The sequence below is a fragment of the Terrabacter terrigena genome, from assembly GCF_042676085.1.
Lineage (GTDB): Bacteria > Actinomycetota > Actinomycetes > Actinomycetales > Dermatophilaceae > Terrabacter > Terrabacter terrigena.
In genome coordinates, this window is record NZ_JBHTKH010000015.1 from 1 (window position 1) to 55,639 (window position 55,639).

52 protein-coding genes and 1 tRNA gene (1 of these 53 cut by a window edge) are annotated in these 55,639 nt (G+C 70.6%); 27 read left to right on the forward strand and 26 right to left on the reverse strand.

What is annotated here, in order from left to right; all coding sequences use genetic code 11:
* The first annotated feature begins 54 nt into the window (after nt 1–54).
* On the forward strand, nt 55–471 hold the full coding sequence (locus ACFQ2V_RS17440; protein ID WP_386054132.1) for a universal stress protein: 417 nt from the start codon (nt 55–57) through the stop codon (nt 469–471).
* A 493-nt stretch (nt 472–964) separates the two neighbouring features.
* Here the strand turns inward: ACFQ2V_RS17440 and ACFQ2V_RS17445 are convergent, their stop codons facing one another.
* Nucleotides 965–1,825 carry an aldo/keto reductase gene (locus tag ACFQ2V_RS17445; RefSeq protein ID WP_386054133.1) on the reverse strand — a complete coding sequence of 287 codons (861 nt, stop codon included), beginning with the start codon at nt 1,823–1,825 and terminating at the stop codon, nt 965–967.
* A gap of 25 nt (nt 1,826–1,850) precedes the next feature.
* Nucleotides 1,851–2,060: a hypothetical protein gene (locus ACFQ2V_RS17450; RefSeq protein ID WP_386054134.1), complete on the reverse strand. Its 210-nt coding sequence runs from the start codon at nt 2,058–2,060 to the stop codon at nt 1,851–1,853.
* A gap of 29 nt (nt 2,061–2,089) precedes the next feature.
* Between ACFQ2V_RS17450 and ACFQ2V_RS17455 the strand changes: the two genes are divergently transcribed.
* Nucleotides 2,090–3,061 (forward strand): LysR family transcriptional regulator, encoded by a 972-nt coding sequence (locus ACFQ2V_RS17455; protein WP_386054135.1) that lies wholly within the window; start codon nt 2,090–2,092, stop codon nt 3,059–3,061.
* 18 nt (nt 3,062–3,079) lie between these two features.
* Here the strand turns inward: ACFQ2V_RS17455 and ACFQ2V_RS17460 are convergent, their stop codons facing one another.
* The 3 genes from ACFQ2V_RS17460 to ACFQ2V_RS17470 all read right to left on the reverse strand — a co-directional run bounded on the left by ACFQ2V_RS17460 (nt 3,080) and on the right by ACFQ2V_RS17470 (nt 5,426).
* Nucleotides 3,080–3,307, reverse strand: a complete 228-nt coding sequence (locus tag ACFQ2V_RS17460; RefSeq protein WP_386054136.1) for a hypothetical protein — start codon at nt 3,305–3,307, stop codon at nt 3,080–3,082.
* Between the two features lie 259 nt (nt 3,308–3,566).
* On the reverse strand, nt 3,567–4,007 hold the full coding sequence (locus ACFQ2V_RS17465) for a tautomerase family protein (RefSeq protein WP_386054137.1): 441 nt from the start codon (nt 4,005–4,007) through the stop codon (nt 3,567–3,569).
* Nucleotides 4,008–4,457: 450 nt separating this feature from the next.
* Complete coding sequence (locus ACFQ2V_RS17470; RefSeq protein WP_386054138.1) at nt 4,458–5,426, reverse strand: MBL fold metallo-hydrolase; 969 nt, start codon at nt 5,424–5,426, stop codon at nt 4,458–4,460.
* A 131-nt stretch (nt 5,427–5,557) separates the two neighbouring features.
* Between ACFQ2V_RS17470 and ACFQ2V_RS17475 the strand changes: the two genes are divergently transcribed.
* From ACFQ2V_RS17475 to ACFQ2V_RS17485, 3 genes are all read left to right on the forward strand, one after another.
* Nucleotides 5,558–8,311: a helix-turn-helix transcriptional regulator gene (locus tag ACFQ2V_RS17475; protein WP_386054139.1), complete on the forward strand. Its 2,754-nt coding sequence runs from the start codon at nt 5,558–5,560 to the stop codon at nt 8,309–8,311.
* A gap of 311 nt (nt 8,312–8,622) precedes the next feature.
* Nucleotides 8,623–9,219 (forward strand): hypothetical protein, encoded by a 597-nt coding sequence (locus tag ACFQ2V_RS17480; RefSeq protein ID WP_386054140.1) that lies wholly within the window; start codon nt 8,623–8,625, stop codon nt 9,217–9,219.
* Between the two features lie 570 nt (nt 9,220–9,789).
* Nucleotides 9,790–10,179 (forward strand): hypothetical protein, encoded by a 390-nt coding sequence (locus tag ACFQ2V_RS17485; RefSeq protein WP_386054141.1) that lies wholly within the window; start codon nt 9,790–9,792, stop codon nt 10,177–10,179.
* Nucleotides 10,180–11,015: 836 nt separating this feature from the next.
* Here ACFQ2V_RS17485 and ACFQ2V_RS17490 read toward each other — a convergent pair.
* Nucleotides 11,016–11,096 (reverse strand) — tRNA-Tyr (locus ACFQ2V_RS17490).
* A 137-nt stretch (nt 11,097–11,233) separates the two neighbouring features.
* On the opposite strand from ACFQ2V_RS17490, the gene ACFQ2V_RS17495 reads away from it, so the two are divergent.
* Nucleotides 11,234–11,728 carry a YajQ family cyclic di-GMP-binding protein gene (locus ACFQ2V_RS17495; protein WP_045190851.1) on the forward strand — a complete coding sequence of 165 codons (495 nt, stop codon included), beginning with the start codon at nt 11,234–11,236 and terminating at the stop codon, nt 11,726–11,728.
* 84 nt (nt 11,729–11,812) lie between these two features.
* Here the strand turns inward: ACFQ2V_RS17495 and ACFQ2V_RS17500 are convergent, their stop codons facing one another.
* The gene (locus ACFQ2V_RS17500) at nt 11,813–12,601 is read right to left on the reverse strand and encodes a DUF4031 domain-containing protein (RefSeq protein ID WP_386054142.1); all 789 of its coding nucleotides are present in this window, start codon (nt 12,599–12,601) and stop codon (nt 11,813–11,815) included.
* Nucleotides 12,602–12,741: 140 nt separating this feature from the next.
* Here ACFQ2V_RS17500 and ACFQ2V_RS17505 point away from each other — a divergent pair, with 140 nt between their 5' ends.
* Nucleotides 12,742–13,032, forward strand: a complete 291-nt coding sequence (locus ACFQ2V_RS17505; RefSeq protein ID WP_150988825.1) for a WXG100 family type VII secretion target — start codon at nt 12,742–12,744, stop codon at nt 13,030–13,032.
* 120 nt (nt 13,033–13,152) lie between these two features.
* Here the strand turns inward: ACFQ2V_RS17505 and groL are convergent, their stop codons facing one another.
* The 3 genes from groL to ACFQ2V_RS17520 all read right to left on the reverse strand — a co-directional run bounded on the left by groL (nt 13,153) and on the right by ACFQ2V_RS17520 (nt 16,056).
* Complete coding sequence (groL, locus tag ACFQ2V_RS17510; protein WP_386054143.1) at nt 13,153–14,784, reverse strand: chaperonin GroEL; 1,632 nt, start codon at nt 14,782–14,784, stop codon at nt 13,153–13,155.
* Between the two features lie 208 nt (nt 14,785–14,992).
* Nucleotides 14,993–15,487 (reverse strand): HIT family protein, encoded by a 495-nt coding sequence (locus tag ACFQ2V_RS17515; RefSeq protein WP_386054144.1) that lies wholly within the window; start codon nt 15,485–15,487, stop codon nt 14,993–14,995.
* The gene (locus tag ACFQ2V_RS17520; protein WP_386054145.1) at nt 15,487–16,056 is read right to left on the reverse strand and encodes a hypothetical protein; all 570 of its coding nucleotides are present in this window, start codon (nt 16,054–16,056) and stop codon (nt 15,487–15,489) included. The genes ACFQ2V_RS17515 and ACFQ2V_RS17520 overlap by 1 nt, the downstream gene beginning before the upstream one ends.
* A 91-nt stretch (nt 16,057–16,147) precedes the next feature.
* On the opposite strand from ACFQ2V_RS17520, the gene ACFQ2V_RS17525 reads away from it, so the two are divergent.
* Together ACFQ2V_RS17525 and ACFQ2V_RS17530 are read left to right on the forward strand one after the other, a co-directional pair.
* A complete protein-coding gene (locus ACFQ2V_RS17525; protein ID WP_386054147.1) occupies nt 16,148–17,101 on the forward strand; it encodes an MBL fold metallo-hydrolase in 954 nt (317 codons plus the stop codon).
* A gap of 372 nt (nt 17,102–17,473) precedes the next feature.
* Nucleotides 17,474–18,574 carry a M48 family metallopeptidase gene (locus ACFQ2V_RS17530; RefSeq protein ID WP_386054148.1) on the forward strand — a complete coding sequence of 367 codons (1,101 nt, stop codon included), beginning with the start codon at nt 17,474–17,476 and terminating at the stop codon, nt 18,572–18,574.
* 36 nt (nt 18,575–18,610) lie between these two features.
* Here ACFQ2V_RS17530 and ACFQ2V_RS17535 read toward each other — a convergent pair whose 3' ends face one another.
* From ACFQ2V_RS17535 to ACFQ2V_RS17555, 5 genes are all read right to left on the reverse strand, one after another.
* Complete coding sequence (locus tag ACFQ2V_RS17535; RefSeq protein WP_386054149.1) at nt 18,611–19,690, reverse strand: P1 family peptidase; 1,080 nt, start codon at nt 19,688–19,690, stop codon at nt 18,611–18,613.
* On the reverse strand, nt 19,687–20,151 hold the full coding sequence (locus ACFQ2V_RS17540; protein WP_386054150.1) for a GNAT family N-acetyltransferase: 465 nt from the start codon (nt 20,149–20,151) through the stop codon (nt 19,687–19,689). Before ACFQ2V_RS17540 ends, ACFQ2V_RS17535 begins: the two co-directional genes overlap by 4 nt.
* A 140-nt stretch (nt 20,152–20,291) precedes the next feature.
* Nucleotides 20,292–20,591: a DUF3263 domain-containing protein gene (locus ACFQ2V_RS17545; RefSeq protein ID WP_386054151.1), complete on the reverse strand. Its 300-nt coding sequence runs from the start codon at nt 20,589–20,591 to the stop codon at nt 20,292–20,294.
* Nucleotides 20,592–20,807: 216 nt separating this feature from the next.
* The gene (locus tag ACFQ2V_RS17550) at nt 20,808–22,169 is read right to left on the reverse strand and encodes a pyridoxal phosphate-dependent decarboxylase family protein (RefSeq protein ID WP_386054152.1); all 1,362 of its coding nucleotides are present in this window, start codon (nt 22,167–22,169) and stop codon (nt 20,808–20,810) included.
* A 58-nt stretch (nt 22,170–22,227) separates the two neighbouring features.
* The gene (locus tag ACFQ2V_RS17555; protein ID WP_386054153.1) at nt 22,228–22,875 is read right to left on the reverse strand and encodes an HAD family hydrolase; all 648 of its coding nucleotides are present in this window, start codon (nt 22,873–22,875) and stop codon (nt 22,228–22,230) included.
* Between the two features lie 216 nt (nt 22,876–23,091).
* Here ACFQ2V_RS17555 and ACFQ2V_RS17560 point away from each other — a divergent pair, with 216 nt between their 5' ends.
* Entirely contained in the window at nt 23,092–24,132 is a 1,041-nt protein-coding gene (locus ACFQ2V_RS17560; RefSeq protein ID WP_386054155.1) for a putative sugar O-methyltransferase, read from the forward strand.
* A gap of 67 nt (nt 24,133–24,199) precedes the next feature.
* Here ACFQ2V_RS17560 and ACFQ2V_RS17565 read toward each other — a convergent pair whose 3' ends face one another.
* Nucleotides 24,200–25,372 carry an N-acetylglucosamine-6-phosphate deacetylase gene (locus ACFQ2V_RS17565; RefSeq protein ID WP_386054156.1) on the reverse strand — a complete coding sequence of 391 codons (1,173 nt, stop codon included), beginning with the start codon at nt 25,370–25,372 and terminating at the stop codon, nt 24,200–24,202.
* Nucleotides 25,373–25,416: 44 nt separating this feature from the next.
* On the opposite strand from ACFQ2V_RS17565, the gene ACFQ2V_RS17570 reads away from it, so the two are divergent.
* The 3 genes from ACFQ2V_RS17570 (at nt 25,417) to ACFQ2V_RS17580 (ending at nt 29,555) form a co-directional block, all read left to right on the forward strand.
* Complete coding sequence (locus ACFQ2V_RS17570) at nt 25,417–26,094, forward strand: uracil-DNA glycosylase (RefSeq protein WP_386054157.1); 678 nt, start codon at nt 25,417–25,419, stop codon at nt 26,092–26,094.
* On the forward strand, nt 26,091–26,921 hold the full coding sequence (locus ACFQ2V_RS17575; RefSeq protein ID WP_386054158.1) for an SGNH/GDSL hydrolase family protein: 831 nt from the start codon (nt 26,091–26,093) through the stop codon (nt 26,919–26,921). Before ACFQ2V_RS17570 ends, ACFQ2V_RS17575 begins: the two co-directional genes overlap by 4 nt.
* Before the next feature lie 261 nt (nt 26,922–27,182).
* On the forward strand, nt 27,183–29,555 hold the full coding sequence (locus ACFQ2V_RS17580) for an immune inhibitor A domain-containing protein (protein ID WP_386054159.1): 2,373 nt from the start codon (nt 27,183–27,185) through the stop codon (nt 29,553–29,555).
* A gap of 130 nt (nt 29,556–29,685) precedes the next feature.
* Here ACFQ2V_RS17580 and gabT (ACFQ2V_RS17585) read toward each other — a convergent pair whose 3' ends face one another.
* The 4 genes from gabT (ACFQ2V_RS17585) to ACFQ2V_RS17600 form a co-directional block, all read right to left on the reverse strand.
* Complete coding sequence (gene gabT / locus ACFQ2V_RS17585; RefSeq protein WP_386054160.1) at nt 29,686–31,023, reverse strand: 4-aminobutyrate--2-oxoglutarate transaminase; 1,338 nt, start codon at nt 31,021–31,023, stop codon at nt 29,686–29,688.
* 221 nt (nt 31,024–31,244) lie between these two features.
* Entirely contained in the window at nt 31,245–31,685 is a 441-nt protein-coding gene (locus tag ACFQ2V_RS17590) for a VOC family protein (RefSeq protein ID WP_386054161.1), read from the reverse strand.
* A gap of 5 nt (nt 31,686–31,690) precedes the next feature.
* Nucleotides 31,691–32,206 (reverse strand): SRPBCC family protein, encoded by a 516-nt coding sequence (locus ACFQ2V_RS17595; RefSeq protein WP_386054162.1) that lies wholly within the window; start codon nt 32,204–32,206, stop codon nt 31,691–31,693.
* Complete coding sequence (locus ACFQ2V_RS17600) at nt 32,203–32,601, reverse strand: ArsR/SmtB family transcription factor (protein WP_386054164.1); 399 nt, start codon at nt 32,599–32,601, stop codon at nt 32,203–32,205. Before ACFQ2V_RS17600 ends, ACFQ2V_RS17595 begins: the two co-directional genes overlap by 4 nt.
* Before the next feature lie 191 nt (nt 32,602–32,792).
* Between ACFQ2V_RS17600 and ACFQ2V_RS17605 the strand changes: the two genes are divergently transcribed.
* Genes ACFQ2V_RS17605 through ACFQ2V_RS17620 form a run of 4 tightly spaced genes read left to right on the forward strand, consistent with a single transcriptional unit; the run spans nt 32,793 to nt 35,884 of the window.
* Nucleotides 32,793–33,188: a TOBE domain-containing protein gene (locus ACFQ2V_RS17605; RefSeq protein WP_386054165.1), complete on the forward strand. Its 396-nt coding sequence runs from the start codon at nt 32,793–32,795 to the stop codon at nt 33,186–33,188.
* Nucleotides 33,185–34,015: a molybdate ABC transporter substrate-binding protein gene (gene modA, locus ACFQ2V_RS17610; RefSeq protein WP_386054167.1), complete on the forward strand. Its 831-nt coding sequence runs from the start codon at nt 33,185–33,187 to the stop codon at nt 34,013–34,015. The genes ACFQ2V_RS17605 and modA overlap by 4 nt, the downstream gene beginning before the upstream one ends.
* Before the next feature lie 37 nt (nt 34,016–34,052).
* The gene (locus tag ACFQ2V_RS17615) at nt 34,053–34,838 is read left to right on the forward strand and encodes an ABC transporter permease (RefSeq protein ID WP_386054168.1); all 786 of its coding nucleotides are present in this window, start codon (nt 34,053–34,055) and stop codon (nt 34,836–34,838) included.
* Entirely contained in the window at nt 34,835–35,884 is a 1,050-nt protein-coding gene (locus ACFQ2V_RS17620) for an ABC transporter ATP-binding protein (RefSeq protein WP_386054170.1), read from the forward strand. Before ACFQ2V_RS17615 ends, ACFQ2V_RS17620 begins: the two co-directional genes overlap by 4 nt.
* Nucleotides 35,885–36,028: 144 nt before the next feature.
* Here the strand turns inward: ACFQ2V_RS17620 and ACFQ2V_RS17625 are convergent, their stop codons facing one another.
* Nucleotides 36,029–36,925 (reverse strand): peptidoglycan DD-metalloendopeptidase family protein, encoded by an 897-nt coding sequence (locus tag ACFQ2V_RS17625; RefSeq protein WP_386054171.1) that lies wholly within the window; start codon nt 36,923–36,925, stop codon nt 36,029–36,031.
* Between the two features lie 130 nt (nt 36,926–37,055).
* On the opposite strand from ACFQ2V_RS17625, the gene ACFQ2V_RS17630 reads away from it, so the two are divergent.
* Genes ACFQ2V_RS17630 through arfB form a run of 3 tightly spaced genes read left to right on the forward strand, consistent with a single transcriptional unit; the run spans nt 37,056 to nt 39,510 of the window.
* Entirely contained in the window at nt 37,056–38,201 is a 1,146-nt protein-coding gene (locus tag ACFQ2V_RS17630) for an acyl-CoA dehydrogenase family protein (protein WP_386054172.1), read from the forward strand.
* A 34-nt stretch (nt 38,202–38,235) separates the two neighbouring features.
* On the forward strand, nt 38,236–39,012 hold the full coding sequence (locus ACFQ2V_RS17635; protein WP_386054174.1) for an SDR family NAD(P)-dependent oxidoreductase: 777 nt from the start codon (nt 38,236–38,238) through the stop codon (nt 39,010–39,012).
* A gap of 42 nt (nt 39,013–39,054) precedes the next feature.
* Nucleotides 39,055–39,510 (forward strand): alternative ribosome rescue aminoacyl-tRNA hydrolase ArfB, encoded by a 456-nt coding sequence (gene arfB, locus ACFQ2V_RS17640; RefSeq protein ID WP_386054175.1) that lies wholly within the window; start codon nt 39,055–39,057, stop codon nt 39,508–39,510.
* 94 nt (nt 39,511–39,604) lie between these two features.
* Here the strand turns inward: arfB and ACFQ2V_RS17645 are convergent, their stop codons facing one another.
* Nucleotides 39,605–39,931 (reverse strand): DUF952 domain-containing protein, encoded by a 327-nt coding sequence (locus tag ACFQ2V_RS17645; RefSeq protein WP_386054176.1) that lies wholly within the window; start codon nt 39,929–39,931, stop codon nt 39,605–39,607.
* 127 nt (nt 39,932–40,058) lie between these two features.
* Here ACFQ2V_RS17645 and ACFQ2V_RS17650 point away from each other — a divergent pair, with 127 nt between their 5' ends.
* The 3 genes from ACFQ2V_RS17650 (at nt 40,059) to ACFQ2V_RS17660 (ending at nt 45,345) form a co-directional block, all read left to right on the forward strand.
* Nucleotides 40,059–40,559, forward strand: a complete 501-nt coding sequence (locus ACFQ2V_RS17650; RefSeq protein ID WP_386054177.1) for a SigE family RNA polymerase sigma factor — start codon at nt 40,059–40,061, stop codon at nt 40,557–40,559.
* The gene (locus ACFQ2V_RS17655) at nt 40,556–41,809 is read left to right on the forward strand and encodes a hypothetical protein (protein ID WP_386054178.1); all 1,254 of its coding nucleotides are present in this window, start codon (nt 40,556–40,558) and stop codon (nt 41,807–41,809) included. Before ACFQ2V_RS17650 ends, ACFQ2V_RS17655 begins: the two co-directional genes overlap by 4 nt.
* A 554-nt stretch (nt 41,810–42,363) precedes the next feature.
* On the forward strand, nt 42,364–45,345 hold the full coding sequence (locus ACFQ2V_RS17660; RefSeq protein WP_386054179.1) for a S8 family serine peptidase: 2,982 nt from the start codon (nt 42,364–42,366) through the stop codon (nt 45,343–45,345).
* Nucleotides 45,346–45,414: 69 nt separating this feature from the next.
* Here the strand turns inward: ACFQ2V_RS17660 and ppsA are convergent, their stop codons facing one another.
* Nucleotides 45,415–47,829: a phosphoenolpyruvate synthase gene (gene ppsA, locus ACFQ2V_RS17665; RefSeq protein WP_386054180.1), complete on the reverse strand. Its 2,415-nt coding sequence runs from the start codon at nt 47,827–47,829 to the stop codon at nt 45,415–45,417.
* 73 nt (nt 47,830–47,902) lie between these two features.
* Nucleotides 47,903–48,745: a pyruvate, water dikinase regulatory protein gene (locus ACFQ2V_RS17670; RefSeq protein WP_386054182.1), complete on the reverse strand. Its 843-nt coding sequence runs from the start codon at nt 48,743–48,745 to the stop codon at nt 47,903–47,905.
* A 184-nt stretch (nt 48,746–48,929) separates the two neighbouring features.
* Here ACFQ2V_RS17670 and ACFQ2V_RS17675 point away from each other — a divergent pair, with 184 nt between their 5' ends.
* Both ACFQ2V_RS17675 and ACFQ2V_RS17680 read left to right on the forward strand, forming a co-directional pair.
* Nucleotides 48,930–49,520, forward strand: a complete 591-nt coding sequence (locus tag ACFQ2V_RS17675) for a carboxymuconolactone decarboxylase family protein (protein ID WP_386054183.1) — start codon at nt 48,930–48,932, stop codon at nt 49,518–49,520.
* Entirely contained in the window at nt 49,517–50,404 is an 888-nt protein-coding gene (locus ACFQ2V_RS17680; protein ID WP_386054184.1) for an RNA polymerase sigma-70 factor, read from the forward strand. The genes ACFQ2V_RS17675 and ACFQ2V_RS17680 overlap by 4 nt, the downstream gene beginning before the upstream one ends.
* Before the next feature lie 36 nt (nt 50,405–50,440).
* Here ACFQ2V_RS17680 and ACFQ2V_RS17685 read toward each other — a convergent pair whose 3' ends face one another.
* Nucleotides 50,441–51,907, reverse strand: coding sequence for a PQQ-dependent sugar dehydrogenase (locus tag ACFQ2V_RS17685; protein ID WP_386054185.1), 1,467 nt, complete (start codon nt 51,905–51,907; stop codon nt 50,441–50,443).
* A 219-nt stretch (nt 51,908–52,126) separates the two neighbouring features.
* The gene (locus ACFQ2V_RS17690) at nt 52,127–53,608 is read right to left on the reverse strand and encodes a PucR family transcriptional regulator (RefSeq protein ID WP_386054186.1); all 1,482 of its coding nucleotides are present in this window, start codon (nt 53,606–53,608) and stop codon (nt 52,127–52,129) included.
* 115 nt (nt 53,609–53,723) lie between these two features.
* Between ACFQ2V_RS17690 and gabT (ACFQ2V_RS17695) the strand changes: the two genes are divergently transcribed.
* Together gabT (ACFQ2V_RS17695) and ACFQ2V_RS17700 are read left to right on the forward strand one after the other, a co-directional pair.
* Nucleotides 53,724–55,070 carry a 4-aminobutyrate--2-oxoglutarate transaminase gene (gene gabT / locus ACFQ2V_RS17695; RefSeq protein WP_386054187.1) on the forward strand — a complete coding sequence of 449 codons (1,347 nt, stop codon included), beginning with the start codon at nt 53,724–53,726 and terminating at the stop codon, nt 55,068–55,070.
* Nucleotides 55,070–55,639 carry the 5' end (the start) of an NAD-dependent succinate-semialdehyde dehydrogenase gene (locus tag ACFQ2V_RS17700; protein ID WP_386054188.1) on the forward strand. 864 nt of this gene lie beyond the right edge of the window, so the window shows 570 of its 1,434 coding nt (coding positions 1–570); its start codon is at nt 55,070–55,072; the stop codon falls past the right edge of the window. The genes gabT (ACFQ2V_RS17695) and ACFQ2V_RS17700 overlap by 1 nt, the downstream gene beginning before the upstream one ends.

The window sequence follows — 55,639 nt, forward strand, 5'->3', positions numbered from 1 at the left end:
GGGACGAGCTCGCAGAGCTCTCCCACGAGCTGCAGAAATGAACGAGGTGACGTCATGAGCGTCGCTGTCGCCCACCAGGTCTCGGCCACGGCAACCCGCGCGCTACAGGAGGGGGCGCGCGAGGCCGCCTTCCGCCAAGTCCGGCTGGACATCATCCATGTCGTCGATTCACTCGACGAGGACATCGCGGAGGCGAACCGCGCCGGAATATCGGATGCAATAGAGAAGGCCCTGGCCGATGACAGCCTTCTGTCCGGCATCACCTGGGACCTGCATCTCGTCGCCAGCAAGCCAGGCGTTCCCGACGTCGCCTCCGCCATCCTCGGCAAGATCAAGGAGATAGCGCCGGACCTTGTGGTCATCGGCGCCCGGCGAAGGTCGCCTGTCGGCAAGGCCTTCCTCGGCAGTGTGACCCAGAACATCCTCCTTGACGCCGACGTTCCCGTGCTCGTCGTCAAGAGTCCACGTTAGGAGAGTCGTCGCGCCCTCCCCGAGCGGGAGGGCGCGACGGCATACGCGATGAAGGGGACAATGCCGAGTTCCGTGGACGGCACCGGGTCACCCCACGAGCATCGCTTGGGGACATAGCCGCCCATCGATCTGGGTCCGCCGTGAAGCGCGGTGTTCTGGACGGCACGCCGACGGACTCCGCGAGCACTTGGGCCGTCGCCGGCGAAGGGCCGAGCCCCATTGCCGAGCCCGCTCGACCTGCGCCTACCTGACGTGGTGGCAGCGCAGCGGGTGGGCGCCGACACCACGGAGGTGGCAACGTCGCACGTGCCGAGATGTCCCGCCATCGGTCACGACCGACCTGAGTGCCGGGCGTCACGCGCCGTCAGTGGACGACCGTGTGGCCCGGCCGGACCTGCGCACCGGCCAGGTCGGGCGGGTGGACTGTGATCTACCCGCCGGACCCCAGGGGTTGGTGCACGTGGACTTCTCGGTGAGGGCGCGGAGGCTCCCGTCAGGCTCGGTCGAGCCGGCTGACCTGGTCGGGGGTGAGTGTGAGGTCGGCTGCTGCGGCGGAGGCGCGGATCGTCTCGGGCCTGCTCGAGCCGGGGATGGGAATCACCACGGGTGACTTAGCCAGCATCCATGCGAGGGTGACCTGCTGCGGGGTGACGTCGAGCTCCTCGGCGATCTCTCCGAAGGGGCGGTACGTGACGCCCAGGTCCGCGGCGTTGCGGATGCCGCCGAGCGGGCTCCAGGGCAGGAAGGCGATGCCGAGCTCGTCGCAGAGCCGGAGCTCGACCTCGCTGGAACGGAAGGCAGGCGAGAACTGGTTCTGCACGGATGCGAGGCGCCCGCCGAGGATCTCCTGTGCCGCGCGGATCTGGTCGGGGTCGGCGTTGGAGATGCCGGCCATCCGGATCTTGCCCTCATCAAGCAGGTCGCGGATCGCTCCGATGGAGTCCTCGTAGGGGACGTCCGGGTCGGGCCGGTGGAACTGGTAGAGCCCGATGGCCTCGACTCCGAGGCGGGCCAGGGACGCCTCGCAGGCCATCCGCAGGTGCTCCGGTGAGCCGTTGAGGGTCCAGCTGCCGCCGCCGGGGCGCAGGTGGCCGCCCTTGGTCGCGACCAGTACGCCGGAGGTGTCACCGCCGTAGGTCGCCAGCGCTGCGGCGATGAGTGACTCGTTGTGTCCGACGTCGTCCGCGCCGAGGTGGTAGGCGTCGGCGGTGTCGATGAGGGTGATGCCGGCGTCGAGCGCGGCGTGGATGGTGGCGATGGAGCGGGATCGCTCCGGGCGCCCCTCGATCGACATCGGCATGCCGCCGAGTCCGATCGCGCTGACCTTGGTGTGGCCGATCTGGCGCAGGTGCATGGGTGGTAGCTCCTTGGGTGTGGGTTCAGCCGGCGAGGATGGTCAGGTCGGCGGGCTGGCCCGCGCTCTGCGGGACGCTGCTTTCGCGGATCGCGTCGAGGACGCGCAGCAGGTCGAGCACGTCGAGCTTTCCCTCGGCGGCCACGTGGTGTGCCCAGTACTCGAGATCGGTGACGGTGGCGGTGACTGCGAGGCGGCTGGACTCCTCGGCGGTCAGGGGCTTTGGGACGTGCATGGCTGGTGGGTTTCCGTTCGGGTTTCGGGGTGCGGCTGGTGAGGTCAACGATCCCCGGCACCGGATTCACATGTCCAACAGTAGAAACTGATAGCAGTGTGCATCTACGCTTCTTGGTCATGGACCTGCGCCAGCTCGAACACTTCGTCACCGTGGCCGAGGAGAAGCACTTCACAAGGGCCTCGGAGCGGCTCTTCATCTCCCAGTCCGGGCTGTCCGCCTCGATCCGGGCGCTGGAGAAGGAGCTCGACGCCGAGCTGTTCGACCGCAACACCCGCCGGGTGGAGCTGACCGACGCCGGGCAGGCCCTGCTGGAGGAGTCGCGGCGCACCCTGGCCAGCGTGCTGGCCGCACGCGACGCGGTCGCCGCCGTCCAGGGTCTTCGGCGCGGACGGCTCCGGGTGGGCACCGAACAGTGCCTCGGCGCCGTCGACGTGCCCAGGGAGCTGGCCCATTTCCACGCCCAGCACCCCGGGGTGGAGCTTCTGGTCCAGCAGGCAGGGTCGGCCCGCCTCGTCGAGGAGGTCCACACCGGGCGCCTGGACGTCGCGTTCGTCGCCGGCCCTGCAGGCGCGCCGGAGGATGTGCGGTTCCTGCCTCTGGCCAGCGAGCCCATGACGTTGGTCTGCCGGCCCGAGCACGACCTGACCCGCATGAGGCGGATTGACTGGAAGAGCTTGTGCGACAAGCCCTTCGTCGACTTCAACACCGACTGGGGATCCCGGCAGGTGACCGACCGGGCGTTCGCCGCGGCCGGGGTCGCCCGAAAGATCGCCTCGGAGGTCAACGACGTCCACACCTTGCTGGACCTCGTCGAACACGGGCTCGGCATTGCCGTGGTCCCCGAGCACATCGCGCGCAAGAAGGCCGGCAAGCTCGCCAGCCTTCCGCTCCCGGCTGACGCTCCCAGCTGGGACGTGACGATCGCGGTCTCCGCCGGCGCCACCAGCGCCGCCGCGGCAACCTTCCTCGCCCCGATCCGCCAGCGGTTCGACGCCTGACCTCCCCCGCCCCGGCCTCTACCGCCAGCACTTGGACTGCGGCCGGTGGGCCTCGGCATACGCGATCACCGAACAGCCGGACAACAGGGCTGCGGCCAGCCACAAAGGCGCGGCAGGGTTCACCAGACGCAGCAGGACACCACCCGCGAGCCCGGCGAGCACCGCCACCACCGGCGTCAGACGCCGGCCACGCACCCACCACGAGGACGCGTCGGCCACCACGCCGGTGACCGTCAGGGTCAGCACAGTGGTGGTCGGATCGGGCCAGCCTGCGGGCGACCGCGTTCTGGCCGCCCATCACCCTCGCGAGCAGCCCGACCAGGCACAGCTGCGCGGTTGACCTCTCAACTCGCGGTCCCCGCAACGATGGCCGCGGCAAGGACCAGCGCGGCTGCGCCGCCGCGTCGACGACCAGCAGGTGCCCGCGGAGCGGGCCCGGTGCAGCGCCTCCGCCCACACTGTCCGCATGGAGCCGCGCCTTCCCCGAAGAGGTCGACGTCAAGGATTACGCCTGAGCTCCGCCCTGAAGTCGGCCGACCTCGGCGCGAGCCGCGGCGACGAGTTCTTCGTTGGTGTGGGCCTTGCCCCACAGGCCCCAGCCGCCATCGACTGCCTCCGTCAGGAGCACCCAGGTGCGATCCCTGAGGCCCTCGTCTCCAGCGGCCTCGGCGACGATGCTAGTGAACTGCTCGACGACCGTCTGCTGTTTCTGTCGGTCCAGCGCGCCGGCGTTGGTGAACACCTGAATGCGGACATAGTTCGACTCGCCGTTCACATTCGACAGGGCACCCACGGCGAGCTCGTGCACGAACGCCGCCGTGTTGTTCGTGAACATGGGAATCGGCGGAACACCCTCGATTCCCATGAGCGTTCTGGCGAGATTCTGCGCGAGTGCGGTGGTGTCGGCGAAGGTGCCTTGCGCGGCGTAGACATCGATCATCGGCATGGGGTGGCCTCCTGGATCGGATTCTGTATGGCGTTCTGCTTCTCTATGCACGTTGGCATAGTGACCGCAGGTTTGGTCTGGGAGCTAGTGGGAAGGATGAGAGTCATGGCGACACCGAGGAGTACCCCGACGAGCCGGCGGCCGTCGCCCACGCGCTGAACACCAGGCCCCGCAAGACCCTCGGCTGGAGAGACCAGCCGAAGCCTTCGACGAGCACCTACTCTCGATCCATCAAGCCGGTGTTGCATCCACCGGCTGAACCCGGTCAGTACGTCGCCGGGCGTTGCACCCAGCGCTTCGCCGACGCCGGGGCGGTCGCCTCCGTCTACCGTCGTGGCGTCAGTTCAGGCCTCCACTAGACCCGGAATGGACACTCCGTGCGGTTGCCGCTGCCGCGCGGCTGCCCGGTGGCCATCAACGACCTCGCAGTTGTCGGAAGTTGGTTCTACGTCACGGGTGCACCGGCAAGCCATAACCGTGATTGAGCCGGATGGACTCCATCAGCCAGAACCCCACGTCCGGCGTGAACACGTCCGCCGCTGCGAGCACGCCGGTGTACCTCTCCATGACCGGCGCCGCCGTCGCGTCACCGACTGCGTTGAGATAGCCCTTCACGCCGGCCCAGACGTTCGCGCCTCCGGCCGTGAAGTACGGCGTCGGATCGACGGTATCGAGGGCGTTTCTCGCGCTGGCCTCGAGATCGGACATGTACCGCTGGTGCAGCTGGACATCGGCGCGCGTCCCGAGCCGGCCCAGGTGGCCGCTGATCAGGCTCTTCCACGGGTAGGTCAGCGCGGTCGCGGGCATCCCGAGGTAGCCCGGGATGTCGTCTGACAGGTTGACCACGTAAACGGGCACCCACCCCGCGTTGACGATGTCAACCATCATCAGCGCGTCGTGATCGGGGAAGTGGATGACGCTGTTGTCGGGCGTGTGGTTCGGACCGTGCCAAGCGAGCTCGAACCGTTCACCGCCGATCTCCATCGTCCGACGGTCACTGAAGGTCTCTTCGGGTGCCGGTCGGGCTGGGTCATCGTCGCGCAGGAGAAGTCGCCGGGTCTCCTCGTGCCCGATCCGCACGACATCCGTGCCGAAGAGCGAGGAGGCGCCGCCGTGGTCTGCGTGGTGATGGGTGTGGACGAGGTAGGCCACCCGGTTGCTTACGCCGTTGGCCTGCGCGATCTCGTCGATCGCCCGCTGGATGTTGTGCCCGATGCTCGGTGGCGCGTCGAACAGGACGACGCCGTCCTGGGTCGTCAGGAAGGCGGCCTGATACACCCCATCTGTCACCCAGTACAGGTTTCTCTCGACCCGCCCCACGGCGTAGCCCTGCTCGTTGAGAGCGGGCCCGAACGACGACTCAGGGATGGGCGCGTAGTCAGAGACGGCGGTGTCGGCCGTCGATCGTTGGTTGCTCATCAGGGGCCTCCTTCGTGGGTTCGCCTGGCTCGCCAGGCAGTAGAGGCGATCCTCCGCTCCGGAGGTGCGGGCTCGAATCCCGGATCTCCGTAGTCCTGCGGCCGGTCGCGCCACAGGGCTACCGTCGGAGCGTGCTGGGAGAAGCAGCGCACGACGTTCGTTCCCATCTGGACCTGGTGGGAAGGAAGCGGGAGCGTGCTGTGCTCGACAGGCTCCTCGGGGCGACGGACGGGGAGAACGGCGTGGTTCTTGTCGTCCATGGAGAGCCAGGCGTCGGCAAGACAGCGCTGCTCGACTACGCCGCCGTGGCGGGCCAAGGCTTTCGCGTCGCCCGGACCAGCGGCGTCGAAGGGGAGATGGAACTCCCCTTCGCCGCGCTCCAGCAGCTGTGCTCGCCGGTCCTCGATCTGAGGGAACGGCTCCCGCGACCGCAGCGTGATGCCCTGAACGTGGCATTCGGCCTGAACGCGGGCGCAGCTCCGAGCCCGTTCCTCGTTGGGCTGGCGACTCTGGGGTTGCTCTCAGAGGCGGCGAAGGACACTCCGCTCGTCGTCATCGTCGACGACGCGCAATGGCTCGATGCCGGGTCCCAGCGCGCACTCGCGTTCGTCGCCCACCGCCTGTTCGCGGAGAGGATCGCGCTACTGTTCGGAACGCGCCAGCCGAGCGGCGGGCTGACGCGTCTCCCGGAACTGCACGTCGAGCCATTGGGGCGTCGCGACGCCAACGCGCTCCTCGTCTCAGTGCTGCCGGCACCGCTGGACGATTCGGTGCTCGACCGGGTTGTCGCAGAGACACGCGGCAATCCGCTCGCCCTGCTCGAGTTACCCCGCGGGCTGACGCCGACGCAGCTCGCCGGCGGTTTCGGTCTACCCGCGAACGTCCCCTTGTCCGCGAGCATCGAGGTAAGTTTCACGCGACGTCTTTCATCACTTCCGCGGGACGACCGACGCCTGCTGCTCGTCGCCGCCGCCGATCCGGTCGGCGACCCCGAGCTCGTTCGACGAGCCGCCAGATACCTCGGCGTCCCGGATACGACGGTCGGTGTCCTCGAGTCGCAGGGACTGCTGGTCTTCGCTCCCAGGGTCGTGTTCCGTCATCCACTCGTCCGTTCGGCCGTGTACCGGGCCGCTGGGCTGCACGAACGGCGCGACGTGCACCAGGCACTGGCAGCCGCAACAGATCCTGACCTCGACCCGGATCGGCGGGCCTGGCACCGCGCACAAGGGACCGCGACGCCCGACGAGGAGATCGCCACGGAGTTGGAACGCTCCGCGGCGCGCGCACAGGCCCGGGGCGGTCTCGCGGCCGCCGCCGCGTTCCTCGAGCGCGCGGCCACGCTGACGCCCGAGCCATCCCGCCGCGCGACGCGCGCTCTGACCGCTGCAGAGACGAAGGTTCAGGCGGGCGCCCTCGAGGATGCCTCGCAACTCCTCGCGTCGGCCGAGGCGACCGGCAGCCTCAACGAGTTCGAGCTGGCACGAGCCAACCTCAGCCGCGCGCAGATCGCCTTCGTCGCAACCCATGGCAGCGACGCACCGGCGTTGCTGCTCGAGGCCGCTGGACGGCTGAGCACCCTCGATCCGTCACTCGCACGTCAGACGTATCTCGATGCGCTCTCGGCGGCACTGTTCGCCGGGCGGCTCGCCCAGCCGGGCGCACGCGCACTCGAGGTCGCGCAGGCCGCCCGAACCGCGCCGGCGCCCACCCTCAAGGGCCGTGGACCGGATCTGCTGCTCGACGCGCTCACCACGCTGCTCAGCGGCAGCTACACCGAAGCCGCGCCCAGGCTTCGCCGCGCCGTGAACGCCTTCGGCACCGACAAATTCGCAGCCGAGCAGATACGTTGGATGTGGCTCGCGACCATCGCGTCCGTCCAACTCTGGGACGACGCGGAGTGGGAGACGCTGTCCGAGCGCCACATCCGGATCGCACGCACGACTGGGGCGCTGGGCGACCTCCCTCTTGCTCTCACCCAACGCATCTACCTTCATCTCCTCAGCGGCGAGCTGGAAGCGGCGGCGTCGCTGGTCGCTGAGATCCAGCGGGTGACCGACACGACGGGGAGCGACCTCGCTCCGTACGGCGCCGTGGGGCTCGCCGCGTTTCGGGGTGACCAGGCCGAAGCCTCGTATCTGATCGAACGGACCCGAGTCGAAGTGCGGTCTCGCGGAGAAGGCATCGGACTCTCGGTCCTCGATTGGGCCACCGCGACCCTCAACAACGGCCTCGGCCGATACGAGGAGGCATTGGAAGCCGCGCAGCGCGTCGCCCCGCGGGACCTCAACCCTTCGATGTGGATCATGGCCGAACTGATCGAGGCAGCAGTCCGGGCCGGAACCCCCGAGGCCGCCGGGGCCGCCCAGAGCAGACTCGCCTCCATCGCCGAGGCAACCGGCACCGACTGGGCAGCGGGGATCGCATCACGCTCGGCAGCCTTGATTGCCGAAGGACCGTCCGCCGAGGCCCTTTACGCAGCAGCAGTCAACCGCCTAGGACGGACTCGGATCGCCGTGGATCTTGCACGTGCCCGCCTTCTGTACGGCGAGTGGCTGCGGCGTGAGCGGCGGCGCATGGACGCGCGGGCGGAGCTGCGCGCCGCCTACGAGCTCTTCTCCGACTTCGGCATGGAGGCCTTCGCCGAGCGGGCGAGGATCGAGCTGCTGGCGACCGGCGAGCATGCCCGCTCGCGAACCGTCGACATCTCCGAGCAGCTCACGCCGCGGGAGGCGCAGATCGCCCACCTAGCGGCCAAGGGCAGCACCAACCGAGAGATTGCTTCTCAGTTGTTCATCAGCCCGAACACGGTCGAGTACCACCTGCGCAAGGTGTTCCGGAAACTCGAAGTCAAGTCACGCACCCAGCTCGGCAGCCGCATCTCCTAGCTACACGTCGCTCCGACGAGGGCATGATCATCCAGGTGCTTCAGCGGGTCGGGGCAACTCGCGTGGCCGGCGCTCTGGGCGATCTGAGCCCAAGGAGGCTGGGTGGGCGAGGAAGGCGATCTACGCCGAAGGTTCAGACGACGTCCCTGTCATCGGCACGACCGATTGGCGGCATGACCGGCAAGGGCCGCGCTCAACGCGGCAGGTGCGGATATGTCGATGAGACCCGCTCATCAAGTCGGAGTGGCCGGCGTGATTTCGGCCCGCGGCTGTTGCCGCCGAACGCAGCATCGAGCTGAGAGCATCTCGAGGTGGCTGACGCGATGTTCGGCTTGACCCCGGCCGAACGAGACCTGGGCGCGGCGGGAGGATTCACCACGTCCCTGCGCGAGGACGGGCAGAGCAAGACGCCTGTCACGTACTTGGACTTCACCGTGGACGCGAACCCGTTGTTCAGCTCGCTGGCTGAGTTGACGCCCGGCCCCTTCGATTTCGTCGGTGTTATTCAGGATGCGTGGCCCATCGAGACCGTCGCCGCGATCCAGCGGCTGCTCGGTGAAGCTTCAGGCGATCTGCCCGACGGACGCGTCTCCCTGTATGTGTGTCCTGAATGCGGTGACCTCGGCTGCGGTGCCGTAACCGCCAGGCTCCTCCTTGATGCGGAAGCGGTTACCTGGCAGGCAATCGGATGCCAAACCGACTACGACGAGAGCGCCTCAGCGCTCGGGGAGGATGGCGTCTTCCCAGACATTTCGTTCAACCGAGACTCTTACGAGCAAGTGCTCCGTCAAGAGCGAGCCAGAGTCGCGCGCGCGATCGACACATTCGAGTATCCATACCAGCACGACCGGCGACTGCGTCGAGAACGACGAGCCCGCGCGATTCGACGCCTCTTTCCCCATCGCTGACGACCGCCTCCCTAGAGCGCTGGTCGCGGCAGAAGCGGAAAGCTCACGGCAGGCGCGGGTCAGGCGAGGAGTCTTTCGCGAAGTTGAGTGGGTCGTGCACATGCGGGCTCTGTTCAGACCCGGAGCTTCGGGGAGGCAGCCATCGCGCCGGCTGCAGGGTGCGCGGGTACCGTCGGGTGATGAGCCAAGGACATTCCAAGGATCCGATCCAAACGCGGGCTGAGCTGTTGCCGGAGGAATGGGCGGTAGGGAGCGATGACCCAGAGATGCAGGCCCGCGTGATCCTCGACGAGTCGGAGGCGCGCACCGAGGACCCGGAGCGCACGCGGAAGGAGTCCACCCAGACGCCGGGCGAGGCTTAACCACCGGGCGAGGTCGCCTACGAGGGTGCCGTCCCCGCTTCGCGGGCGGCGGAGGGGTCATCGGGGCACGTAGCGGGCAACTCTCGGCCGTTGCGCTGCGCTGCGTCCCAATGAGGAGTAAGCCGGAACCTTGGGCTCGAACGCATCCAGACTCCCCAGGGGCTACTCAGCCCGTCCGCAGACCCTCGACCTCGAAGGGAGGCAAGTCATGATCAAACGCCTATCTATCACAGCCATCGCTGGAGTTGTTGCGATGATGGCCTTTGCCCCCGCAGCTTCAGCGGATCCCAAGAACACCACGATCCCGTTGAGCTGCGACAACGGTCAGACGGTGGAGGCCGCCTTCAACGGAAATGGGGACTTCACTCCAGGGCACGTTGTCGGCAGCACGGCAACGTTCGTCATTCAGTCCCTTCAGGCGACGGCGACCTTCACGCCGACCGGTGGCGACCCCGTAGTCGTGCAGCAACTCGACACGACCAAGCCGAACGTGCACGGAAATCTTGTGACCTGCCATTTCGACTTCGTGCGACAGACCCCCACGGGGTCCTTCCACGGGGTCGGTACCTCAGTCGTGTTCATCACGCCCGCTTCGTAGGAGGGATACCCGAGGGCCTCCGGACACCAACCATACGTGGGCATCTGGTCGCGGGCCCATGGGGAACGCCCCGGCTCAACACGAGTCCGGGGCTTCGGGTGACCGCCTGTCCGGGGCGCACCACACCCCTTGCCGTGTCGGCGGTCCGCGAGATCTACCCATCACCCCCGGCCTTCTTCGCCTGCATCTCCTACGCCGGCACGCGGCCCGCCGAGGTGAGCACCTCGCAATCAAGACCTCGACCTGCCCGACGACCACACGTCTTGGGGGACTTCTCACTCTCGAAGGATCGACCCAGACCGCGGGGCGGGCATGGACTGACTCAGCCCGGGCGGACGAGGACCGAGCACTCAAACACCGCGCACGGAAGGCGACTCGTGCAGCACTGGCACCTCCAGAGCTCGTCCAGGCCCTCAGGCGGCATCCGGCGAACTACGCCCCTGGTCTCGCGGGGCGCCTGTTCGTGACGCGCGAGGGCAGGGCCGGAGTGCCCCTCAGCGCGCCGGATGCCACACCGCAGTCCACGGGCACGGTCGACCGGGTGTGAGACCTTGCCCGTCGACAGGCTCTGACCGATGCGGAGCATGCCTCGCCGCTCGCCAAGCGCCCCAACGACTTGAGGCAGGCCGCAGTCTCCCTCTGGCTGAACGCGGGAGTCCCGGCAACGCAGGTCGCGGAGTGGGCCGGGCACCACGACGACGTGCGAAATTTCCCCGCGTTTTCCCCGCGATGAGCAGTAGAAGGCCGAAGTGGCGCCGCGGTCAGCTGGGCCGACGAACGCCAGAAGGGCCCCCGACCAGCGCTTCCGCTGGTCAGAGGCCCTTCTGAGCACTGGGTGGCAGGTGAAGGATTCGAACCTTCGAAGCTTTCGCGACGGATTTACAGTCCGCTCCCATTGGCCGCTCGGGCAACCTGCCTCGGTGCGTCTGGAAGGATAGCAAGAGATCGGGCGGGCTCCGAATCGGGATCTCGACGACGCTCTTGTCGTGTCCGCAGGCCCGTGATCGCCCCGCCCGACAGACCAGCTCTCAGCACGCGGAAGGACCCAACACCCATGGCCGACTCCTCCTTCGACATCGTCAGCAAGTTCGACAAGCAGGAGATCGCGAACGCGGTCAACAGCGCCAGCAAGGAGATCGCGACACGTTACGACTTCAAGAACGTCGGCGCCTCCGTCGACCTCGCCGGTGAGGTCATCAAGATGAAGGCGAACACCGAGGAGCGTTGCCTCGCCGTCCTCGACGTCGTCCAGACGCACCTCGTCAAGCGCAAGGTCAGCCTCAAGCACCTCGACGTGCCCGAGGCCGGTCCGCGTCTCTCCGGCAAGGAGTACCACCTCGACGCACCGCTCAAGGAGGGCATCTCGCAGGAGAACGCGAAGAAGATCAACAAGCTGATCCGCGACGAGGGGCCCAAGGGCGTCAAGAGCCAGATCCAGGGCGACGAGCTGCGTGTCTCGAGCAAGAGCCGCGACGACCTCCAGGCCGTCCAGCGCATGCTGCGCGAGGCCGACCTCGACGTCGCGCTCACCTTCACCAACCAGCGCTGACGCTCGGGTTCGCCTGCACGACAGGCCAACCCACCTCGACCGACCACGTATGCCGCCCGCCGCGCCGGGCGGCATACGTGCCTATCAGACGGGGCGGGCGAGCCCGCGCAGGTCGGGGAAGACCTCGACCGCGAGGGGCCACCAGAAGAGGTGCCCGCAGAGACTCGCGTACTCCTCCGGCGTGACCCACCGTGTCTCGTGGATGCCGTCGTCACCGTCGTTGATCGCGGGCCGGACGTCCTCGAGCCGGGTGCGGAACACCTGCAGGTACGGCTTCTCACGCGAGAAGAGGTTGTCGTCGTTGCGCGGCGTGAATCTCTCGTAGCCGCAAGGGAGCACGTCCGGATGACGCAGCTTCAGACCCGTCTCCTCGAACGTCTCCCTGACGGCGTTCTCGACCGGCGTCTCGTCCTCCTCGCGCCAACCGCCGGGCGACCCCCACTCGCCCCGACGGACGCTGTGGACGACGACGAAGTCACCGCGTCGGTCGCGGACGAACACCATCGCGGCGAGCACGCGCGAGGCATCGAGCGGCTCGTCGGACGCCACGAGGTCGACGTCGCTCGGGCCGTTGGGGAACGACACGTCGAGGATGCGGCGGACGCCCCTGTCGCGCTTGCGCTTGCGCAACCGGAGCCCCGACGCGTTGAGCCGGCGCGCGAGGTCGACGCCCGTCGTCCGTGTGGCCCCGGCGTCGATCACCGACTGCCAGCGCCCCTCCGGCACGTCGTAGTGGTCGCCGTCGAACGAGCGCGGGTGCAGCTGCGCGCGGCGCGCGACGGCGTGCAGCTCGTCGTAGGAGGTGTCGCTGACGAGGTGCGCGAAGAGCCGACCATGGGCGGGCCAGATGGGCTCGTCGATCCACACGGTCATGGGTCCGAGCCTAGGGCAGGCGCTCCCGGGAGCCCGCCACCGCGGCCCTGTGGATGACAGCCGCGCCGCTCCCGCCGCCCGACCTAGCCTCGAACGAACGCGGCCACCACCGGGTCGGCCACCGATCGAGGAGTAGACACATGTCCCGTTCCGTCGTTGACACCGAACGCATCGCCGCGGCAGCCGGCGACATCCACCGGCTGGCCGACACCATCACCTCGAGCACCGCCGAGCTGCGCGGCCGGCTCGCCGGCATGGGCGCGGACTGGCAGGGGCCGGCCAAGGTCGAGTTCGAGCGCGTCATGCACGACTACCAGCGCATCCAGGCGCAGATGACCGAGGCGCTCGCCGACGTCGGCCGCCTCACCCTCAAGGCCTCGACGGCCTACGCCGAGCACGAGAACGCCACCCGCGCCCTCTTCGCCCGCTGACCCGACCTTCGCGGGGCAGTCGCTACCGGACGGCATACGGCCGCACGAAACGCCGAAGGGCGGCTCCCCTCGCGGGGAACCGCCCTTCGGACGTGACTGCGTCGCGTGGAGCTGCTGGGCTCAGAAGCCCATGCCGCCCATGCCACCCATGTCGTCGCCACCCGGCATGGCCGGAGCGTGCTTCTCGGGCTTGTCGGCGATGACGGCCTCGGTCGTGAGGAACAGCGCAGCGATCGACGCGGCGTTCTGCAGTGCCGAGCGCGTCACCTTGACCGGGTCGATGATGCCGGCGGCCAGCAGGTCGCAGTACTCGCCCGTGGCGGCGTTGAGGCCGTGACCGGCCTCGAGACCGCGCACCTTCTCGGCCACGACTCCACCCTCGAGACCGGCGTTGATCGCGATCTGCTTGAGCGGGGCCTCGGTCGCGACGCGCACGATGTTGGCGCCGGTCGCCTCGTCACCCTCGAGCGAGAGCTCCTCGAGAGCCTTGGCGGCCTGGATGAGCGCCACGCCACCACCGGCGACGATGCCCTCCTCGACGGCAGCCTTCGCGTTGCGGACGGCGTCCTCGATGCGGTGCTTGCGCTCCTTGAGCTCGACCTCGGTGGCCGCGCCCGCCTTGATGACGGCGACGCCGCCGGCGAGCTTGGCGAGGCGCTCCTGGAGCTTCTCGCGGTCGTAGTCGGAGTCCGACTTCTCGATCTCGGCCTTGATCTGGGCGATGCGGCCCTCGATCTGGCTGCGGTCCTCGGCGTCCTCGACGATGGTCGTCTCGTCCTTGGTGACGACGACCTTGCGAGCGCGGCCGAGCAGGTCGAGGGTGGCGTTCTCGAGCTTGAGACCGACCTCCTCGGAGATGACCTGGCCACCCGTGAGGATGGCGATGTCGGTGAGCATCGCCTTGCGGCGGTCGCCGAAGCCCGGAGCCTTGACGGCGACGGACTTGAACGTGCCCTTGATCTTGTTGACGACGAGGGTCGCGAGGGCCTCACCCTCGATGTCCTCGGCGATGATCAGCAGCGGCTTGCCGGACTGCATGACCTTCTCGAGCAGCGGGACGAGGTCCTTGATGCTGCCGATCTTGCTGTTGGCGACGAGCACGTAGGCGTCGTCGAGGACGGCCTCCATGCGCTCGGTGTCGGTGACGAAGTACGCCGAGATGTAGCCCTTGTCGAAGCGCATGCCCTCGGTCATCTCCAGCTCGAGACCCATGGTGTTGGAGTCCTCGACGGTGATGACGCCTTCCTTGCCGACCTTGTCCATCGCCTCGGCGATGAGCGCGCCGATCTCCTCGTCGGCCGCCGAGATGCTGGCGGTCGAGGCGATCTGCTCCTTGGTCTCGATCTCCTTGGCCTGCTCGAGCAGACGGGCGGAGACGGCCTCGACAGCCTTCTCGATGCCCCGCTTGAGGGCCATCGGGTTGGCGCCCGCGGCAACGTTGCGCAGGCCCTCCTTGACCATGGCCTGGGCGAGCACGGTCGCCGTCGTCGTGCCGTCACCGGCGACGTCGTCGGTCTTCTTTGCAACTTCCTTGACGAGCTCCGCGCCGATCTTCTCGTACGGGTCGTCGAGCTCGATCTCCTTGGCGATCGAGACACCGTCGTTGGTGATCGTGGGGGCGCCCCACTTCTTCTCCAGCACGACGTTGCGGCCCTTCGGGCCGAGGGTCACGCGGACGGCGTCGGCGAGGATGTTCATCCCTCGCTCGAGGCCGCGACGCGCCTCTTCGTCAAACGCAATGGTCTTGGCCATTCGGGTGGTTCCTCCCACGCGAATCGATGGTGGTGGCCCGCATGACGCCCGCGACGGACGGGACCGGTCTTCCCAGCTTCATGTCGCTGCGAACCCAGCCCCTCGGCATACGGCCCATTTCTGTCACTCCCACCTGGAGAGTGCTAACGCCATTATTGGCACTCTCGGGGTGAGAGTGCAAACAAAACGACGGAGTCACGCAGCGATCTCAGGCAGCGGGCTCGAGCGCGGCGGCCAGGCGGGCGGCATACGCGGCGGACTCCTCCTCGGAGGCATACGTGGTGCGCGGCCAGAAGAACCCGCGCAGACCGTCACCCCTGGTGCGCGGTACGACGTGCACGTGCAGGTGCGGCACCGACTGGCTCACGACGTTGTTCATCGCGACGAAGGTGCCCTGTGCCCCCAGGCCCGCAACGGCTGCGGCGGCGAGGCGACGTGCCGCCCCGAGCAGGCCGGCGTGCAGGTCGTCGGGCAGGTCGAGCAGCGTGTCGACGTGCACGCGCGGCACGAGCAGGACGTGGCCCTTGAACACGGGCCGCCGGTCGAGGAAGCCGACGAAGTCCGGCTCGTCGAGCACCAGGTCGCTGGGCAGGTCGGCGGCGACGATCGAGCAGAAGACGCAGTCCATGGCCACAGGCTGCCACGCAGCGTGGCCCCCGTCGCGGACGTCACGACGGGGGGCCACGGCCGGGGCGATCCGCATCAGCAGATGATGAGCAGGAAGCAGCCGCCGTCGGACGGCGTCGGAGAGCTCGTGGGCGTGGGTCGCGGCGAGGTCGGCTTGGGCTTCGGCCCGCCCTTGGTCGACGTCGGGCTCGGCACGGCGGTCGACGACGACGGGGTCGGCGACGTGCGGTCGGGGGCTGGCGGGGGCGCCACCGTCGAGGTGGACGTCGGGCGGGGCACCGGGGCCCGGGTGGTGGGCACCTGCGACGTCGCGTCAGTGGCAGGTTCGACGACAGCAGTAGCGGGAGCCTGCTCCGAGGACGTGCCCGGAGGGCGCGCGGCGGTGCTGGACGTGCCGGGCGCGTCCGACGTGCCGGAAGAGGTGCCCCAGCCGTCGTCCGGGGTCGTCTCGGCGAAGTCCGAGCCGCGGACGTCGGGGAAGACGCCCGCCCCCATCGCCTCCTCGCGCCAGCTGTCGCCCGACCAGAAAACGACGGCCCCGGTTGCGAGGAGGGCGAACGCCGCGAGGGCTGCCGCGATGACGACGCGTCGGCGTCGGCGCCCGCCGGGGTCGGGCCGGACGTCGGTGGAGGGCTCGAAGGACATGGCTCACAAACGTAGAGGAACCGCGCCGCGATCGCCCGTCCGGAGCGTCGGTCGCAGTCGGCCACTACGGTGGGACGGTGCCGGAGGAGACATGGATCACATCGCCGGACCGGTCATGACCGCCGACCGGAGAGAGAGCGGCGGCGCCGCAGCGGGCCCGGCGACGGCGGGCGCTCCGGGGCCCCCGACCCAGGGCTTCGTCGAGGTCGCCGACCGGGTCTTCGTGGCGCGCTACCGGCAGTGGGACGTCAACGTGGGACTCGTCCTGGGCCGCGACGGCGCCGTCGTCATCGACACCCGGGCGAGCGACGTCCAGGGCCGCCACGTGCTCGACGACGTGCGCCGGCTCGGTCGCGACATCGAGGTGCGCCACGTCGTCAACACGCACGTCCACTTCGACCACACCTTCGGCAACGTGGCGTTCGAGGTGGCCACGGTGCACGCCCACGACAACGTCGGGCGCACGCTCGCCGGCGCCGCGGAGCACATCAAGCAGGCCCTGCGAGCCGACCCCGGGGGCGCACCCGAGTTCGGCTACACCGAGAGCGACGCCGCCGAGGTCGTGGCGACCGCCGTCCGCGGCCCCGACCGCACCTTCGGGTCCAACGCGACCATCGACCTCGGTGACCGCGTCGTCACCATGACGTATGCCGGCCGCGGCCACACCGACGGAGACGTCGCCGTCGTCGTGCCCGACACCGGCGCGGTCTTCCTCGGCGACCTCGTCGAGGAGAGCGCGCACCCGTCGTTCGGTGGCGACTGCTGGCCGCTCGAGTGGGCCGACACCCTCACCACGCACCTGGTGCAGGTCGACGACAGCTCCGTCGTCGTGCCCGGCCACGGCCGCCCCGTCGACGTGGCCTTCGTGACCCGGCAGCGCGACCACATCGCCGCGGTCGCAGCGGTGATCCGCGAGCGCCGGCTCTCCGGCGGCTCGCTCGAGCAGGCGCTGCGCGACACCGACGCGCGCCTGCCGTACCCGCTCGCCGACCTCGAGTCGGCGATCCGCCGCGGCTGGGAGCACCTCGCGCCACCCGCCCCCTGACCCGGCCAGCCACCGCCGAACCGCTCGAGGAACCACGGCCCCTCGAGCATCGTCGTGCCGACGCCGGCGGGCGGCCGGTAGGAGGCGTACTCACTGACCATCCGCGGCCCGACGCGGGCGCGGGTCACGGTGCGCCCGCCCGTGGCGGGGGCGAGCCGCGTCGACGAGGTGCTGGCTGCGGGTTCCCCGCGCCCGTAACATCCAGCACGGAATCCGCCCGTCGCCGAAGGGTCACCGTGTCCGAGCCACGCCACACCCCCCGCACCACCGACCGCCTCCCCCGCTCCCCCCGCCCGGCCCCGCGGCTCGTGGTTCGCCCGTCGGCGGATCGCCGCCACCGAGGCCGCCTCGGCGCGGATCCACGACAGCCTGTTGGCCCGGGTCGGCCGGGGCGAGCGCCCGTCCTCCGCGACGGGCACCTCGTACGGCGTGCTCGCGTTCTCGGTGCTCGTCCTCCTCGCGTATGCCGCCGCCGTCGCCCTGCTCGCCGTCGCGACCTTCGCGTCGAAGAACCTCTACGGCTGGTTCGGCGTCGTCATCGGCTGGCTCGTGGTGTTGGCGACCGCGCCGCGCCCGAACCGACTCGAGGACGTCCAGCCGCTGACCACCGACGAGTTCCCGAACGTGCACCGCCACGTCGGCACGGTCGCCGCGGCCGTCGGCACCCGCGCCCCGGACGCCATCGGCGTCTCGACGGACTTCAACGCCGGGGTCGCCCGGGTCGGGTGGGGTCGGCGCCGGGCCCTCGTGATCGGGCTTCCGCTCTGGACCGTGCTCACCGACGACGCGCGCCTCGCCCTGCTCGCCCACGAGCTGGGCCACCTCAGGGGCCGCGACGCGACGACGGGCTACGTCACGTGGATGGCCCACGGCGTCCTGCACCGCTTCGCGACCCTGCTCACGCCACTCCCGGCCGACACCTACACCGACTTCGCCGACTACAGGATCGGCGTCCAGACGTCGCAGGCGACGATGAACGCCGTCGCCGCCTTCGCGCTGCGCATCGTGTCCCTGCCCGCCAGCCTGCTGCTCCTGCTCTTCGAACGCCTCGCAGCAGTCAGCTCCCAGCGCGGTGAGTACCTCGCCGACCTGCGTGCCGCCGAGGTCGCAGGCTCAGCCGCCCTCGTCCACCTGCTCGTCACGCTCGAGAACGTGCCGGGTCTGCACACGCTCGCAGCCGCAGGGGTGCGCCGGCGCGAGGACCCGTTCACCGTGCTCGAAACGGTGCGCGAGCGGCCGGCCCCGACCCCGGCCCAGGTCGCGGCCGCTCGGCAGCGAGCCCGGGAGCAGGACCTCCGCTGGGACGCCAGCCACCCGCGGGACGACCTGCGGATGAGCCTCGCCGAGGCGCGGGGCGCCGATCGCGCGCTCGAGCGCACCGAGGTCGAGCACGAGGCCGACCTGGAGCTGGCGGGACTTCGCAAGGCGCTCACCCGGCAGCTGGCCGACGAGCTCGTCGAGACGTACCACTGACGGCCCCGACGACGACCTCTGCCCGGGAGCAGGGACCTAGCGGCTGAGGGCCGAAGGGAAGGCCTCCGACCACGACCGCAGCGCGACGCCGCCGTCGGCCGTGCGGTCGACCGAGGTCGCCGCCAGCAGCGCGTGCACGATGGCGCGCGCCACGCAGTCGGCCCCGGCCTCCATGAGGACGGTCAGCTCGATCGGGTCGGGCGCCGGCCGCTCCCCCGTCGCCAGCGCGAACAGCGTGTCGCCGTCGAAGAGCGTGTGCACGGGTTTCAGCGCACGGGCGAATCCGTCGTGCGCGACACCGGCAGCCTTCTGGCACTGGGCTTTCGAGAGAGTCGCGTCGGTCGCGACGACACCGATCGTGGTGGCCAGACCCGGCAGCCCGGCCGCTCGACCGGGCGCCGCCTCGACCCGGGTGCGGGCGTCGTCGAGCTCGTCGGCACTGGGCGTCTCGAGGTGACCGAGCTCGTCACCGATGGCGAGCCCGACGGCATACGGGAGGCCCGTCACGGGGTCGACCGCCGAGCCGACGGCGTTGACGGCCACGAGCGCCGCGACCGTGGTGCCCGACTCGAGGACGACGCTCGCCGAACCGATGCCGCCCTTGAAGCCGCCGACCTTGGCCCCGGTGCCGGCGCCCACGCAGCCCTGGGTGACCGCCTCGGACGACGCGCTGGCGTATGCCGCCCTCCCGTCGTCGGCGCCCGGCGTGTTGCGCCACGTGCCACTGCGTCCGAGGTCGAAGAGGATCGCGGCGGGCACGATGGGCACGCGCTGCCCGGGCTCGGCCGTGGGCCAGCCGAGGCCGTCGTCGGCGAGAGCGGCCATGACGCCGTCGACCGCCGCGAGACCGAAGGCCGAGCCACCGCCGAGCACGACCGCGTTGACGCGGTCGATGAGGTTGCGCGGGTCGAGCAGGTCGGTCTCGCGCGTGCCGGGCCCGCCGCCGCGCACGTCGACGCCGGCGACGACCCCGTCGGCGGGGGCGACGACGACGGTCACGCCGGTCAGCCAGCCGGGCTCGTCACGGGTGCAGTGGCCGACGCGCAGGCCGCCCACGTCGACGAGGGAGTTGGTCGGGCCCGGGGCGGGAACGGGCACCGGGTCGGCGGCGGTCACTGGGGGTCCCGCAGGTCGAACTCCATCAGGCGTCCCGGCGAGCTGAAACCCAGCCGCTCGTAGAACTCCTGCGCCCGGTCGTCGGGGGCGTTGAGCCGGATCCACTTCACGTCGGTGGTGCGGGACCACTCGATCATCGCCTCCGTGAGGGCGCGGCCGACGCCTCGGTCGCGACAGCCGGGGGCGACGAAGAGCCCGCCGACGTGCAGCCACGACACGTCTCGGCGCCCCGGCCACGGCAGGGCCCGGATGCGGCGCGTCTCGAGGATGCCCGCGTGCTCACCGCGGCTCTCGGCGATCCAGGTGGGGCGGTCGGGTCGCTCGGCCAGCCACGCGTCGACGAAGCGGTCGAGGTAGCCGGGCTCGGACGGCATACCGAGCTCGCGGGCGAACTGCAGGTGCAGCGCGGCCACGATGAGCGCGTCGTCGGCCGATGCGCGACGGATCGTCACCTCAGCCATGAGGGAAGTGAACCACGCAGGCGGTGGGACGGCACCCAACCGGGGCGACTCCGGCGATCCGCGCGCGGCGCCGGCCGGCCCACGGGTTTCGGCAACCTCGCTCCACCCCGGCTGCCGTCGTCGTCAGGTCGGGCGTCGGTTCAGACGTTGATGCCGAGGCGGCGCGTGGTGCGGGCCCGCTGACGGCTCGCGCGCATGCGACGCAGCCGCTTGATGAGCATGGGGTCGGCCTCGAGGGCGAGCGGGCTGTCGAGCAGCGCGTTGAGCACCTGGTAGTAACGCGTGGAGCTCATGTCGAAGAGCTCCTTGATGGCCTGCTCCTTCGAGCCGGCGTACTTCCACCACTGGCGCTCGAACGCCAGGATCTCGAGGTCGCGCGCGCTGAGGCCGTCCTCGGACTCGGGGCGGTGCGGCTGCGCCGTGGCGTGGTCTGTGCTCATGGTCCCGTCTCAGTGCGGTCGTGCGTTGGCTCCGGTCATCACCATAGGTCCAAATGACAAGGGTGTCATTCAGGTCGGGCGTGTTGCCGGCATGTCGTCGGGTGGCGCTCGACGCGCCTCGGAACATCGGTCCCACTGGCCTCGTTCGCCCCACCCGTGACGCTGCGTCGCTTCACGTCCGGCGGGCTTTCGTACGCGTGCAGGCCGGGTCGGGCGTCACGCCATCGTATCGAGGATGGCGTTGACGTCCTCCTTGGTGGTGTGCGGGTTGACGATGGCGAAGCGGGTGAGGGTCTCGCCCCGGAAGGTCGTCGGCACGACGAACGCGAACTCCAGGGCGAGCAACCGGTCGGTCCACGCCTGGTAGTCCTCGGCGGACCAGCCCAGGCGCCGGAAGACGACGACCGACAGGTCCGGCTCGCGCACGGCCTCGAGGTACGGACGGCGCCCGATCTCGTCGGCCGCGAACCGCGTCACCTCGATGGTGCTCTCGATCGCGTCGACGTATGCGTCGGTGCCGTGGACGGCGAGGGAGTACCAGAGCGGCAGGCCGCGGGCGCGTCGGGTCAGGCCGATGGAGTAGTCGGTCGGGTTCCACTCCGCCGACTTCGTGATGACGTCGAGGTAGCCCGCCTCCTGCGTGTGCGCCACCCGCGCCAGCTCCGGCTCGCGGTAGATGAGGGCGCAGCAGTCGAACGGCGCGAAGAGCCACTTGTGCGGGTCGACGATGAACGAGTCGGCGTGCTCGATGCCCGCGAAGAGGTGCCGGACCGACGGCGCGGCGAGCCCGGCGCCACCGTAGGCGCCGTCGACGTGGAGCCACAGCCCGTACTCGCGACACACCTCGGCGACGGACGCCAGGTCGTCGACGACCCCGAAGTTGGTGGTGCCGCTCGTGGCCACGACGGCGAAGAACGTCTCGGGACCGTGCTCCTCCAACGTCTTCCGCAGCTCGGCGCCGGTCATCCGCAGCTTGTCGTCGACCGCGACGCCGCAGACCTCGGCGTCCATGACGGCCGCCATCGAGACGACCGAGGAGTGCGCGTTGTCGGTGGCCGCGACCCGGTAGGGCCGGGCGCCGCTGCCGCTGGCCTTCGCCCGGGCCCGGGCCGTGTGCCGTGCCACGACGAGGGCGGAGAGGTTGCCGACCGTGCCACCGGGCACGAAGACGCCCCCGGCCGAGGCGGGCAGCCCGGCCAGGTCGCTGATCCAGCGCAGCGCCTGGTTCTCGGCGTAGACGGCGCCGGCACCCTCCATCCAGGAACCGCCGTAGATCGACGACGCGCCGACGACGACGTCGAAGGCCGCGGCCTCACGCGTCGGTGCGCACGGGATGAAGGAGAGGTAGCGCGGATGGTCGGTCGACAGGCATGCCGGAGCGAGCGTGTGCTCGAAGAGCTCCATCGCCCGGGTCGAGCCGAGACCGGCCGGCGTGATGGTCTGGCCGGCCACCGACTCGAGGTACCCCGCGGTCTGGGCCCCGTCGAGCGGTATCGGGTCCATGAGGAGCCGCCCGCGGGCGTAGCTGAGGACCTTGTCGACGGCGAGGTGGTCGGCGTCCTTGTCGAAGCTGTGCACGCACAGATGCTAGGCCCTGCGAGCCCCGCGCCCGACCGGGAAGGCGGGGCCGCCGGCGTCAGCCGATGAGGGCCGAACGCAGCTCGTCGGCGGTCGTGACGACGGCCGAGGGACGCACGGCGTCGAGAGGCGCGCGCAGGCCCGCGCCCCACGTGACGGCGACCGTGTCCATGCCCGCGGCCTTGCCCGCGAGCACGTCGACGACGGCGTCACCGACGTAGACGGCACCGTTGGCGCCGCGACCCATCCGGTCGAGGGCGAGCAGGAGCGGCGTCGGGTCGGGCTTGTGGCGCTCGGTGTCCTCCATCGCCACGAGCACCTCGACGTGCTCGGAGATGCCGAGGATGTCCATCGCCTGCTGGGCCGACTCGCGACGCTTGGAGGTGGCGACCCCCACGGCGACGCCCGCTGCCCGCAGGTCGGCGAGCACGGCGACCACGCCGTCGTAGTCGCGGATGAGGCGCTCGGTGTTCTCGGCGTTCCACGTCAGGTAGGTCGCGTAGAGCTCGTCGGCGTGCTCGGGCGAGTGGTCGCGGAACGCACCGATGAGCGGGCGCCCGATCCACGAGCGGATGACGTCGGGGTCCTCCTCCCGGCCGAGCACGGTGCGGAACGCGTACTGGTACGACTCGACGATGAGGTTGATCGTGTCGGCGAGCGTGCCGTCGAGGTCGAAGACGGCCGTGGACCAGCGGGGATTCGTCACCGGGCGAGCCTAGGGCAGGCCGGCGCGGGACGGGACGACGAGGCCGGATGACGGTCGCCTGGCGGCCGGATGGTGGCCGGATGGTGGCCGGATGGTGGCCGGCTGGTGGCCGGCTGGTGGCCGGATGGTGGCCGGATCGGGCGCGGATGGGATCGATTCGGACATTTCCGGCCTTGCGCTGCCCAACTGACAGCCAGGACCGGCAACATGCACCTCATGACTGAAGCCACCGCGCTCGACTGGTCCGCCATGACGCAGCGCTCCCTCGATGAGCTGCGCGACACGGACACCCTGTACCGCCCGACGAGCTTCTGGGGCCCGGGCCTCGACGCGCTGCTGGCCGACATGGAGAACCGGGGCCTCGAGTCGTTCAAGTCGTGGCCGACCGCCGGCTGGTGGTTCTACCCCCGCTACGGAGTGGGGTTCACGTACGCGATCATCGACAAGGTCATCGCGACCGCCCAGCCCTCCCTGCCCTCCACCGCCGAGCCGAGCTGGATCCGCTCGGCGCTCGCCGCCACGCACGAGGCCCGCCGCGACTTCGACGCGCTCCGCCTCGCCTGGAACCAGAAGAACTGGCCGTGCGACCTCGTCGGTCTCGGCGAGTCGAAGGTGGGCACACCGTTCCAGTACTACCGGTTCACCAACGCGGAGCACGGCTGGACCCGGCCCTACCTCAACTACGCCCTGTGCATGGCCGCCCTGTCGATGCACGTCGACGCGCCCCCGAAGCGCTTCCTCGAGATCGGCGGCGGCTTCGGCGTGCTCGGCGAGTTCCTCATGTCGCGCGACCCCGACGCGGTCTACGTCAACGTCGACATACCGCCGCTGCTGACCGTCGCGTCGTGGTACCTGCGCGAGCTCTTCGGCGACCGGGTCGCGGTCTACGACGCCGGGGTCGCGTCGACCGGGCCGATCGACGTCGCCGGGTCGGCCGTGATGCCGAACTACCGGCTGCCCGACATCACGGGCGAGTTCGACGTCTTCGTCAACTCCTTCTCGTTCCAGGAGATGGAGCCCGACGTCGTCGAGAACTACGTCGACCTCGTCGTGGCGCGTGGGGTCCGGTGGGTCGTGTCGCTCAACTCGCGGCTCGGCAAGCCGCTGCACACCGACGAGCCCGTCGGGGTCATCGACCCGGTCACCTCCGCGCGGATCATCGCGATGTTCGAGCGTCGCGGCTACGAGCTGGTGGGCACCTACAACAGCCCGCTCATCCACTCCGCCGGCCAGCTGGCGGTCCTCCGGCGACGCTGAGTCCGGGCGCGGGTCGGCTCGCCGCGCCCGGCCGCGCACGGGCCGGCTGTGGTGGGCCGACGCGCGCTCAGGCGTGCTCGGCCAGCCAGGCGCCCCGGCGCATCACCCTCGCGGTGCGCGCGGCGTCGTCGACGACGACGACGTCCGCGCGCGAGCCCACGGAGAGCGAGCCACGGTCGGCCAGCCCCAGCGCGCGGGCGGGTGTGCGCGTGGCGGGACGGACGGCATACGGCAGCGGGACGCCCGTGCCGACCACCCTGGCCACGATGTCGCCGACGTGGCTCGTGCCGCCGGCGATCGAGCCGGGCCGTCCGTCGGGTCCGCTGCGCAGGCGCGCGATGCCGCGGTCGACGACGACCGAGAGGCCGCCCAGGACGTACGCTCCGTCCCCCACTCCCGCGGCAGCCATCGCGTCGGAGACGAAGGCGACGTGGTCGGCTCCGACGAGGTCGAGCACGGTGCGAACCGTGTCGTCGGACAGGTGGGCGCCGTCCGCGATGAGCTCGACCGTGACGTGGCCTCGCGCGGCCGAACGCATCAGTGCCGCAACGGCGCCCGGCTCGCGGTGGTGCCACGGGTCCATGCCGTTGAAGAGGTGGGTGGCGAGGTCGGCCCCGGCTGCGACGGCCTGCTCGACGGTGCTGTAGGGCGCCGTCGTGTGCCCGATGGCGGCGTGGACGCCGGCCGACGTCAGCCAGCGCACGAGGTCGAGCCCGTGGTCGCGCTCGGGGGCGAGGGTGACCTGCCGGACGTGCCCCCGACCGAGCTCGAGGAGGCGTTCGACCTCGGTGAGCGACGGGTCGCGCAGCAGCGTCGGGTCGTGGGCGCCGCAGCGGGCCTCGGCGAGCCACGGGCCCTCGAGGTGGATGCCGTCGACGAGGCCGTCGTCGCAGAGCTCGGCGAGCATCGAGACACCGCGCTCGAGGTCGCGCGGGGTCATCGTGACGAGGCTCGCGAGCAGGCTGGTCGAGCCGTGCGCGTGGTGGTGCCGGGCGGCAGAGGCGGCCGCCTCGTCGTCGAGGTCGGTGAACGCCGACCCGCCGCCGCCGTGGCAGTGGACGTCGACGTATGCCGGAAGCATCGTCCCGCCCACCCGCTCGGCGGCGTGGGCGTCGCCGGGCGGCTCCGCGCCGGGCTCGAGGGGGGTGACCGCGGTGATGCGTTCCCCCTCGACGCGCACGAGCACGTCGGGCAGCACGACGTCGTCGACGAGGGCGGGTCCGCGCAGCGTGAGGTTCATCGGGGTCGATTCTGTCGCACGGAAGGCAGGGGTAGCGTGTGGCCGTGCCGGCGCGACCCCTTTCCGAGCTCGTCCACCCGACGTGGGTGCCCGCCCTCGAGCCGGTCGCCGACACGATCACGCAGCTGGGTGAGTTCCTGCGTGCCGAGGTCGCCGCCGGGCGCGGCTACCTGCCCGCCGGCCACCACGTGCTGCGCGCCTTCACCCTGCCGCTGCCCGAGGTGCGGGTGCTCGTGGTCGGCCAGGATCCCTACCCGACGACCGGCCACCCGGTCGGCCTGAGCTTCAGCGTCGCGCCCGACGTGCGCCCCGTCCCGCGGTCGCTCCAGAACATCTACCAGGAGCTGAACAGCGACCTCGGCCTGGCCACACCGGTCAACGGAGACCTGACGCCGTGGTTCGAGCGGGGTGTCATGCTGCTCAACAGGGTGCTCACAGTCCAGCCGGGCCGGTCCGCCAGCCATCAGGGGAAGGGCTGGGAAACCGTTACCGCGCAAGCGATCTCGGCGCTGGCGGCCCGCGGCGGTCCACTGGTCGCCATCCTCTGGGGACGCCAGGCGCAGTCGCTCGCGCCGATGCTCGGCAGCGTGCCCCGCATCGAGTCAGCGCACCCCTCGCCGTTGTCGGCCCGATCCGGGTTCTTCGGCTCGCGCCCCTTCAGCCGCACCAACGACCTGCTCACCCAGCAGGGCGCCCCACCCATCGACTGGAGGCTGACATGACCCAGCCCGCACCCGGCGTCTCCGGACCCGTCGTCTGGACCCGCTTCGTGGCCATCGGCGACTCGTTCACCGAGGGCATGTGCGACGACGACCCGTCCTTCGGCCACGACGGCGAGTTCGCCGGCTGGGCAGACCGGCTCGCGGCACAGCTGTCGGAGATCGCGCGCAGCGAGGGGCTCGACTTCGGCTACGCCAACCTCGCGGTCCGGGGTCGCAAGCTCGCCGACGTCGTCGGACCCCAGCTCGAGGACGCCCTGGCCCTGCAGCCCGACCTCGTGAGCATCGTGGGCGGCGGCAACGACATCCTCCGGCCCAAGGCCGACCTCGACGGGCTGGCCGCCCGGCTCGAGGCAGCGGTGGCGCGCATCCGGGCGACCGGCGCCGACGTGCTGATGGCAACGCCCGTCGACCCCGCGGATGCCCCACTGGTCAAGGCGACCCGGGGTCGAGCCGCCATCCACACCGCCAACATCTGGAGCATCGCGCGGCGCAACGGCGCCCACGTCATCGACCAGTGGGGACTGCACGCGCTGCGCGACTGGCGGATGTGGGCCGAGGACCGCATCCACATGACGACCGAGGGCCATCGGCGGGTGTCGCTCGCCGCGCTCGAGGCGCTCGGGCACACGCCCGCCGAGACCGACTGGGCCGTCCCGCTCGACCCCGCTCCCCCGATCGGGCGGCGCGAGACGCTGCAGGCCAACGCCCAGTGGGCCAAGGAGTACGTCGGCCCCTGGGTGCACCGCCGCCTGACCGGCCGCTCGTCGGGTGACCACCGCCAGGCCAAGCGCCCCGACGTGGCCCCGCTGGACCGACCCCTGGACTGACCCCTGCGCCGACCCTGGACTGACGGCCGACCCGACGGCATACCGCGGCATCTTCGGGGCAAGCCCGGAATGTCCTGAGAATCTCCTGAAATTTTCCGCTACGGCCTCTGGTGCGAAGTAGGTCGCAGGTGATTAGGTCTCCCTCGGGTCGCGCGCGGTGGCGGCGACCCTCCATCCAGCACACAACGTGCGGCTTTCCCGATCGGGGGCGCACGTGATGCGCACTGACGGCCACCCGAGCCGTCGAAACAAGGAGGTTTCGTGCGTAGGACGTCTGTGGGGCTGCTCAGCCTCGCCCTGGCCACAGGAATGGGGGTGTCCATCGGAGCCCCGATGGTCGGCGCCCTTCCCGCCGCCAGCCCGAACAACGTGCACGTCGGCGACGCCGCGGCACCGTCCGGCTCGGACGAGTTCTCGAGCCCTCAGCAGGACAAGGCGCGCGCGCTCAAGCAGCGGGCACTCACCGAGGTCCTCGACGGCAAGGCCACCGCCGTCAAGCAGGGCAAGAGCACCGTCGCCAAGATCTCCACCGGCAAGAAGGGCACCGGCGCCACCGACGAGTACGTCGAGGTCGGCCGAGAGGGCACCGACAAGATCTTCGTCGTGCTCGCGGAGTTCGGAAACCAGCGCAGCACCAGCTACCCCGACATCGACTCCGACCCGGCGACGCCCGGGCCGACGACGTGGGACGGCCCGCTGCACAACGCGATCCCGCAACCCGACCGCACGCTCGACAACTCGACGAACTGGAACGCGAACTACAGCCGCGACTACTTCCAGAACCTCTACTTCGGCAACGGCGGCACCATCGGTGCCGGCGGCGCCCAGGAGACGGTCAAGCAGTGGTACGAGCGACAGAGCTCGGGCCGCTACAGCATCGACGGCCAGGTCTCCGACTGGGTCAAGGTGCCCTTCAACGAGGCCCGCTACGGCCGCGACGTCTGCGGCTCGCACGTGTGCACCAACACGTGGGCCCTCGTGCGCGACGCCGTCAACCAGTGGGTCGCCGACCAGAAGGCCAAGGGCCAGACCGACGCCCAGATCAAGGCGACGCTCGCGACCTACGACCAGTGGGACCGCTACGACGCCGACGGCGACGGCAACTTCAACGAGCCCGACGGCTACATCGACCACTTCCAGATCGTGCACGCCGGTGGCGACCAGGCCGACGGCGACCCGATCCAGGGCGAGGACGCCATCTGGTCGCACCGCTGGTTCGCCTACTACAACACCGCCGGCAGGCAGGGCCCCGCGGGCAACCTCAACGGCGGCACGCAGATCGGCGACACCGGCCTGTGGGTCGGCGACTACACGATCCAGCCCGAGAACGGCGGCATGTCCGTCTTCACGCACGAGTACGGCCACGACCTCGGCCTGCCAGACCTCTACGACACGGCCAGCGGCGCCGACAACGGCGTCAACTGGTGGTCCATGATGTCCCAGAGCCGCCAGGCAGGCCCGAAGGACAAGTCGATCGGCTCGCGCGGCTCCGACTTCGGCGCCTGGGAGAAGCTCTTCCTCGGCTGGCTCGACTACAAGTACGTCCCGACCGTCACGGCGGGCGGCACCACGGTCGACCTCGGCCCGCACGAGTACAACTCGGCGAAGAAGCAGGCGATCATCGTCGGCCTTCCCGACAAGACCGTCGTCACCAAGCTCGCGACGCCGTACGCCGGCTCGAAGACCTGGTACGGCGGTCGCCAGGACGCCACGAACGCGACGATGACGCGTGACGTCACCCTCGCCGCGGGCACCTCGACGCTGTCGTTCCAGACGAACTACTTCATCGAGGACTGCACCTGCGACTTCGCCTACGTCGAGGTCGACGACGGCTCCGGCTGGGCGACCATCGCGGGCAACATCACCGGCAAGGAGAACAACGGCATCACCGGCACGACGAACGACACGTGGGTTCCCGCGACGTTCGACCTGTCCGCCTACGCGGGCAAGACGGTGGGCCTGCGCTTCCGCTACGCCACCGACCCGGCCTACACGGAGCGCGGCTTCTTCGTCGACGACGTCAAGGTCGTCTCGGGTGGCGCCACCATCGTCGACTCCGGTGCCGAGACCGGCACCGAGGGCTGGACCCTCAACGGCTTCTCGGCCGTCGGCAGCGAGACGACCACGGACTACCCGAACTACTACATCGCGTCGCACCGTGACTACGTGTCGTTCGACCAGTACCTCCAGAGCGGCCCGTACAACTTCGGCTGGCTGAACACGAAGCCCGACTTCGTCGAGCACTTCCCCTACCAGGACGGCCTGCTCATCAGCTACTGGGACCTCTCTCAGGCCGACAACAACACCGGCGTGCACCCGGGCGAGGGTGAGATCCTGCCGATCGACGCCAACCCGGCGCCGGTGCCGGTCGGTGACGGCACGCTGCTGCGTCCGCGCATCGCCGGCTACGACGCCCCGTTCTCGCTGGAGACGTCCGACTCGTTCACGTACCACAAGAACAGCGTCGGCTACCGGATCACGGGCAAGGCCGCACAGCCGGTGTTCGACGACAGCAAGCAGTACTGGTACTCGAGCACCCCGACCACGGGTGTGAAGGTCCAGAACAACGGTGTCAACATCGGGATCACGGGCCAGAACGGCACGTCGATGACGGTCAAGGTCTGGAAGCGCTGACGCGCAACCCCTTGCGACACAGAGAGGCCCGCCCCTTCACGGGGGCGGGCCTCTCGGCTTTCGAGGCCGTATGCCGCCTGGTTCCGTTGCGCTGGAAGGGAACCAGGCGGCATACGGCCTCGGGCGCCTCTCAGACGGACTCGGCGAAGGCCTTCTCGAAGATGTCGAGGCCCTCGGAGAGCAGCTCGTCGCTCGCCGCGAGCGGCGGCAGGAAGCGGAAGACGTTGCCGTAGGTGCCGCACGTCAGCGTGACGAGGCCCGCGGCGTGGCAGGCCTTGTTGACGGCGGCGGTGAGGGCGGCGTTCGGGGTGAGGTCGCCCTCGCCGTTGACGAGCTCGACCGCCAGCATCGCACCGCGGCCGCGGACGTCGCCGATCTGCGGGTACTGCGCGGCGAGCGCCTCGAGACGCGGCACGAAAAGCGCCTCGACCTGCTTCGCGCGACCGCAGAGGTCGTCGGCCTTCATCGTCTCGATGGCACCGAGGGCAGAGGCGCACGCGACGGGGTTGCCGCCGTACGTGCCGCCGAGGCCGCCGCCGTGGACGGCGTCCATGATCTCGGCGCGACCCGTGACGCCGGCGAGCGGAAGGCCGCCGGCCATGCCCTTGGCCGTCGTGACGAGATCGGGCACGACGTCCTCGTGCTCGCTGGCGAACCAGTCGCCGGTGCGGCAGAAGCCGGTCTGCACCTCGTCGGCGATGAAGACGATGCCGTTGTCGCGGCACCAGTCGGCCACCTGCCTGACGAATCCCGGTGCGGGCACGATGAACCCGCCCTCGCCCTGGATCGGCTCGAGGATGACGGCGGCGAGGTTCTCCTCCCCCACCTGCGCGTGCACCTGCTGGACGAAGACGTCGAACGACTCCTTGGCGCAGTCGGCCGGGCCGCCCGGCCAGCGGAACGGGTAGCTCATCGGCGCGCGGTAGACCTCGCCGGCGAACGGCCCGAAGCGGTGCTTGTACGGCATGTTCTTGGCCGTCAGGGCCATCGTCAGGTTGGTGCGGCCGTGGTAGGCGTGGTCGAAGGCGACGACGGCGTCGCGGCCGGTCCAGTGGCGCGCGACCTTGACGGCGTTCTCGACCGCCTCGGCGCCGGAGTTGAACAGGGCCGAGCGCTTCTCGTGGTCACCGGGGGTCAGCTCGTTGAGGGCCTCGGCGACCTCGAGGTACTCCTCGTAGGGAGTCACCATGAAGCACGTGTGGGTGAAGTCCTGGACCTGCTCCGTGACGCGCTCGACGACCCGGGGCGCAGCGTTGCCGACCGTGGTGACGGCGATGCCGGAGCCGAAGTCGATGAGCTGGTTGCCGTCGACGTCGACGAGGATGCCACCGCCGGCGCGTTCGACGTAGACGGGGAGGCCGGTGGAGACGCCGGCCGAGACGGCGGCGGTCTTGCGCTGCTGGAGCTCGGTGGACCTCGGGCCGGGGATCGCGGTCCGGAGGACGCGCTGCTGGGGGACGCTGCTCATGCGCGTCAGTATGCCGTCGCGGGGCCTCCCAGCGGAACCCGGGCGGGCACACGCGGACACGCATTCCGTAGCCGAACGACGCGTTGGGGCGCGAACCCGTCAGTGGAGCATAGGCTCCGCGACCGAACGAGTCGTTCGAGCCCTGCTCATGGTCTCTCTCCTCGTCTGCTTGCTGGGGTCGGCCGGCGGCACACCCTGTCGTCGCACCGCCGGCCGGTGGGTCACAGCTCCATGCCCTCACCGAAACGGCCGCGGTGGTCGACCGGGATCAACGGCTTGTCGGCGCGGGCCTTGATCTGCTGGACCGCCCACGTGTTGCCGTCGGGGTCGGCGAACCCGAAGAACGTGCCGCCGTCGCGGGGGTCGATGGTCTGGACCTCCGAGCACTCGACACCGCGGCCGACGAGCTCGGCACGCGCCGCCTCGGCGTCGGCGACGACGAGCTGCACTCCCTTGAGCGAGCCGGGGGCCATCTCCTGCTGCGAAGGGATGTCGCCGACGACGATCGAGCAGCCGGAGCCGCGCGGAGTCAGCTGGGCGACGTGCATGTGCTCGTTCTTCGTGTCGTGGTCCAGGGTGAACCCGACCTGGTCGCGGTAGAAGGCGATCGCGGCGTCGAGGTCGCTGACCGGGACGATGACGACCTCGAGGGTCCAGTCCATGGCGCTCAGGCCTGCGCCGTCGCGGAGGTGGAGTCGGTGGTGGACGTGGCGGCGGCACCGAGGAGCTCGTCGAGCCGCTCGTAGCCCTCGACCATGCCCTTCTCCATGCCGCTCTCGACCATCATGTCGCGACCCTCGACGCTCGGGCCGACGCTGTGCCCCTCGAGCCGGCAGCGGCCGTCGCCGAGGTCGACGAAGCGCATGAACTCGATGGCGACCTCGTCGGGGGCGCCCTCGAACTCGAAGGTCTGGATCGCGAGTTCGTTGTCGCGGATGGTGTGGAACGTGCCGCGGAAGCCGTAGACGTTGTCACCGTCACGGTGGGTGTAGCGGTAGCCACCGCCGGAGGTGAAGTCCCAGTGGTCGATGACCATCTCGTAGCCGCGTGGTCCGAGCCACTGGCGCACGAGCTCGGGGTCGCGGTGGGCGTTGAAGACGGCCTCGACGGGGGCGTCGAACTCGCGCGTGAAGTCGATCCACGGCTTGCCGGCGGGGGCGTCGATGTTCAGTGGGTTGCTCATGACTGCTGCTCCTTGTTCGTGTCGTTCGTGTCGTGCGTGTCGGTGTGGGGTGCGTCCTGCGTGGTGGTGCGCTCGAGAAGGGCATCGAGGCTGCGGAACCGCTGCTCGGCGAGGAGGCGGTAGCGGTCGATCCAGGCCGTCAGGGACTCGAGACGTGCGGCCTCGAGGTGGACCGGTCGACGCTGGGCGTCGCGGCTGCGGCTCACCAGTCCGGCGAGCTCGAGCACCTGGATGTGCTTGCTCACGGCCTGCTTGCTGATCTCGAACGGTTCGGCGAGCTCGTTGACGGTGGCCGGGCCCCGGCTGAGGCGGGCGATGATCGCGCGCCGGACGGGGTCGGCCAGGGCCGCGAAGGCGCGGTCGAGGTCGGCGTCCGACACCGGCGAGAGGATCACTTGTCAACCAACTCCTTTATCAATCAGTACATTGATTACACGCCGCTTCCGTCTCGATGTCAACCCCTGCGCCCTCGACACGGCGATCCGTGCCACGGAGGACTCGGCGGTCGCGTGGGTGGTTGCGTCGAGCGCCGGCGCGCCTCGGCGACTGCGACAACAGCCGCAGTTGCGGGTATAGGATCACGTTCATGCCGCATCTGCGCATCACGGAGGCCGCCGCACTGCTCGGCGTCTCCGACGACACCGTGCGCCGCATGGTCGACTCCGGCCGGCTCGGCGGGGCCACCGACGAGGCCGGTCGGCGCACCGTCGACGGGGCCCAGCTCGCCGCGGTCGCCCAGGAGCTGGCCCACCCGGCCGCGGTCGGCGCCATCGGCGGGGCCTCGGCCCGCAACCGGATGCGCGGCATCGTCACCGCGATCACGAAGGACACCGTGATGGCCAAGGTCGAGATGCAGTGCGGCCCGTTCCGCATCGTCTCGCTGCTCTCGAGCGAGTCGGTCGACGACCTCGGCCTCGAGGTCGGCTCCGTCGCCGTCGCCAGCGTCAAGTCGACCCACGTGGTCGTGGAGGTTCCCGTATGAGCGCGACCACGCCGACACGTCACCGCCGCCCTCTCACGGCCGGCGTGGCCGCCGCGCTCGCGACGGTGGTCCTCGCCGCCTGTGGCAGCACCAGCCCGACCAGCTCCGCCGACGGCACCGGACAGCCGGGCAGGTCCGGTGGCTCGGCGGCGCAGCCGCAGGGCCTCGAGGGCAGTGTCACGGTGCTCGCGGCCGCCTCGCTCACCGAGTCGTTCGACCGGCTGAAGAAGGACTTCGAGGCCGCGAACCCCGGCGTGACCGTAGAGACGTCCTTCGGCTCGAGCAGCACCCTCGTGCAGCAGGTGAACAACGGCGCCCCCGCGCAGGTCATCGCCCTCGCCGGCACCGCGGCGGCCGACCCGCTCGACAAGAGCCTCGTCAAGGACACGAAGACCTTCGCCACCAACGTCCTCGAGATCGCCGTGCCGCCGAGCAACCCAGCCGGCGTCACGTCGATCAACGACCTCGCCAAGCCCACGGTCAAGGTCGTCCTCTGCGCGGACACCGTGCCGTGCGGCAAGGCCGCGCAGGCCACCTTCACGAAGGCCCGCATCGTTCCCGACGTCGTCAGCAAGGAGGTCGACGTCAAGGCCACGCTCGCCAAGGTGAAGCTGGGCGAGGCCGACGCCGCGGTCGTCTACCACTCCGACGTCGTCGCTGCGAAGGATGCCGTCAGGGGCGTCGAGATCCCGGCGTCGTTCAACACCCGGCTCGACTACCCCGTCATCACGCTCGCGGACGACCCGGCGACCAAGGCCTTCGTCGCCTACCTGCTCAGCGCGAAGGGCCTCGCCACCGTGCAGTCGTTCGGCCTCGGCGCGCCCTGACCGTCGGGAGGGTCGGCGCCCGGAAGGATGCCGTGACATGAGGTATGCCGGCCGGTGGCGCACACGCGTCGCGCTCGGCGTCCCAGCAGGGCTGGCGGTGCTGCTGCTCGTCGTGCCGCTACTCGCACTGCTCCTGCGGGCCGACTGGGCGCGCATCCCGTCCGACCTCGCGACGCCGACCGTGCTTCCGGCACTGCGGCTCTCACTCACGACGACGACCTCGACCGCGGTGCTCTGCCTCCTGCTCGGCACTCCCCTCGCCTGGTTCCTCGCACGGTCCGACCACCCGGCGGCGAGCTGGGTGCGGGCGCTGCTCACGGTGCCGCTCGTGCTGCCGCCCGTCGTCGGCGGCGTCGCCCTGCTCATGACGTGGGGCCGCAACGGGCTGCTCGGCCAGCGCCTCGCGCCGTTCGGGGTGCAGATCCCCTTCACGACCGTGGCCGTCGTGCTCGCCGAGACCTTCGTCGCGATGCCCTACTACGTGCTCGCGGTCGAGGGCGCGATGCGCGGGCTCGACCCGCGGCTCGAGTCGGTGGCGCGCACCCTCGGGGCGACCGACCTGCGCTACCTGCGCACGATCGCGGTCCCGCTCGTGCTGCCCGGCATCGCGAGCGGTCTCGCCCTCGCCTGGGCCCGCGCGCTCGGCGAGTTCGGCGCGACCATCACCTTCGCCGGCAACTTCCAGGGCCGCACGCAGACCCTCCCTCTGCTCGTCTACGTCGAGCTCGAACGCGACCCGCAGGTGGCGATCTCGATCTCGATCATGCTGCTGGCCGTCAGCGTGATCGTGCTCGGCGTGCTGCGCGGCAGGTGGCTGCGATGAGCCTCGACGCCCGAGTTCGCCTCTCGCGCGGTGCGATCGACGTCGACGTGGCGCTGCGGGCCGAGCCGGGTCAGGTCATCGGGGTGCTCGGACCCAACGGCGGCGGCAAGACGACGACGGTGCTCGCCCTCGCGGGGGTGCTGGCCGTCGCCGAGGGCCACGTCCGGGTGGACGGCCAGCTCTGGGACGACGGGCGCCGAGCCCTGCCCCCCGAGCGGCGGACCGTCGGCCTCATGCTCGCCGACAGCCTGCTCTTCCCCCACCTCTCCGCGCTCGACAACGTCGCCTACGGCCCACGTAGCCGCGGCGTCGACCGACACCGGGCAAGGCAGCGCGCGCGCGACGAGCTCGACCGGGTCGGTCTCGCCGACCGCGCCTCCTCCCGCGCCCGCGAGCTCTCCTCCGGTCAGCAGGCCCGCGTCGCCCTCGCCCGCGCCCTCGCGACCGACCCGTCCCTCCTCCTGCTCGACGAGCCGCTCGCCGCCCTGGACCCCGACACCCGGGCACGCACCCGCAGCGACCTCGCGACCCGTCTCGCGGCATACGGCGGCATCACGGTGCTCGTCACCCACGACCCACTCGACGCCCTCACGCTCGCCGACCACCTCGTCTTCGTCGAGGACGGCCACGTCACACAGGCGGGCACGCCGGCCGAGGTGCTCAGCGAGCCGCGCAGCCCCTACGTCGCCACCGTCGTCGGGTTGAACCTGTATGCCGGAGAAGGCGACTCGCACGGGCACGTGGCCACCGGCGGCGGGGTCGTGGTGATGACCACGAGCCCGACCGAGGGCCGGGTCTGGGCGACCATTGCGCCGAGCGCCGTGTCGGTGCACCTCCACGAGCCGGAGGGCTCGCCCCGCAACACGTGGCAGCTCCGCGTCGCGTCGGTGACGGTGCAGGGCCAGTCGGCGCGGGTCGGCCTCGTCGGGGCCCTGCCCCTGACGGCCGAGGTGACCCTCGAGTCGGTCACGGCGCTGGGGCTGCAGGTCGGCCAGCACGTCTGGGCCGCCGTGAAGGCCACCGAGGTGCGCACCTACGCCCGCTGAGCCTCCGGCGACCCGACCGTGGCGGACGTGGTGTCCGTGACCGATCGCGGACGACACGGCATACGGGATGGGTTGCGCGCAGCAGCGGGCGCCGACGCCACAGCGTCGACGCCCGCCGCCCGAGGGTTCAGCCGTGGTGACCGCTCACGGGAGGTCGAGGAAGGCGTTGCGCAGCAGCGGCTGGTTGTTGACGAAGTCGTAGCTCGCGCAGGCCGCGGCGCTGCAGCCGACGCGGTCGTCGACACCCACACGCATGTCGATGTGCAGGTGGGAGTCGGTGCAGAGGGCGTGGTACTTCGTGCCGACGTAGCCGATGCGCTGGCCCTTGGTCACGGACTGGCCGACCGAGACGACCGGGGCCGGGCTGTCGTCCATGTGGGCGAAGTACCAGAGCCGGCCGAAGCCGTCCTTGACCGTGACGGTGCTGCCCACGCTGCCGCACGCGGTGCTGCCGGCCCGGACGTTCCTCGTCATGACGGTGCCGTTCACGGGCGACAGGACGGAGGTGCCGGTCGCGGCGAAGATGTCGGCGGCGTTGTAGTCGTGGTGGCAGTTGACCTTGCTGTCCCAGCACCAGTGCGGCGTCCGGTTCTTGATGTCGGCCTGGTTGACGGCGAGCGGGAAGCGCAGCGAGGCATCGCCGACGATCTGCGATGCGTTGTTGTTGTAGACGTTGCTGTTGAGGTTGACCTGCGCACCGTCGGGGATCTGGTCGTAGGTGCCGCCGAAGTCGCTGTTGTAGAAGACGAAGACCGGCTTGCCGGTGCGGTTCCAGACCGACGCGGTGTTGTTCTTGACGCACTGGCCCTGGCCGGCGCCGCTGCTGACGAACTCGATGCAGCCGGCTCCGCTGCCGTAGTCGCGTTGCGAGTTGACGAGGTCGACGCGGGAGCCGGCCTGGTTGCTGTTGTAGTAGAGGCAGAACTCGCCGCTCTCGCACACTCCGTTGCGAGCCGTGGCATTGGCGGTGGGCGCCGTGACGACCGCGGCGGCCGTGAGGGCGGCCATGGCGACGAGGGCCGTTCCGAGCTTCCTGAGCATGTCTGTCCTTCCCTGGTGAGCAGTCCCTGTGGTGCTGGTCCCGTCATCAGAGCGCTCACCCCTAACAAGCCCCTAACCCCCGGCATCTCACACTTTGGACGAAATGCTCGGACGTCCTAGTATCTAGGCCATGCCAGCGACGCGGCTGATGCCGACCGACGAAGCCACGGACCTCATCGAGCTGACGCGCGAGATCTGTCGCAAAGACCTCGCGCCCCGGGTCGACGAGGCCGAGCGCGCCCGCTCCTTCCCGGAGGAGACGTTCCGCACCCTCGGTCGCGCAGGACTGCTGTCGCTGCCCTACCCCGAGGAGTTCGGCGGCGCCGACCAGCCCTACGAGGTCTACCTCCAGGTCGTCGAGGAGATCGCTTCCGCCTGGATGAGCGTCGCCGTCGGCGTCAGCGTGCACAGCCTCACGGCATACCCCGTGGCGACGTTCGGCACGCCCGAGCAGCAGCACGCCCTCCTGCCCGGCATGCTCTCCGGCGAGCAGCTCGGCGCCTACTGCCTCTCCGAGCCTCTCGCCGGCTCGGACATCGCGTCGATGACGACGCGCGCGACACGCACCGACGCGGGCTGGTCGCTCAAGGGCACCAAGGCGTGGATCTCGCACGCGGGCCACGCCGACTACTACACGACGTTCGCCCGCACCTCCGATGCCGGTGGCAAGGGCCTGTCCACGTTCATCGTGCCGGCCGACGCGCCGGGGCTCACCTTCGCCGAGCCGGAGAAGAAGATGGGCCTGCACTGCGACCCCGTCTCACAGGTCATGTTCGACGCGGTTCCGGTCGACGGCGCCCGGCTCATCGGCAAGGAGGGCGACGGCATGAAGATGGCCCTGTCGGCCCTCGACGCCGGACGCCTCGGCATCGCGGCTGCGGCGACGGGACTCGCGCAGGCAGCGCTCGACGCGGCCACCGAGTACGCGTCGGAGCGCGAGCAGTTCGGCCGCCCCATCGCTGACTTCCAGGGCCTCGCGTTCCTGCTCGCCGACATGGAGGCCGGCGTCACCTCGGCCCGCGCCACCTACCTCCACGCCGCCCGGCTCAAGGACGCCGGCCGCGGCTTCAGCAAGGAGGCCGCCGTCGCCAAGCTCGTCGCCACCGACGCCGCGATGAAGGTGACGACCGACGCCGTCCAGGTGCTCGGCGGCGCCGGCTACACCGAGGACTTCCCGCTCGAGCGCTACATGCGCGAGGCCAAGGTGACCCAGATCTTCGAGGGCACCAACCAGATCCAGCGGCTCGTGATCTCGCGCCAGCTCCTCGCCCGCTGACCCCACCGGACACCCACGCCCGAAAGGCCCTGCCATGCAGCTGAACTCGTCAACCGTCGCCGTCATCACCGGTGGCGGATCCGGCCTCGGCGGAGCCACCGCCCGTCGCCTCGTGTCCGACGGCGCCACCGTCGTCATCATCGACCTCGAGGGCTCGGCCGCGCCGGCGCTCGTCGCCGAGCTCGAGGCCGAGCGAGCGGACAGCGCGCACTTCGTCGCGGCAGACGTGCGCGACGAGGCGCAGGTCCAGGCCGCGGTCGACAAGGCCACCTCGCTCGGTGAGCTGCGCATCGCCGTCAACTGCGCCGGCGTCGCCACCCCCGGTCGGGTCATCGGACGCGGCGGCCCGCTCGCGCTCGACACCTTCAGGACCGTCATCGACATCAACCTGGTGGGCTCCTTCAACGTCCTGCGTCTGGCCGCCGCCGCGATGCTCGGCAACGAGCCCGTCGACGGCGACCGCGGCGTCATCGTCAACACCGCCAGCATCGCGGCCTACGACGGCCAGATCGGCCAGGCCGCGTACGCCGCGAGCAAGGGTGGCATCGTCGGCCTGACCCTGTCCGCCGCACGAGACCTGGCAGACAAGGCGATCCGCGTCATGACGATCGCGCCCGGCACCTTCGAGACGCCGATGCTCGCCGGGCTTCCCGGTGAGGTCAAGGAGATCCTCGAGAAGCAGGTGCCCCACCCCTCGCGCCTCGGCAACCCGGTCGAGTACGCCTCGCTCGTGCGTCACATCGTCGACAACCCGATGCTCAACGGTGAGGTCATCCGCCTCGACGGCGCCCTCCGCATGCCCCCGCGCTGACGCCTCCTCCCCTGGTCGGGCGCGCCTCGGCACAATGAGGGTGTGAACGAGCCCGGCGCAGACCTCGTGATCGCCTCGGGCCCCGGCCTGCGGGGCGGGCTCGTCATCCCCGCCGTCGAGCTCGTCGAGCGCTTCAGCCGGTCCTCGGGTCCGGGTGGCCAGGGCGTCAACACCACGGACAGCCGGGTCGAGCTCGTCTACGAGCCGGGCTCGTCGACGGCGCTCAGCCGGGCCCAGCGGGAGAGGGCCCTCGAAGCCCTCGGCCCGCGACTCGTCGGTGGGCGGCTCACGGTCGTGGCGAGCGAGCACCGCTCCCAGCTGCGCAACCGGGCAGCCGCCCGCGAACGACTCGCCGACCTCATGCGGGCAGCTCTCGCCTCGCCGCCGGCCACGCGCCGAGCGACCCGCCCGACCCGGGGCTCGCAGCAGCGACGCCTCGACGGCAAGAAGCGGCGGGGAGAGGTGAAGTCGGGCCGCGGGCGTCTCCGTCCTGAGTGAGGCCACCACCCGGTGGAGACCGGGCGGCCGATGCCCGCGCCAAGCGGCATACGTTGGCCTCTCGACGGCTGAAGGCGGCGGCGGGTCGGGCGGGTCAGGCGTGCGGGGGCGGGAGGACGGTCGTGTCGACCACGGCGTCGACGTCGATCGGCCCGTAGACGTGCGGGAAGGTCTCGCCCGTCGCCGGGTCGCCGACCTCGTGCACGACCTCCGAGGTCAGGCGTGCCTCGTCGATGTGCAGCAGCACGAGCGGGCCCGAGACGTCGGCGTAGAAGCGTGACCTCACCACCGGCCACTGCTCGGCCGACGAGGCGTGGATGAACCCCTCCTCCTCGAGCGAGACCCCGCGGGTCGACCGTGTGTAGCTGCCGTCGCGGCGGGCCTGCTGCCAGTCGGCCTCCTCGGCCAGGTGGTAGATCATCCGCCAAGCCTGCACCCTCCGACCCCTGCCGCAGGACACTGGGAGGAGATCGTCCGGCACGACGACAACCTCGGCGCCCGCTCACCGCGTTGAGAGTGCGTCCATCCACGCCGGCCCAGGGGGTCCAGTGGGAGACGTCGATCGCGAAGCGGACTTCTCGGCCTACGTGCGAGCGCGCCAGAAGTCCTTCGCCCGCTTCGCCTACCTGCTCACGGGCGACCCGTTTGCCGCCGAGGACCTCGTGCAGTCGGCGCTCGCCAAGGCGTACGCGAAGTGGGACCGCATCAGCGGTGTCGAGTCCCCCGACGCGTACGTCCGCAAGATCATGGTGAACGAGCACACGTCGTGGTGGCGGCGCACGTGGCGCCACCGCGAGCGGACCGACAGCGAGCTGATCCGCATCATGGACCCGGCAGGGGTCGAGGCGCCGGCGCACGACGGCGAGCTGTGGGCGCACGTGCACTCGCTCGCCCCGCAGCAGCGCGCCGCCGTGGTCCTGCGTTTCTACGAGGACCTCAGCGAGGCGCAGACCGCGGAGGTCCTCGGATGCTCCGTCGGCACCGTCAAGAGCCACACGAGCCGCGCGATCCGCTCGCTGCGCAGCACGATGAAGGAGGTCACGCCGTGAACGCCCACGACCGGGAGCAGGAGCTCCAGACCCTGCTTCGGCAGGAGGCGGCCCGCGTCGAGGTGCCCGGGGACTTCGCCCCCGTCGCCATCGCGAGGCGACACCGCGACCAGCGCAACCGAGCCGTCGTCGGCGCCGCCGTGGCCGTGGCAGCCATCGCCATCGCCGTGCCGACCCTCTGGTCCGGCCGCGGCACGCCACTCGTGCCGGCTCTCACCACGACCACATCGGTCCCCTCACCGACCGGCTCGGTGCCGTCGCAGAAGCCGGCCCCCCACCCTGGTCCGCCCACGAGCGGCACGCCGGTCGGAGACGTCGCAACGCGTTCCAACACGTATGCCGTCGACGACACCATCCGCTTCGGCGACACGGTGGTCCGCCTCGAGAGGGGCACCGTCGTCGAGAGCTTCGCCGTGCTGTCCAACGGCGGCTTCGTGCTCCAGTCGCACCTGTCGCGGCAGGACGCCCCGACCGAGCTCGAGATCCTGTCGTCGGCCGGCAAGACGCTTCGCGCCGTCGCCGGAGGCGACTCGTACGTCGTGTCGCCCGACGGCGCCCGTGTGCTCGTCAAGAGCGGGTCGTCGAACACGGTCGCGGTCTACGCACCTGACGGGTCGGTGGTCGCGCAGCGCCAGGACCGGCGCGAGGCCGGCGCCGTCGTCGGCGACACCGCCTACCTGAACGGCGACGAGAGCCAGGGCTCGCTCGAGTGGGACCTCACGACCGGCGTGACCCGCAGGCTCCCTGCGCACGTCGTCGCTGTCTCGGCCGACCGCACGCGTGCCGCCCTGTCGTGGAACATCACGACCGACGCCTTCGCGGACTTCTGCTGGGCCGTCGTCGACCTCACGAAGCCGGGCTTCCCCAAGACGATCGAGCGGTGCGGCCGGAGCGGCAACCCGACGATGTTCCAGCCGACGGCGTTCTCCACCAGGGGCACCTACCTGGTCGGGTCGCACTACGTCGACGGCGGGTTCTGGTTCAGCGCAGGCGTCGTGCGGGTCAGCGACGGCGCCGTGGTGGTCGGCGGTGGTGACGCGGCCAGTCTCGTGTCGGCGTGGAGCTGGCACCTCGAGGCCGACGAGTCGACCTTCGTCATCTCACGCAACACGTCCACTCCCGTCTCGCCTGCGACGCAGAACACGCTCCAGCGCTGCTCGCTCTCGATGCAGTGCCAGCAGGCCCAGCCGCCGCTGGCGGTCAAGGACCCGAACGGCTTCACCGAGCCGCGCTACGTCGTCCCGCGGTGAGGAAACGTGACCACCACGAGGCCGTACGCCGTCCGCCCACCTCGGACGGACGGCACACGGCGGGCTGCGCGAGGCCGGAGGCGTAGCCTCGATCGGTGAGAACGAGCGCGTTCGGCGACCCGACCGGCGCGCGCCACGCCGTCAGCGTGTTGGTCGATACCGGGTGGCACCGCTCATGTCATGCTCCTGCTGCATGCCCGTCAGTCCCCCTGGCTCGACGGGCACGCCCACGCTCCGGTGCAACCCCCCTCCGCCGGAGTTCTCGGCGCAGCCCGTCCCCACCCCCCACCCGGACGGGCTGCGCCACCGTTCCCGGCCACTGACGCCCGGTGGGCCGCTCGTACCCCTTGGACGCAGCCGACCCGGGTTCTCGACACCGGGAGCACCGTCGCGGCCGACGTCCCGAGAAGTCCCGAAATGTGTATTTCGCCCATTCCGCTGCCACCCGCCGCGGCGGAGGTTACGTTTTCGATCAGCCCGTCACGCTCGTGTGCGGGTGAGTTCGTCTCGCCGTGGCTCGACATCGGAGCAGGGCGGGCTGTCGAGGGGGTTCCATGGGGCTGCTGCGCCGCCGTTCCGTCATGTCTGCCGTGGTCGCGCTGGGACTGGTCGTCCCTCCGGCGGCCGCCGCCTTCGCCGCTGGCGACGGCAACCCGCCCACGACCAAGCGGGAGCAGCTGAGCCAGCTGCACCCCGATGCGGCGAAGGCGCCGTCCCCGGGGACGAAGGGATCCGCCGGCCGCGTGGGCGCCCTGGCGGTCCAGCGCGGCTCGGGCAAGGTCGTGCTCTCGGTCAAGGTGCGCAAGGGCGCTCAGGTCGCCAGCTCGCTGGCCGACGTCGCGCGCTCGGCGAAGGCCCACGGGGGTGCGCAGCGCCGAGTGCTCCGGCAGCTCGACACCGTGTCGGTGGAGGTCCCGGCCACCGCCGCCACCGGCTTCGCGGCCGCGCTGCGCGGCCGCGCCGACGTCACGCGGGTCGACGTCGTGGGCCGCAAGACCTTCTCCTTCCTGCCCAACGACCCGGACTACCCGGCGACGGCGTCCTACCTCGGAGCAGTCGGCGCGCCGGCCGCCTGGGACGTCCAGCGCGGGGACGCGGCCGTGCACATCGCCGTCGTCGACAGCGGTGTCGACGTGGCCCACCCGGATCTGGCGGGTCGGGTCACCGACACCTACAACGCCGTCGACGGCTCCACCGACGTCACCGACGACGTGGGGCACGGCACCTTCGTGGCAGGGGTCGCCGCCGCGACCGCCGACAACGGCATCGGTATCGCGGGCGCCTCCGTGGGCGCCAGCGTGATGGCCGTCAAGGTCGCCGACCCCGCCGGTCAGGTGTTCGCCGACAAGGAGGCCGCCGGCATCATCTGGGCTGCCGACCACGGAGCAGACGTCATCAACCTCAGCCTCGGCAGCGCCGCCGCCGACCAGGTCGAGTCCGATGCCGTCGCGTACGCCGTGGGCAAGGGAGTGCTCGTCGTGGCAGCAGCGGGCAACGACGGCAGCACGAACCCGAGCTACCCCGCCGCCTACCCGAAGGTCGTCGCCGTCGGCGCGACCGACGCCGCCGGCAACCGCGCCCCCTTCTCCCAGCACGGCACGTGGGTCACCGTGGCGGCACCGGGCACCTCCATCCGCAGCACCTCGCCGACCGCCGGCAGCACCTTCTTCCCGGCGGGCGGCTACGCGACGGGCGACGGCACGTCCTTCTCCACGCCGCTGGTCGCGGCCGAGGCGGCCCTGCTGTGGTCGCAGCGTCGGAGCGTGAGCGCCGACGACGTCCGCGCCGCCATCGTCGGCTCGGCGCACGGCTACGCGGGCCTCGGGCTCGGCGCCGGCCAGGTCGACTACCGGGCCGCGTTCGACACCCTGCGACCCGACACGGTGCCGACCCTCACGGCCCCTGCGGACGGCGCCTCGGTCTCCGGCCCGGTCAGCCTGACCGCCGCCTCCGGCGCGGCCAAGGTGCGCTTCTCCGTGGACGGCTCACCCCTCGGGGCGCCGGTCGCCACCAGTGGCGGCTCGGCCACGACAGTCTGGTCGACGTGGGGCCTGCCGAACGGCGCGCACACCATCAGCGCCGCCGACTGCAGCACCAAGGGCCTGTGCAACCCGGCGCTGACCCAGGCAAGCGTGACGCTCGCCAACGCGGCCCCGGTCATCACGTCGCCCAAGCCGTCGCAGACGCTCTCGGGCAGCGCCACGTTCACGGCGACGGCCGCCGGTGGCGCCGTGGCCTTCGTCATCGACGGCGTGCGGCGCGGCCTCGACACCAGCGCCCCGTTCGCGCTCACCTACCCGGTCAGCGCCCTCAGCGACGGCACGCACTCGGTCCAGGCGGTGAGCTGCTCGACCACCGGCGCCTGCTCCGGGCCCACGTCGGCAGCCGTGAGCTTCAGCAACCAGTCGCTGCACCCCAGGTTCACCGCCGTGAGTCCGGGCGTCTTCAGCCCGAACTCCGACGGCCGCTCCGACTCGACGAAGGTCACCTACTCCCTCCCCGACACCGAGACGGTGACCTTCGTGGTGCGCAACGCGGCCGGCGCCGTGGTCCGCGGGCCCCTCGCCCTCGGAACGCTCACGGCGGGGAGCCACAGCGTCGTCTGGAACGGCTTGCTCAACGGCGGCGCGCGGGCGACGAGCGGCACCTACCGCCTCGAGCTCGCAACGACCCGCCCGATCACCGGCGGGAGCCTGCGCGGCTCGGCCATCACCTACGCGCGCGTCGACATGGCTCCGCCGACGATGTCGTCGGTCACCGGCAGCGGGTCCGGCTTCTACCCCTACCCCGACACCTACCGCGACACGTTCTCGCCGGCCCTGACGCTCAACGAGCCCGCCGTCGTCACCCTGACCGTGCGCAGCAGCGCAGGGGCCGTCGTGCGCAGCATCGCCGCCACCCGCGCCGTCGGACGCACCACCATGACGTGGAACGGACGCAACACGGCGGGCGCGCTCGTCGGTGCGGGCACCTACTCGTGGAGCCTCACCGCACAGGACGGAGCAGGCAACCGTCGCACGAGCGCGAAGTACTCCGTCACGGTGAGCAGCAAGAGGCTGGTCACGAAGACGGCGACCGTGACCAAGAACGGGAACACGCTCTCCTCGGGCGGCGGGAGTGCGTACTGCGCCGACGTCGACACGGGGCTGTCGGACTTCGCGTCCGGCGTCTGGCTGTCGAACATCTGCGACAGGGGTTTCGACGGCTTCCAGATCGCCGCTGCGACCTACCGCTTCACGGCCCCCGCGGCGATCAGCTACAGCTCCCTGAAGATCGAGGGCTACGGCTTCTCCCTGGCGACGTCGCGCCTCGGCGCAGGCTTCACGAGGTGGGGCACGGTCGACTACACGTTCACCCCCGAGGTCCTCACGGGCACGAGCCCGGGCTGGCGCACCATCGGGTCCGTCTCGCCCGCAGCCCTGGTGAACGAGACCCGCCTGGTGGAGGCGACCGTGTACGTCCCGAACGCGTACGCCCAGAACGACTACGACATGGGCCAGGTCCGTCTCACCGTGACCTACAAGGTGCTCGCCTGACAGACCCGAGCCCGTACGCGCAACGCCCGCCTGTCGTGACAGGCGGGCGTTGCGTGTTGTGGCGCCGGGTCAGCCGGCCGTGGAACCGGCGACCTCGGCACGGTGCTTGGCCAGACGCGTCCACGTCTCGACGACCGTGTCGGGGTTGAGCGACATCGACTCGATGCCCTGGTCGAGCAGCCACTCGGCGAGGTCGGGGTGGTCGGACGGGCCCTGGCCGCAGATGCCGACGTACTTGCCGCGGTCACGGCAGGCCTTGATCGCCATGGCGAGCATCTTCTTGACCGCGGGATCCCGCTCGTCGAACGAGCCGGCGACGAGGGACGAGTCACGGTCGAGGCCGAGCGTCAGCTGGGTCATGTCGTTGGACCCGATGGAGAAGCCGTCGAAGTGGTCGAGGAACTCGTCGGCGTTGACGGCATTGCTCGGCACCTCGCACATCATCACGACCTGCAGGTCGTTCTCGCCGCGCACGAGGCCGTGCGACGCGAGCAGGTCGATGACGCCCGCGCCCTCGGCCACCGTGCGCACGAACGGGATCATCACCTTGACGTTCGTCAGACCCATGTCGTCACGCACGTGCTTGAGCGCCTCGCACTCCATCGCGAAGCACTCGGCGAAGTCGGCCGACAGGTACCGCGCCGCGCCGCGGTAGCCGATCATCGGGTTCTCCTCGTGCGGCTCGTAGCGCTCGCCGCCGATGAGCCCCGCGTACTCGTTGGACTTGAAGTCCGACATGCGCACGATGACCGGCTCGGGCGCGAACGCCGCGGCGATGGTGGCGATCCCCTCGGCGACCCGCTGCACGAAGAACTCGCGCGGGCCGGCATACGCGGCGATGTGGGCCTCGATCTCCGCCTTGAGCTCTGGCTCCTGGTCGTCGAGCTCGAGCAGCGCCTTCGGGTGGATGCCGATCTGCCGGTTGATGATGAACTCGAGGCGCGCGAGCCCCACTCCCTTGTGCGGCAGGCGGGAGAACTCGAAGGCCTGCTCGGGGGTGCCGACGTTCATCATGATCTTGACCGGCACCTCCGGCATCTCGTCGAGGGCCGTCTCGGTGACGGTGAACTCGCGCAGGCCCTCGTAGACGAAACCGGTGTCACCCTCGGCGCACGAGACCGTGACCTCCTGGCCCTCGGCGAGCGCGGAGGTCGCCGAGCCCGTGCCGACGACGGCCGGGATGCCGAGCTCACGGGCGATGATCGCGGCGTGGCAGGTGCGGCCACCGCGGTTGGTGACGATCGCGCTGGCGCGCTTCATGATCGGCTCCCAGTCGGGGTCGGTCATGTCGGCGACCAGCACCTCACCGGGCTGGAAGTCGTGCATCGCGTCGATGGACCGGAGCACGCGTACGGCACCGGCTCCGATCTTCTGGCCGATGGCGCGGCCCTCGACGAGGACCGGGCCGCGCTCGTCCATGCGGAAGCGGCGCATCGTCGACCCCGACTGGCGTGACTGCACCGTCTCGGGTCGCGCCTGGAGGATGTAGAGCCCCCCGTCGACGCCGTCCTTGCCCCACTCGATGTCCATCGGGCGGCCGTAGTGCTCCTCGATGCGCAGCGCGTGCGTGGCCAGCTCGGTGACGTCGTCGTCCGTGATCGACAGCAGCGGGCGCTGGTCCTCAGGCACCGGCACGAACTCGATGGTGCGGCCGACGTTGGCATCGGAGGTGTAGACCATCTTCGTCGCCTTGCCGCCGACACCGCGCTTGAGGATCGCCGGTCGCCCCGCGCGCAGCGCCGGCTTGTAGACGTAGAACTCGTCGGGGTTGACGGCGCCCTGCACGACCGCCTCGCCGAGACCGTAGCTGCTCGTGATGAAGACGGCGTCGCGGAAGCCGGACTCGGTGTCCATCGTGAACATGACGCCCGAGGAGCCCACGTCGGAGCGGACCATCCGCTGCACGCCCGCCGACAGCGCGACGACGGAGTGGTCGAAGTCGCTGTGCACGCGGTAGGCGATGGCGCGGTCGTTGTAGAGCGAGGCGAAGACGAGCTTGATCGCGTGCAGCACGTTGTCGATGCCGCGCACGTTGAGGAACGTCTCCTGCTGGCCCGCGAAGGACGCGTCGGGCAGGTCCTCGGCGGTCGCGCTCGAGCGCACCGCGAAGCTGACCTCGTCGCCGCCCTCCCCCCCGCCACCCTGCTCGCTCACGAGCCGGTCGAACGCCTCGCGGATGTCGCTCTCGAGGTCGGCGGGGAACGCCTGCTCCTCGACCTGCTCGCGGATGCTTGCGCCCACCTCGGCGAGCTTGCGGGTGTCGTCGACGTCGAGGTCCGACAGCAGCGCGTTGATGCGGTCGGCCAGGCCGTCCTCGGCGAGGAAGCGGCGGTACGCGTCGGCCGTCGTCGCGAAGCCGTCGGGCACCGTGACCCCGGCCTTCGACAGGTGCTGGACCATCTCACCGAGGGAGGCGTTCTTGCCTCCGACCAGCTCCACATCGCCCAGTCCGAGGTCGGCGAACCTCATCACGTTCTCGGTCACAGCAGGTCCTTCCGGTAGGTGGTGCGGGTCGTGCGGCTCGGTGGTCGGTGGATCGGTGGTCTGTGGTTGCAGGTCAGCCGTTGCCGAGCGCCCGGCTCTGCATGATGACGGCTGCGATCTCCTCGACGGACATCGCCGAGGAGTTGACGACGGGAACCTTGTGCGCGCGGTACATCGCCTCCGCGCGACGCAGCTCGTAGCTGCACTGCGCGAGGCTGGCGTAGCGCGAGCCGGGGCGGCGCTCACCGCGCACCTGGCTCAGGCGGGCAGCGGTGGACAGCAGGCCGAAGCACTTGGCGGCATACGGCCGGACGGGCAGCGGGAGGTCGCTGGACTCGAAGTCCTCCTCGACGAGCGGGTAGTTGGCGACCTTGATGCCGTGCTGCAGGGCGAGGTAGATCGAGGTCGGGGTCTTGCCGCAGCGCGAGGGGGCGATGAGGATCAGCTGCGCCTGCTCGAGGTTGCGCATGCTCTGGCCGTCGTCGTGCTCCATGGCGTACTCGACGGCACGCATGCGTGCCTCGTAGCGGCCGAGGTCGCCCACGCCGTGGAGGGCGCCGACGGTGTGGACGGCGTTGACGTGCAGGACGTGCTCGACCGTCGCGAGGTGTGAGCCGAAGAGGTCGATGAAGGCGCAGCGGGTCTGCTGCAGCTCGGCGCGGATCTCCTCGTCGGACACCGTGGAGAACACGAGCGGCGTCACGGTCTCGGTCATGGCCGCGTCGAGCTCGGTCACGACCTGACGCGCCCGCTCGGCCGTCGTGATGAACGGGATCTTGCGCCGCGAGAAGGCAACCGACGGGAACTGCTGGAGCATCATGTTGCCGAGCGTCTCCGCAGAGATGCCGGTGCCACCGGCGAGGAAGAAGGCCGGGGTCGGCGTTGGTGAGGACGCTGGCGTCGTCGATGAGGCCACGAGAGGAACTGTGGCACACCGTGACGCACGACTCGTGCCGCGTGAGCCGCCGATGTGACCCACGACTCAGTCGCCTCCCATCCGTCGAGACCGGCGCCGTCGTCTTCCGCCGGATGTCACAACTCGCGGCCCGGCGGCGTCTTGATGTCGAACCCGCACATCGGACCGACACCAGGAGGACGACATGACCGATTCGACCCGCATCCCCGCCGCCGAGATCACCGGCCTCAAGGGAGCCGTCGTCAAGCGCTTCGCGAAGAAGGCCCTGGGCCAGGTGCCGAGCTCGCTCGGTGTCTACTGGCACAACCAGAAGGTGCTCATGGGCATGACCGCCGTCGGCGGCAAGGTGCAGAAGTGGGACGCCTGCGACGAGCAGCTCAAGTCCTTCGCGCACATGGCCGTCGCGTCGCAGGTCGGCTGCAGCTGGTGCCTCGACTTCAACTACTTCGAGGCGCACAACAAGCACCTCGACCTGGCCAAGGCCCACGAGATCCCGCGGTGGCGCGAGTCCGACGTGTTCTCGCCGCTCGAGCGCGAGGTGCTGGCGTATGCCGAGGCGATGACCGAGACCGAGCCGGCGGTCACCGACGAGATGGTGGCGTCGCTGCGTTCCCAGCTGGGTGAGGCCGCGCTCGTCGAGCTGACGGCGGTCGTGGCCTTCGCCAACTTCACGACACGCGCGAACGTCGCCCTCGGCATCGAGTCGGACGGCTTCGCTGCGGCGTGCGGGCTCAAGCCGCTCGCCGCCCGGACGGTCGTAGGGTCGAGCGCGTGACGCAGACCGACGACCCGTTCATCACCAACCGCGGCCTGCTCTTCACCGTCGCCTACGAGATGCTCGGCTCCGCGGCCGACGCCGAGGACGTCGTGCAGGAGACGTGGCTGCGGTGGGACGCGATCGGTGACGACGGTCGAGCCGAGGTGGGGCACCCGCGAGCGTTCCTCGTGCGGATGGTGACCCGCAAGGCCCTGGACCGGCTCCGGTCGAACGCCCGGCGACGCGAGGAGTACGTCGGCGCCTGGCTGCCGGAGCCGCTGCTCACGGCACCGGACCTCGCCGACGACGCCGAGCTCGCCGAGAGCGTGTCGATGGCGATGCTCACCGTGCTCGAGACGCTGACGCCGACCGAACGAGCCGTGTTCGTGCTTCGCGAGGTGTTCGACGTGCCCTACGACGAGATCGCAGACGCCGTGGGCAAGTCCGCGCCCGCGGTTCGGCAGATCGGGCACCGGGCGCGCGCGCACGTGGCCGCGCGCCGGCCCCGGATGGACGTGGGTCGAGGCGAGCAGCAGGAGGTCGTCGAGCGGTTCCTGGCGGCGGTGACCGGTGGCGAGCTGCAGGCACTGCTCGACGTGCTGGCGCCCGACGTCGTGCTCGTGGCGGACGGCGGTGGTGTCGTACAGGCCGTCGTCAACCCCGTCGTCGGTGCCAAGAAGGTCGCCAACCTGCTGCGCCCGTTCGGCAAGCTCGCCCCCGGGGCACGGATCCTGCCGGTGCTGCTGAACGGTGCCGCCGGGGCGCGGATCGTCGGCACCGACGACGGCTACGACACCGCGATCAGCTTCGTCGTCGAGAGCGGGCGGATCAGCCGCATCTACGCCGTGCGCAACCCTGCCAAGCTCGGCCAGATCGACGTCGAGGCGCCGATCAGCCGGTGAGGCGCCGCCGAGTGCCCGCCGGAGGCGGGACGCCGTCTAGGGCCTTGCCTGGTCGAGGCGCATCACGGCGCCGCCGGTCCCGTCGCGGTTGACGGTCAGGACGTAGAGCTCCCTGGCGTTGTCCTGTCCGAACCCGGTGATGCCGGCGTCGATCGGTCCGTCCCGCAGCTCGTTGATGACGTTCGCAGCCGTCACGGGCGACGGGTTGGTCACGTCGACTCCGAAGATCCGCCCGTGGCGGTTGTTCAGTCGTCGGGTGAAGTCGCCGAAGACGTAGGTGCCGGTCAGAGCCGGCATCGCCGTGCCGCGGTAGACGAAGCCGCCGATGACGGCCGACCCGTCGTCGTGGTCGTAGTTGGCCACGGGGTCCACGAGACCGGCCTGTGGCGGCTGGGCGAAGACGAAGGCATCGGACTTGAAGCCCTTGGACTGGAAGCCCGCCGGGTCGAAACCGAACGCTCCCTCCCGAAGGCGCCACCCGTAGTTGCCCCCGGCGACCACGCGGTCGACCTCCTCGACGTCGTTCTGCCCGACGTCTCCGGCCCAGAGGGCGCCCCCGTCGAAGGAGGCCCGGAAGGGGTTGCGGAAGCCGTAGGCGTAGACCTCGGGGGCCGCTCCGGGAGCACCCACGAAGGGGTTGGTGGCCGGGATGGCGTACTGACCGTTGCGTGACGTGCGTGCGGCGGGGTCGATGCGAAGGATCTTCCCCAGCGGGGTGCTGAGGTTCTGGCCGTTGCCGTCTCCCGGGTGGCCGAACATCGGGCGCGCGTCGAAGTCGGTCTGGCAGTCCTGGTCGTCCTTGCCGCCGCCGTCACCGGACGTGATGTAGAGCAGCCCGTCGGGTCCGAAGTCGAGGTCGCCGCCGTTGTGGTTGAACTGCGGCTGGTCGAAGGAGAAGACACGGCGGCCCTGACCCGGCGCCGTGCGGTCGACGACGAGGCCACCGCCCGGGGTGTAGGTGACCCGCCACTCGCGGATCATGCTCTGGTGGTCCGGGGGAAGGACCAGAGCGCAGGCCGCCGTGCTGACCGGGACCTTGTAGTCCGCAGTCCCGTCCGCGGCCTCCGACGTGTACGTGTAGAGCAGCCCGTTCTGGGCGAAGCCCGGCGAGAACGCCGCGCCGAGGAACCCGCGCTCATCGCCGTCGCGGGAGGGCCCGACGACGAGGTCGCTCACGTCGAGGACCTTCGTGGGGGTGACGGGCCACTGGGCCCGGTTTCCCACCGGTACGTCCCAGAGGAATCCCACCTGGTCCACGACGAACAGCTTCGTCGGGTGCCCAGCCGCAGTGATCCCCGCGACCGGTGCGAAGACTCCGTTCGTCACCGTCGTCAGCGCGACCTGCACCGGACCGGGCCGAACGTCGGGCACCGGGTCACCCAGCGGTTCGTGGGCGGCGCTGGCAATGGCCGGTGCCGCCGCCGTCAGGGCGACGACGCACGAGAGGCCGACAGTGGCGAACCAGCCACGGCGCTGGGACGGGGCACGGGAGTCGCGACGCATGGGAAGCTCCTAAGGGACTCGGCTCTGTTCGACGCTCCTCGGCCCTTGGGCAACAGGGCAATACGACCAACGCCCTAGTACTTCCTCGGCGATCTGCGACCCGCTGGGCGTTTGCCCCGAGCGAAAAGGGGTAGCGCGCCACGTCCTCCCGGGCGCTGGCGGCGAGGCACCCGGCTCCGGCTCTCCCCGCCGTTCGGCAGGACGGCGCCGTTCGGCGTGTCATCGGTCGGACAGGAACTGCAGTGCCATCCAGGCACCGACCCGAGCGGAGGGGTCGTCGAGGTCGAGACCGGTGAGTCGCTCGATCGCAGCCAGCCGGTTGCGCACGGTGTTGCGGTGGATGCCCAGGACATCGGCCATGGTCGCCCGCGAGCCGTGCTCGCGGAGGAAGACGGCGAGCAGCGTGCGCTGCTCCTCATCGAGCGCAGACAGCAGGTCGACGGCATACTGCCGGCCGAGCTCCTCCGGCACGAGCGCCGAGGGACCCGCGTCGACGATCTCCTCCCACCGGCGTACGGGGATCGTCGACGTGGTTCTCGCCAGTGCCTGGTCGGCGGACTCGAGGCTGCGAGGCGCTTCCGCCGCCGGGACGGCGCGCCCCACGCCGACCCGCAGCCCGCCGTCACCGACCAGCGCCAGCAGCGTCCGAAGCTGAGCGGGGGCGCACACAGCGACCAGCCGACCGTCGACGACACCGACGAGCACCTCGTCGTGGGCCTCGGAACCATCGATCGCGTCGACGGTGTCTTCGAGCGCTTCGTGAGGTCCTGTCATGAGCAGGACACGCAGGCGGTCGGGCACGGGGGTCGTGCGCTCGGCCGCGTCGAGGATCACCGTGGCCGAGCGCACGTCTCCCGAGCAGAGAAGCTCGAGGGCGCGGCCCCGCAGCCGACGCTCGGTCGAGCGTCGATCCGTGCGTCGCTCGATCACCAGGCTCAGCAACACGCCGGCGGTGGCCACGGCCGAGCGACCCGGTTCGTCGAGCTGCCCTGTCACCGCGACGGCCAGATAGAACTGCGGTCGCCCCGCCACGCCGACCGGACGTACGACGCTCGTGACCCCCTCGTGGACGGTCGTCGACGCGGCTGCGAGGCCGTGTGCTCTGATCCTGGCGACCTCGGCACGCACGACCGAGAGGTCGAGCGCACCCTTCGCCCGACCCAGCGGCCCCTCCGCCGGGTCCCCGTCGCGGTGCACCAGGGCGACCGTCGCACCGAGGAGACCAGCCAGACGCACGAGCAACGGACGCACGTCCAGAGCCAGCGCAGCCCGGGTCAGTCGGCGCTGGTGGTCGAGGGCCAGTCGTGTCGACGCTGCCTCCTGGTCCTGTAGCAGCTCCGCCGCTGCCCGTGACACGGCCACGAAGGTGGTTTCCTTCGGCACCTCGACGAGCGTCAGGCCCCGTTCGCGGCAGGCCACGACGAGGGCGTGAGGCAGACGGGCGTGGGTCAGCCCCGTCCCCAGGCCGAGACCCGCGGCGCGGGAGTCCGCCAGGCGATCGACGTACGCGGCCCACTCATCGCTCCAGTCGCCCGTGGCCAGTCCTGTGGTCAACAACAGCTCGCCACCCTCGAGGTACGGCGTCGGATCCACCAGCTCGCTCGTGGCCACCCAGCGCAGGGCGGTCGGCCCACTGGAGCTCTCGGCGGCCACACGCAGGCCGAGCGCCGGCACGGCCACGAGGTCCGCCACAGTCACCACGGGTGACACCTTTGCACATGTTGCGCCGTGAGCTTGTGCGGGCTGTACATGGCGCCATGCCGTCCCCGCGGCCTAGCGTCGAACGACCCGATCCAACCGACCACGCGGAGGGCTCATGACCGACCAGCACCCCAAGGGTGGACCGCACATCACACAGGAGCGCCGCCTGCTCACCAGCATCCCCGGTCCGCGGTCGCTCGAGCTCGCGGATCGCAAGGCACGAGCGGTGGCCTCCGGTGTCGCAGTCGGACTGCCGGTGCAGGTCGTCGCGGCCGGCGGCGGCATCATCGTCGATGCCGACGGCAACCAGCTCATCGACCTGGGTTCGGGCATTGCGGTCACCTCGGTGGGCAACAGCGCTCCTCGGGTCGTCGACGCGGTGAGCCGCCAGCTCGCCGCCTTCACCCACACCTGCTTCATGGTCACGCCGTACGAGGGCTACGTGGCCCTCGCCGAGAAGCTCAACGAGCTCACCCCCGGCACGCACGAGAAGCGCTCCGCGCTCTTCAATTCCGGGGCCGAGGCGGTCGAGAACGCCGTCAAGATCGCCAGGTCCGCCACCGGCCGACAGGGCGTCGTCGTCTTCGACCACGCGTACCACGGGCGTACGAACCTCACCATGGCGATGACGGCCAAGAACATGCCGTACAAGACCGGCTTCGGTCCTTTCGCGTCGGAGGTATACAGGGCCCCGCTGTCCTATCCGTTCCGCGACGGTGGCCGCTCCGGGGGCGAGGCCGCGCGTGACGCGATCGACCAGATCGAGAAGCAGGTCGGCGCCGAGAACCTCGCAGCCGTCGTCGTCGAGCCGATCCAGGGTGAAGGCGGCTTCATCGTTCCCGCCGAGGGCTTCCTCCCGGCTCTCGTGTCGTGGTGCCGCGCCAACGGTGTGGTCTTCGTCGCCGACGAGGTGCAGACCGGGTTCGCCCGCACCGGTGAGCTGTTCGCGTGCGAGCACGAGGGGGTCGTGCCCGACCTGATCGTGACTGCCAAGGGCATCGCCGGCGGCCTGCCGCTCGCGGCCGTCACCGGCCGTGCCGAGATCATGGACGCCGCGCACCCCGGAGGTCTCGGAGGCACCTACGGCGGCAACCCGCTCGCGTGCGCTGCCGCCCTTGCCGTCGTCGAGACGATCGAGGCCGAGGGCCTGGTGGACCGCGCCCGTGACATCGGCAAGACGATGCTCGAGCGGCTGACTGCGCTGCAGGAGAAGGACCCCCGCATCGGTGAGGTCCGCGGACGTGGCGCCATGGTGGCCGTCGAGCTCGTCCGTCCCGGCAGCACCGAGCCCGACGCCGACCTCACCAGGCGTGTCGCTGCCGGAGCGAGCGCCAAGGGGATGGTCGTGCTGACCTGCGGCACCTACGGCAATGTCCTGCGGTTCCTGCCGCCGCTGTCGATGCCCGATCATCTGCTCGACGAGGCCCTCGACCTCCTCGCCGCGACCTTCCAGGAGAGCTGATGACCGCACTTCCCCCAGACCTCCTCCTGGCATCCCAGGAGGACCTGGCGTCGAGCCCGACCTTCGACGTGCTCGACCCCGCCACCGGCTCGGTCATCGGCACCGTCGTCGACGCCACCCCGTCCGATGCCACGCGTGCCGTCGACGCTGCGGCGGCGGCCTTCCCCGCCTGGTCGTCCCTGCCGGCCCGATCGCGCGCGGAGGTCCTGCGCCGCTGCCACGACCTCATGGTGCGCGACAGCGAGCGTCTCACCAGGCTGATCACCGCCGAGAACGGCAAGTCCGTCGCGGACGCCCGGGCGGAGGTCGCGTATGCCGCGGAGTTCTTCCGGTGGTTCTCCGAGGAGGCGGTACGGGGTGAGGGGTCCTACGGGGAAGCCCCCGCCGGGGGTGCCCGCATCCTCGTGACCCACGTGCCTGTCGGCGTCGCCGCCCTGGTCACGCCGTGGAACTTCCCCGCCGCGATGGCCACCCGCAAGATCGCGCCGGCGCTGGCGGCCGGCTGCACGGTCGTGCTGAAGCCGGCCGCGGAGACCCCACTGACGGCGTTGGCGGTGGCGGGGCTCATG

Excerpts from the sequence above, each read along its gene's own strand:
- ACFQ2V_RS17590 (WP_386054161.1), bottom strand. The coding sequence starts at position 31,685 with ATGGACTGGACCCTCGAGGTCGTCATCGTCCCGGTCAGCGACCTCGAC.
- ACFQ2V_RS17545 (WP_386054151.1), bottom strand. The coding sequence starts at position 20,591 with ATGAGCACAGACCACGCCACGGCGCAGCCGCACCGCCCCGAGTCCGAG.
- ACFQ2V_RS17485 (WP_386054141.1), top strand. The coding sequence starts at position 9,790 with ATGATCAAACGCCTATCTATCACAGCCATCGCTGGAGTTGTTGCGATG.
- ACFQ2V_RS17575 (WP_386054158.1), top strand. The coding sequence starts at position 26,091 with ATGACCCAGCCCGCACCCGGCGTCTCCGGACCCGTCGTCTGGACCCGC.
- ACFQ2V_RS17560 (WP_386054155.1), top strand. The coding sequence starts at position 23,092 with ATGACTGAAGCCACCGCGCTCGACTGGTCCGCCATGACGCAGCGCTCC.
- gabT (WP_386054187.1), top strand. The coding sequence starts at position 53,724 with ATGACCGACCAGCACCCCAAGGGTGGACCGCACATCACACAGGAGCGC.
- ACFQ2V_RS17565 (WP_386054156.1), bottom strand. The coding sequence starts at position 25,372 with ATGAACCTCACGCTGCGCGGACCCGCCCTCGTCGACGACGTCGTGCTG.
- ACFQ2V_RS17685 (WP_386054185.1), bottom strand. The coding sequence starts at position 51,907 with ATGCGTCGCGACTCCCGTGCCCCGTCCCAGCGCCGTGGCTGGTTCGCC.
- ACFQ2V_RS17615 (WP_386054168.1), top strand. The coding sequence starts at position 34,053 with ATGAGGTATGCCGGCCGGTGGCGCACACGCGTCGCGCTCGGCGTCCCA.
- modA (WP_386054167.1), top strand. The coding sequence starts at position 33,185 with ATGAGCGCGACCACGCCGACACGTCACCGCCGCCCTCTCACGGCCGGC.
- ACFQ2V_RS17505 (WP_150988825.1), top strand. The coding sequence starts at position 12,742 with ATGTCCCGTTCCGTCGTTGACACCGAACGCATCGCCGCGGCAGCCGGC.
- ACFQ2V_RS17445 (WP_386054133.1), bottom strand. The coding sequence starts at position 1,825 with ATGCACCTGCGCCAGATCGGCCACACCAAGGTCAGCGCGATCGGACTC.
- ACFQ2V_RS17635 (WP_386054174.1), top strand. The coding sequence starts at position 38,236 with ATGCAGCTGAACTCGTCAACCGTCGCCGTCATCACCGGTGGCGGATCC.
- ACFQ2V_RS17500 (WP_386054142.1), bottom strand. The coding sequence starts at position 12,601 with ATGACCGTGTGGATCGACGAGCCCATCTGGCCCGCCCATGGTCGGCTC.
- ACFQ2V_RS17605 (WP_386054165.1), top strand. The coding sequence starts at position 32,793 with ATGCCGCATCTGCGCATCACGGAGGCCGCCGCACTGCTCGGCGTCTCC.
- ACFQ2V_RS17515 (WP_386054144.1), bottom strand. The coding sequence starts at position 15,487 with ATGCGGATCGCCCCGGCCGTGGCCCCCCGTCGTGACGTCCGCGACGGG.
- groL (WP_386054143.1), bottom strand. The coding sequence starts at position 14,784 with ATGGCCAAGACCATTGCGTTTGACGAAGAGGCGCGTCGCGGCCTCGAG.
- ACFQ2V_RS17645 (WP_386054176.1), bottom strand. The coding sequence starts at position 39,931 with ATGATCTACCACCTGGCCGAGGAGGCCGACTGGCAGCAGGCCCGCCGC.
- ACFQ2V_RS17525 (WP_386054147.1), top strand. The coding sequence starts at position 16,148 with ATGGATCACATCGCCGGACCGGTCATGACCGCCGACCGGAGAGAGAGC.
- ACFQ2V_RS17450 (WP_386054134.1), bottom strand. The coding sequence starts at position 2,060 with ATGCACGTCCCAAAGCCCCTGACCGCCGAGGAGTCCAGCCGCCTCGCA.
- ACFQ2V_RS17675 (WP_386054183.1), top strand. The coding sequence starts at position 48,930 with ATGACCGATTCGACCCGCATCCCCGCCGCCGAGATCACCGGCCTCAAG.
- ACFQ2V_RS17595 (WP_386054162.1), bottom strand. The coding sequence starts at position 32,206 with ATGAGCAACCCACTGAACATCGACGCCCCCGCCGGCAAGCCGTGGATC.
- ACFQ2V_RS17620 (WP_386054170.1), top strand. The coding sequence starts at position 34,835 with ATGAGCCTCGACGCCCGAGTTCGCCTCTCGCGCGGTGCGATCGACGTC.
- ACFQ2V_RS17495 (WP_045190851.1), top strand. The coding sequence starts at position 11,234 with ATGGCCGACTCCTCCTTCGACATCGTCAGCAAGTTCGACAAGCAGGAG.
- ACFQ2V_RS17625 (WP_386054171.1), bottom strand. The coding sequence starts at position 36,925 with ATGCTCAGGAAGCTCGGAACGGCCCTCGTCGCCATGGCCGCCCTCACG.
- ACFQ2V_RS17470 (WP_386054138.1), bottom strand. The coding sequence starts at position 5,426 with ATGAGCAACCAACGATCGACGGCCGACACCGCCGTCTCTGACTACGCG.
- ACFQ2V_RS17440 (WP_386054132.1), top strand. The coding sequence starts at position 55 with ATGAGCGTCGCTGTCGCCCACCAGGTCTCGGCCACGGCAACCCGCGCG.
- gabT (WP_386054160.1), bottom strand. The coding sequence starts at position 31,023 with ATGAGCAGCGTCCCCCAGCAGCGCGTCCTCCGGACCGCGATCCCCGGC.
- ACFQ2V_RS17520 (WP_386054145.1), bottom strand. The coding sequence starts at position 16,056 with ATGTCCTTCGAGCCCTCCACCGACGTCCGGCCCGACCCCGGCGGGCGC.
- ACFQ2V_RS17630 (WP_386054172.1), top strand. The coding sequence starts at position 37,056 with ATGCCAGCGACGCGGCTGATGCCGACCGACGAAGCCACGGACCTCATC.
- ACFQ2V_RS17540 (WP_386054150.1), bottom strand. The coding sequence starts at position 20,151 with ATGGCTGAGGTGACGATCCGTCGCGCATCGGCCGACGACGCGCTCATC.
- ACFQ2V_RS17465 (WP_386054137.1), bottom strand. The coding sequence starts at position 4,007 with ATGCCGATGATCGATGTCTACGCCGCGCAAGGCACCTTCGCCGACACC.
- ACFQ2V_RS17660 (WP_386054179.1), top strand. The coding sequence starts at position 42,364 with ATGGGGCTGCTGCGCCGCCGTTCCGTCATGTCTGCCGTGGTCGCGCTG.